This window comes from Cohnella zeiphila, from assembly GCF_014212055.1.
In the GTDB taxonomy this organism is placed as follows: domain Bacteria; phylum Bacillota; class Bacilli; order Paenibacillales; family Paenibacillaceae; genus Cohnella; species Cohnella zeiphila.
In genome coordinates this window covers 1-57,671 of sequence record NZ_JACJVO010000019.1, presented here as the reverse complement: position 1 = coordinate 57,671, position 57,671 = coordinate 1, and the positions used below count along the sequence as shown (strand labels likewise).

General features: G+C 56.5%; 46 protein-coding genes. 43 read left to right on the top strand and 3 right to left on the bottom strand.

Translation table 11 applies throughout. The annotated features are described in order from the left end of the window. Positions 1-43 precede the first annotated feature (43 nt). The 24 genes from H7C18_RS15660 (at position 44) to H7C18_RS15545 (ending at position 34,825) form a co-directional block, all read left to right on the top strand. Positions 44-595, top strand: a complete 552-nt coding sequence (locus tag H7C18_RS15660) for a helix-turn-helix domain-containing protein (RefSeq protein ID WP_185130023.1) — start codon at positions 44-46, stop codon at positions 593-595. A 115-nt stretch (positions 596-710) separates the two neighbouring features. Next, complete coding sequence (locus H7C18_RS15655; protein WP_238357725.1) at positions 711-1,337, top strand: GyrI-like domain-containing protein; 627 nt, start codon at positions 711-713, stop codon at positions 1,335-1,337. A 23-nt stretch (positions 1,338-1,360) separates the two neighbouring features. Beyond that, complete coding sequence (locus H7C18_RS15650; protein WP_202887096.1) at positions 1,361-1,537, top strand: DUF1572 family protein; 177 nt, start codon at positions 1,361-1,363, stop codon at positions 1,535-1,537. Between the two features lie 200 nt (positions 1,538-1,737). Then, a complete protein-coding gene (locus H7C18_RS15645) occupies positions 1,738-2,910 on the top strand; it encodes a GntR family transcriptional regulator (protein ID WP_185130022.1) in 1,173 nt (390 codons plus the stop codon). A 306-nt stretch (positions 2,911-3,216) separates the two neighbouring features. Further along, the gene (locus H7C18_RS15640) at positions 3,217-4,140 is read left to right on the top strand and encodes an ABC transporter permease (RefSeq protein WP_337913565.1); all 924 of its coding nucleotides are present in this window, start codon (positions 3,217-3,219) and stop codon (positions 4,138-4,140) included. Positions 4,141-4,170: 30 nt separating this feature from the next. Beyond that, positions 4,171-5,085 (top strand): carbohydrate ABC transporter permease, encoded by a 915-nt coding sequence (locus tag H7C18_RS15635; RefSeq protein ID WP_185130020.1) that lies wholly within the window; start codon positions 4,171-4,173, stop codon positions 5,083-5,085. Between the two features lie 54 nt (positions 5,086-5,139). Next, a complete protein-coding gene (locus H7C18_RS15630; RefSeq protein WP_185130019.1) occupies positions 5,140-6,870 on the top strand; it encodes a type 2 periplasmic-binding domain-containing protein in 1,731 nt (576 codons plus the stop codon). Positions 6,871-6,978: 108 nt separating this feature from the next. Further along, complete coding sequence (locus H7C18_RS15625; protein WP_238357724.1) at positions 6,979-7,695, top strand: class I SAM-dependent methyltransferase; 717 nt, start codon at positions 6,979-6,981, stop codon at positions 7,693-7,695. An 18-nt stretch (positions 7,696-7,713) separates the two neighbouring features. Then, positions 7,714-8,619: a carbon-nitrogen hydrolase family protein gene (locus H7C18_RS15620; RefSeq protein ID WP_185130017.1), complete on the top strand. Its 906-nt coding sequence runs from the start codon at positions 7,714-7,716 to the stop codon at positions 8,617-8,619. A gap of 17 nt (positions 8,620-8,636) precedes the next feature. Then, positions 8,637-8,879, top strand: coding sequence for a GNAT family N-acetyltransferase (locus H7C18_RS15615; protein WP_185130016.1), 243 nt, complete (start codon positions 8,637-8,639; stop codon positions 8,877-8,879). A 72-nt stretch (positions 8,880-8,951) separates the two neighbouring features. After that, entirely contained in the window at positions 8,952-10,490 is a 1,539-nt protein-coding gene (locus H7C18_RS15610) for an FAD-dependent oxidoreductase (protein ID WP_185130015.1), read from the top strand. Positions 10,491-10,648: 158 nt separating this feature from the next. Then, on the top strand, positions 10,649-11,806 hold the full coding sequence (locus H7C18_RS15605; RefSeq protein WP_185130014.1) for a type III polyketide synthase: 1,158 nt from the start codon (positions 10,649-10,651) through the stop codon (positions 11,804-11,806). Then, entirely contained in the window at positions 11,799-12,512 is a 714-nt protein-coding gene (locus tag H7C18_RS15600) for a methyltransferase domain-containing protein (RefSeq protein ID WP_185130062.1), read from the top strand. Before H7C18_RS15605 ends, H7C18_RS15600 begins: the two co-directional genes overlap by 8 nt. Before the next feature lie 31 nt (positions 12,513-12,543). Further along, on the top strand, positions 12,544-13,683 hold the full coding sequence (locus tag H7C18_RS15595; RefSeq protein ID WP_185130013.1) for an NAD(P)/FAD-dependent oxidoreductase: 1,140 nt from the start codon (positions 12,544-12,546) through the stop codon (positions 13,681-13,683). Between the two features lie 32 nt (positions 13,684-13,715). Further along, positions 13,716-15,830: an MMPL family transporter gene (locus H7C18_RS15590; RefSeq protein ID WP_238357723.1), complete on the top strand. Its 2,115-nt coding sequence runs from the start codon at positions 13,716-13,718 to the stop codon at positions 15,828-15,830. A 333-nt stretch (positions 15,831-16,163) separates the two neighbouring features. Further along, complete coding sequence (locus H7C18_RS15585) at positions 16,164-24,686, top strand: OmpL47-type beta-barrel domain-containing protein (protein ID WP_420481863.1); 8,523 nt, start codon at positions 16,164-16,166, stop codon at positions 24,684-24,686. Between the two features lie 304 nt (positions 24,687-24,990). Beyond that, on the top strand, positions 24,991-26,352 hold the full coding sequence (locus H7C18_RS15580) for a response regulator (protein ID WP_185130010.1): 1,362 nt from the start codon (positions 24,991-24,993) through the stop codon (positions 26,350-26,352). A 48-nt stretch (positions 26,353-26,400) separates the two neighbouring features. Further along, entirely contained in the window at positions 26,401-29,232 is a 2,832-nt protein-coding gene (locus H7C18_RS15575; RefSeq protein WP_185130009.1) for a sensor histidine kinase, read from the top strand. A gap of 136 nt (positions 29,233-29,368) precedes the next feature. Beyond that, on the top strand, positions 29,369-30,787 hold the full coding sequence (locus tag H7C18_RS15570; protein ID WP_185130008.1) for an ABC transporter substrate-binding protein: 1,419 nt from the start codon (positions 29,369-29,371) through the stop codon (positions 30,785-30,787). 73 nt (positions 30,788-30,860) lie between these two features. Further along, entirely contained in the window at positions 30,861-31,763 is a 903-nt protein-coding gene (locus tag H7C18_RS15565) for a carbohydrate ABC transporter permease (RefSeq protein ID WP_185130007.1), read from the top strand. Between the two features lie 3 nt (positions 31,764-31,766). After that, complete coding sequence (locus H7C18_RS15560; RefSeq protein WP_185130006.1) at positions 31,767-32,600, top strand: carbohydrate ABC transporter permease; 834 nt, start codon at positions 31,767-31,769, stop codon at positions 32,598-32,600. A gap of 40 nt (positions 32,601-32,640) precedes the next feature. Continuing rightward, positions 32,641-33,702, top strand: coding sequence for a zinc-binding dehydrogenase (locus tag H7C18_RS15555; RefSeq protein ID WP_185130005.1), 1,062 nt, complete (start codon positions 32,641-32,643; stop codon positions 33,700-33,702). A 373-nt stretch (positions 33,703-34,075) separates the two neighbouring features. Beyond that, entirely contained in the window at positions 34,076-34,645 is a 570-nt protein-coding gene (locus tag H7C18_RS15550) for a hypothetical protein (RefSeq protein ID WP_185130004.1), read from the top strand. Positions 34,646-34,660: 15 nt separating this feature from the next. Continuing rightward, positions 34,661-34,825 (top strand): hypothetical protein, encoded by a 165-nt coding sequence (locus H7C18_RS15545; protein ID WP_185130003.1) that lies wholly within the window; start codon positions 34,661-34,663, stop codon positions 34,823-34,825. Between the two features lie 4 nt (positions 34,826-34,829). On the opposite strand, the gene H7C18_RS15540 is transcribed toward H7C18_RS15545, so the two are convergent. Next, positions 34,830-35,678, bottom strand: a complete 849-nt coding sequence (locus H7C18_RS15540) for an AraC family transcriptional regulator (protein WP_185130002.1) — start codon at positions 35,676-35,678, stop codon at positions 34,830-34,832. Positions 35,679-35,835: 157 nt separating this feature from the next. Here H7C18_RS15540 and H7C18_RS15535 point away from each other — a divergent pair, with 157 nt between their 5' ends. From H7C18_RS15535 to H7C18_RS15485, 11 genes are all read left to right on the top strand, one after another. Then, the gene (locus tag H7C18_RS15535; RefSeq protein WP_185130001.1) at positions 35,836-36,969 is read left to right on the top strand and encodes an LLM class flavin-dependent oxidoreductase; all 1,134 of its coding nucleotides are present in this window, start codon (positions 35,836-35,838) and stop codon (positions 36,967-36,969) included. Between the two features lie 26 nt (positions 36,970-36,995). Then, positions 36,996-37,796 carry a sugar phosphate isomerase/epimerase family protein gene (locus H7C18_RS15530; RefSeq protein ID WP_185130000.1) on the top strand — a complete coding sequence of 267 codons (801 nt, stop codon included), beginning with the start codon at positions 36,996-36,998 and terminating at the stop codon, positions 37,794-37,796. A gap of 32 nt (positions 37,797-37,828) precedes the next feature. Beyond that, a complete protein-coding gene (locus H7C18_RS15525; protein WP_185129999.1) occupies positions 37,829-38,884 on the top strand; it encodes a Gfo/Idh/MocA family protein in 1,056 nt (351 codons plus the stop codon). Further along, positions 38,865-39,743 carry a sugar phosphate isomerase/epimerase family protein gene (locus H7C18_RS15520; RefSeq protein WP_185129998.1) on the top strand — a complete coding sequence of 293 codons (879 nt, stop codon included), beginning with the start codon at positions 38,865-38,867 and terminating at the stop codon, positions 39,741-39,743. The genes H7C18_RS15525 and H7C18_RS15520 overlap by 20 nt, the downstream gene beginning before the upstream one ends. 33 nt (positions 39,744-39,776) lie before the next feature. Then, entirely contained in the window at positions 39,777-40,544 is a 768-nt protein-coding gene (locus tag H7C18_RS15515) for a sugar phosphate isomerase/epimerase family protein (protein ID WP_185129997.1), read from the top strand. Beyond that, positions 40,541-41,461, top strand: coding sequence for an ABC transporter permease (locus tag H7C18_RS15510; RefSeq protein ID WP_185129996.1), 921 nt, complete (start codon positions 40,541-40,543; stop codon positions 41,459-41,461). The genes H7C18_RS15515 and H7C18_RS15510 overlap by 4 nt, the downstream gene beginning before the upstream one ends. Positions 41,462-41,492: 31 nt before the next feature. Then, the gene (locus H7C18_RS15505; RefSeq protein WP_202887095.1) at positions 41,493-42,383 is read left to right on the top strand and encodes a carbohydrate ABC transporter permease; all 891 of its coding nucleotides are present in this window, start codon (positions 41,493-41,495) and stop codon (positions 42,381-42,383) included. 33 nt (positions 42,384-42,416) lie between these two features. Further along, entirely contained in the window at positions 42,417-43,973 is a 1,557-nt protein-coding gene (locus tag H7C18_RS15500) for an extracellular solute-binding protein (RefSeq protein ID WP_185129995.1), read from the top strand. Between the two features lie 575 nt (positions 43,974-44,548). After that, positions 44,549-44,962 carry a DUF1801 domain-containing protein gene (locus H7C18_RS15495; RefSeq protein ID WP_337913558.1) on the top strand — a complete coding sequence of 138 codons (414 nt, stop codon included), beginning with the start codon at positions 44,549-44,551 and terminating at the stop codon, positions 44,960-44,962. Positions 44,963-44,998: 36 nt separating this feature from the next. After that, on the top strand, positions 44,999-45,418 hold the full coding sequence (locus H7C18_RS15490; RefSeq protein ID WP_185129994.1) for a hypothetical protein: 420 nt from the start codon (positions 44,999-45,001) through the stop codon (positions 45,416-45,418). A gap of 32 nt (positions 45,419-45,450) precedes the next feature. Further along, positions 45,451-46,254 (top strand): aminoglycoside adenylyltransferase domain-containing protein, encoded by an 804-nt coding sequence (locus tag H7C18_RS15485; RefSeq protein ID WP_185129993.1) that lies wholly within the window; start codon positions 45,451-45,453, stop codon positions 46,252-46,254. A 546-nt stretch (positions 46,255-46,800) separates the two neighbouring features. Here H7C18_RS15485 and H7C18_RS15480 read toward each other — a convergent pair. Then, positions 46,801-47,850: a LacI family DNA-binding transcriptional regulator gene (locus H7C18_RS15480; protein ID WP_185129992.1), complete on the bottom strand. Its 1,050-nt coding sequence runs from the start codon at positions 47,848-47,850 to the stop codon at positions 46,801-46,803. A gap of 241 nt (positions 47,851-48,091) precedes the next feature. Between H7C18_RS15480 and H7C18_RS15475 the strand changes: the two genes are divergently transcribed. The 5 genes from H7C18_RS15475 to H7C18_RS15455 are packed head-to-tail and all read left to right on the top strand — an operon-like array spanning position 48,092 to position 53,774. Next, on the top strand, positions 48,092-49,525 hold the full coding sequence (locus tag H7C18_RS15475) for an L-fucose/L-arabinose isomerase family protein (RefSeq protein WP_185129991.1): 1,434 nt from the start codon (positions 48,092-48,094) through the stop codon (positions 49,523-49,525). Between the two features lie 21 nt (positions 49,526-49,546). Continuing rightward, the gene (locus H7C18_RS15470) at positions 49,547-50,392 is read left to right on the top strand and encodes a transketolase (RefSeq protein ID WP_185129990.1); all 846 of its coding nucleotides are present in this window, start codon (positions 49,547-49,549) and stop codon (positions 50,390-50,392) included. A 1-nt stretch (position 50,393) separates the two neighbouring features. Further along, positions 50,394-51,332, top strand: coding sequence for a transketolase family protein (locus H7C18_RS15465; RefSeq protein WP_185129989.1), 939 nt, complete (start codon positions 50,394-50,396; stop codon positions 51,330-51,332). Positions 51,333-51,341: 9 nt separating this feature from the next. After that, positions 51,342-52,847 carry a glycerol kinase GlpK gene (glpK, locus tag H7C18_RS15460; protein ID WP_185129988.1) on the top strand — a complete coding sequence of 502 codons (1,506 nt, stop codon included), beginning with the start codon at positions 51,342-51,344 and terminating at the stop codon, positions 52,845-52,847. A 21-nt stretch (positions 52,848-52,868) separates the two neighbouring features. Further along, positions 52,869-53,774, top strand: coding sequence for a nucleoside hydrolase (locus H7C18_RS15455; RefSeq protein ID WP_185129987.1), 906 nt, complete (start codon positions 52,869-52,871; stop codon positions 53,772-53,774). A 329-nt stretch (positions 53,775-54,103) separates the two neighbouring features. Here the strand turns inward: H7C18_RS15455 and H7C18_RS15450 are convergent, their stop codons facing one another. Next, positions 54,104-55,597 (bottom strand): DHA2 family efflux MFS transporter permease subunit, encoded by a 1,494-nt coding sequence (locus H7C18_RS15450; RefSeq protein WP_185129986.1) that lies wholly within the window; start codon positions 55,595-55,597, stop codon positions 54,104-54,106. Positions 55,598-55,811: 214 nt separating this feature from the next. Between H7C18_RS15450 and H7C18_RS15445 the strand changes: the two genes are divergently transcribed. From H7C18_RS15445 to H7C18_RS15435, 3 genes are read left to right on the top strand one after another with little or no spacing between them, the layout of a single operon-like run. After that, positions 55,812-56,408, top strand: coding sequence for a TetR-like C-terminal domain-containing protein (locus H7C18_RS15445; protein WP_238357721.1), 597 nt, complete (start codon positions 55,812-55,814; stop codon positions 56,406-56,408). Between the two features lie 47 nt (positions 56,409-56,455). Then, entirely contained in the window at positions 56,456-56,968 is a 513-nt protein-coding gene (locus tag H7C18_RS15440; protein ID WP_185129985.1) for a GNAT family N-acetyltransferase, read from the top strand. A 24-nt stretch (positions 56,969-56,992) separates the two neighbouring features. Continuing rightward, positions 56,993-57,616 carry a short chain dehydrogenase gene (locus tag H7C18_RS15435; protein ID WP_185129984.1) on the top strand — a complete coding sequence of 208 codons (624 nt, stop codon included), beginning with the start codon at positions 56,993-56,995 and terminating at the stop codon, positions 57,614-57,616. The last annotated feature ends 55 nt before the right edge of the window (positions 57,617-57,671 follow it).

The following is a 57,671-nucleotide window of genomic DNA, read 5'->3' as shown; positions in this document are numbered from 1 at the left end:
CGGCTACAATGACAATATCAGTCAGCGTTGGAGGCACGAAAAGATGGAGCCAATCCATATCAAGCTGGGGAAAAACTTGAAGTCGATCCGTCAAACGCGAGGGTACAGCCTGGACAAGGTCGCAGAGCTGACCGGCGTCAGCAAAGGCAATCTGGGTCAGATCGAGCGCGGCGAGACCAGTCCGACCATCTCTACGATCTGGAAAATCGCGAACGGCCTGCGCGTATCTTTCACCTCGCTCATAGCCGAGCCTCCGGCGGACGTAGCGTTCGTCACAAAGGACGAACTGGAGCCGCTGCTCGAGGCGGACGGCCAATTTCGCTCGTATCCGCTGTTTCCGTTCGACCCCGCCAAGAAGTTCGAAGTGTATGCCGTGGAGATGGAGCCCGGCTGCGTTCACGCTTCCGAAGCTCACAGCGCAGGCGTGGAGGAGTTTGTGCTCGTGCATGCCGGTTCGCTTACCGTCGAGATCGGGCAAGCCGCTTACCAGGTCGACGAAGGCAACGCGATTCGCTTCGCCGCGGATCAGCCGCACGTATACCGCAGTTCGGAGGATGCCCCCGTGCGATATCACGCGATCTTATATTATATATAGCAAGCGCGCTTCATTTTTGATCACTTGAATGGGGCGAACGCTGACATACAGTTGTCATAGTTCAACCGCTATCCTATCGGCAGGAGCTGCCATTCGAGTCGAGGAGTGATTAACTTTGAGCAACAAGATCGATTATAAAAAAAATGACAAGCCATTCTATATGCCCAAAACGCAGCCTGAAATTGTCGAAGTGCCGAAGATGCCTTTTTTTATGGTCAGCGGTTCCGGCGACCCTAACGGAGAAGAGTTCGCCAGAGCGACAGAAGCCTTGTACAGTTTAAGTTATGCGGTGAAAATGTCCTATAAAAGCGACGATGTACCGGAAGGTTATTACGAATATACGGTATTTCCGCTAGAAGGCGTTTGGGACTTGCTGGATCGGTCGAAGCCCGCGACAGACAAAAGCAATTTCAAGTACACGATTATGATTCGCCAACCCGATTTTTTGACGGAGGAACGATTCGAACGATTTCTGGAACAGACGAAAAAGAAGAAGTCGAATCCTTTCCTTGAGAAAGTCCGATTCGAAGAGATGTCGGATGGATGGAGCTGTCAAATGATGCATCTGGGGAGCTTTGACGATGAGCCGGATAGCTTTGCGCGAATGGAAGCTTATTGTACAGAGAATGGTTATATTAGGGCAAGCAAAATACATAGAGAAATTTACTTGTCCGATCCCCGAAAGACCGAGCAGACAAAGTTAAAAACGGTGCTAAGATTTCCTGTAAATATGAGATCATAGAACCGGGAATATACGTCATTGATTTGATAAAAAAATGGCCGGATGAGAAGTTCGACGAGATCCAAATCGTTAGGGGGAAAGAACGATCGAATCTCGATTTGCTGCATCAGTGCGCGGCGCACTACTCGGAGCATATGGGGCAAATTTTTTACATTGCCAAGCAATGTTTAAAGAATGACTATCAATCTACTTCCTTGTAAGCGGCTCGAAGAGTGCATCTTCGAGTTTTTATTTTATTATATTAAATATAATTAATATTAATAAGAATAAGCGGCGGATCCGACGTTTCGCATATCCTTATCGTACTTTATTCCTACGCCTGGCCGGCTTCGCGATTGCGATTCCTCGATTGTTCCTATATATTATATAGATAATGTCTTTTCGAGCTGTGGTGATTCCAATGAATACAACGGAACGGATTCCGCTTTACCAGAAAATCCAGGATTATTTGCGCGATCTGATCGAAACGGACGGGCTGAAGGAAGGCGATCGGATCCCGACCGAGAAAGAGCTGATGGAGCGGTTTAACGTCAGCAAAATTACGGTCGTCAACGCACTGACCGGCCTCGCCAACGAGAAGATCATCACGCGGGTTCCCGGCCGGGGCAGCTTCGTCAGCGGGCAGGCGCCGGTGCAAGAAAGCCAGGAAGCGCCGCCCGCGGCAGTCGGTCAAGCGGACAGGCAGGGAGGTCCGGCCGTTCGAACGGGCACCATCGGGCTCATTATGCCGTCCATCGACGACTACTTTGCATCCCGGCTAATCGCCGGCGTTCAGAAGGTGCTGCTCGAGAACGGCTACCGTACCGTCATCCTGCTGTCGAACAGCTCCCTCAGACTTGAGCAGGAAGCGATCGATCTGCTCATGGAGATCGGGGCGGAAGGCATGCTGATCTTCCCGGTTGACGAGGAGCAGTATAACGAGCGGATTCTGAGCATGAAGCTGAACGGGTACCCGTTCGTGCTGATCGACCGCTATCTGCCGGGAGTGGAGACCCATTACATCGCCGCCGACGGCCGATTGGGAACGCGTCTCGCGGTTGAATACCTGTGGGACCTCGGCCACCGCGAGATCGCCATCTGCTCGGATTCGCCGATGCAGACGATTACGGTGCAGGAGCGGATCGACGGCTATATGGGAGCGCTGAAGGACAAGGGGGCGCTCATCAATCCGGCCCACATCATTACCGGCTTTTTCGTGGACAGCTTGAAGGAGGTCGACAGCCACCCGCTGTACCGGTATATCCGCAACGGAATGGCGACCGCCTATATCGCGCTGAACGGCCGGCTGGGCGTACAAATCCATCAGATGGCTCGCAAAGCCGGGCTAAGCGTGCCGGAAGACGTGTCCATCGTAAGCTTCGACGACCCGACTTCGATCGTGGAAGACTTCAGCATTTTCACCCACATCAAACAGTTCGAGTACGACATGGGAGGACAAGCCGCCACTCAGCTGCTGGAGATTATCCGCAACGGAGAGGGCAGCGGCGGCTCCTACAGGAAAACGCTCATCAAGCCCGAATTGGTCGTTCGTCAGACGACGGGCCCTGCCCGCACAACCGATCCTAATTCCTAAAGGAAAACAATGTTCGCATAAGTGGCGATCCCCTGAAATCGGATTCCGACCGATCTCAGGGGATCTTTTTTTTATGATTGCTTTGGATTGGCGGGGGAATGTCTTAAATTTTGATAAATATATTGAATATATACAATTTATATATTATATTATTACTAAAATCGATTTCCCGGAATAAGGAAGCGATGCCTGAAGGGCCGGTGATACATCCATCATATTTGTAAGCCTTTACATTGCAATAGAATTTCGACTAACCATTTGCAGGAGGTGTTCGAATGTATGGTGGCTAGGGAAGAAGTTCTGCCTGTGGCTAAGAGAGCCCCAAAGAACAAGACGCTTACAAGAATCTGGAGCTTCAGGTATATTTATTTGTTCCTGGCTCCGGCACTGATCTGGTATTTAATCTTTGCTTATTACCCGATGTACGGCATCTTAATCGCATTTAAAGATTTCAAATACAATCTGGGCATTCTGGGAAGTCCTTGGGAGGGCTTCCGCTACTTCAAACAGTTTTTGAACGATTCCAGCTTTTACGACGTGCTGCGCAATACGCTGTCCATCAGCGCCCTCAAACTGCTATTCGGATTTCCCGCGCCTTTGATACTGGCCTTAATGCTGAATACCATCTCGAACGGCAAGTTCAAACGAATCTTCCAGACGATCTCCTATCTTCCGCACTTCGTCTCATGGGTCGTCGTCGTAACGCTGCTTCAGAAAATATTGTCCCCCAACGTGGGCCTTATCAACGATATTCGCGAGCATATGGGCCTGGACCCGATCTTCTTTATGGGCAACCCCAACTTGTTCTATCCGCTGGTCGTCCTCTCGGATATTTGGAAAGGCGTGGGATGGGGCGCCATCATATACTTGGCTGCGCTGACCAACATCGATCCTCATTTATACGAAGCCGCGCAAATCGACGGGGCGGGCCGCTGGAGTACCCTTTTCAAAATTACGCTTCCCTGCCTGACGCCGACGATCGCCATTCTGCTCATCTTCTCCCTAAGCGGAATCTTGAACGCAGGCTTCGATCAGATCTATCTCATGCAGACTCCCGCCACCTTGAGCGTATCGGAGATTCTGGACACTTACGTGCTCAAGACAGGCATCCAACAAGGTCAATTCGCTTATTCGACAGCCATCGGATTATTCAAATCCGTCATCTCGCTGCTTCTTATCGTGGTCGTCAACAAGGTCTCGAAAAGGCTTAGCGATACGTCGCTTTGGTAATCGTCGGCAAATGAAGGAGGAGGTGTGCGCATGGGCGTGAGAAAGATGTCGTTGCCCGATCGTATCTACACGACGCTGAACTATACGGCGCTGCTTGTATTCTGCGTGACAGCGCTTTATCCCTTTATCTATTTCCTGGCTCTATCCTTTAACGACGGCTATGACGCAATGAAAGGCGGAATCTACTTTCTCCCCAGAATCTATACGCTTGAGAACTACAGCAAGGCTTTCCATAACCCGCTGGTCTTGAATTCGTTCTTTATTTCCGTTGCCAGAACCGTCACCGTCACCGTCCTCTCCGTGCTGCTCACGGCGATGCTGGCCTATGCTCTGTCGCGGAAAGGGCTGCCCGGAAGAAAATTTATCGTCTTCTTCTTCTTCTTCACCACCTTATTCAGCGGCGGACTGATTCCTACTTTTATTCTGTACAGGCAACTGCATATGCTCAACACCTTCTCGGTGCTTGTGCTGCCGTCGCTGTACAACTTCTTCAATGCGATTATTATGAAGACGTTTTTCGACGGCATTCCGGCCGGCCTGACGGAATCGGCCAAGATCGACGGAGCAGGCGAGCTGTCGGTCTTCTCGCGAATTATTCTGCCGCTGTCGCTGCCGGTGCTGGCTACCATCGCTTTATTTGTCGGCGTGGGCACCTGGAACGACTGGTTTACCGGCCAGTTCTTCATTCAGAACGAGAAGCTTCAGCCCGCCGCTACGTTCCTGAACAAGATGATCAGCGAGGCGTCCTTCGAGTCCATGACCTCGTCCAGCGGGGGATCCTCCATTCAAAATATGAACCAGGCCCAGATGGAGCTGCGCGGCGTCACGCCGGAAGCTCTAAGAATGACGTTCGTTATCATCATCACGACCCCTATCATCTGCGTCTATCCGTTTCTTCAGAAGTATTTCGTCAAAGGGGTATTGGTGGGTTCTCTGAAGGAATAGCGCGTATAAGAGGCCATGCCTTTTATATAAATAATGAGCAAAGGGGTTATGAAGATGGCGAATAAGAGGCTGAAAAAGGTTCTTGGCATGTCGATCGCGGTACCGCTGCTATTATCGGCCGCTACGGCATGCAGCAGCAATTCGAACGATAATTCCGGGGGGCAGAACGGAGCGAGCGCAAGCAGTTCGGCATCGAACGGAGCGAGCGCAAGCAGCTCGGCCAAGGGCGGCGATAAGCCCGAGCAAGTCACGCTGTCCTTCCTGAGCAACTGGAACGGCGGCGGCGGGAGCTTTCCGCAAGATCAGGTGAACAATCCCGTCGCCCAGCGGGTCAAGGAAGTGACCGGCGTTACGCTCAAGATGGAATCGATCACCACCAACGAGACGGAGAAGCTGAACACGATCTTCGCTTCCGGCACGGTTCCGGACATGGTCAACGCTCCCTTCTGGTCCACGACAAGCGGGGAAGGGCAGGTCATCAAGAAGGCGGCTTTGGAAGGGCAATTGCTGGATTTGACTCCTTATCTGGACAAATATCCGAATGTGAAGAAGCTTATGACCACCGGCGTCGCGAAGGACTTTTCCGAATTTGAGATGAACAGTCCCGATTTCCAAGGCAAAAACTACGTTATTCCGATGCAGACGCCGGACGGCTCCGTTGAGAGCATCCACAACTGGAATTATGGCTTGTACGCCCGCGGTGACATTCTGAAGGCATTGAACGTCAACCCGGAGGATATCGATACCGAAGATAAATTGTACGACCTGCTGGTCAAGATCAAGAACGGGAATTTCAAGGATATTAGCGGGAAGCCGGTCATTCCGGCCGGCACCATGCACGACGGATGGGATTACGGCCAATTCCTGAAAGGCTGGTCCGACTACACGATTTCCGATTACCGGCAAGGCAGCGACGGCAAGCTGCAGTTCTGGATGTTCTCCAAGGACGAAGAAGATAAGCTGATGTACATGAGGAAAATTCTCGCAGGCGGGCTGTTCGACCCCGAAGCCTTCAGCAATACGGATACGATGGCCAACGAGAAGCTGGCCACAGGGAAGCTGGCCGTATTCGCCGCTCAGGACATGGTGGGGCAGCTTGACAAGACGCTCTACAAGACGAATCCGGAAATGCAATACGAATTGCTCGGGCCGTTGAAGAACAAGAGCGGGAAAATTGCGACGCAAGTGGAAAAACCGGGACGTTCCGGCTTCCCGGTCATCTTCCTGAGCGCGAAGATCAAGAATCCCGACGCGGCGCTGCGCTTCCTGGATTATATCAACAGCGACGAGGGCCGGCTGCTCGCCTACTGGGGAATCGAAGGAAAGGACTATCAAATGGAGAACGGAAAGCCCAAGTGGATTCCGGACGTGAAGCAAAAGTATGACAACGATCCGGATTCGAAGAGAGACGCGGGCCTTAATTACCTCAATGCCAACTTTATCGGGGGCTTCTCCAGCGACGTCACCTGGCCCAAGTCGGAAGACGAGAAGACGAAGGCGGAAAAATTGCAGGCGAGCTTCTCGGCCAAGATGCCCATTCAAGTTATCGATAAAGTGAGCGCCAACTACTTGGCATGGAGCTGGCCCAAGTGGAAGCAGTATCAGGATGCGACCGTCAGCTTGAATTATGCCGACGAGTTCAAGAAGGCGCTTTTTGCGAAATCCGACGATCAGGCGCTGAAGATTCTTCATGACATTCAAGACAAGTACAGAGCCGCTGGCGCGGAAGAAATGACGGATTACGTCGCTCAGGAAGCTGCTAAGAGAGACGACATCGGATTCTAATGGAATAAAGAGAATGTAAGGGTACGGACTTTCTCCGAAAGGGGAGAGAGGCCGTACCTTTTCTTGTATAATAAAGGAATACAATCCCAATAGGAGGACGACTTGAAAATGGAGAGAACCATCCGTTCCGTAGAGGATGTATTGAAGATGTTGGATCATCCCTTCCGGTCTCCGGACCAATTCTGGGACCCTTTTTATACTGATCGGGAAAAGGCGGTCCCCTTCTTTAAAAACGCGCCGGACGAGAACCTGGTATCCTATTGCGCGAGAGGGCTAATCAAGCCGGGTAAAGCGATGGATCTCGGATGCGGCCCGGGGCGAAACTCCTTGTACCTGGCACAACAAGGGTTCGACGTTGCAGGCTGCGACATATCCGGCACGGCCATTCAATGGGCCCGGGAACGGGCGGAGGAGAAAGGATTAAACATCCGTTTCGAATGCAAATCCGTGTTCGAGATCCATTCCGAAGGGGAATACGATCTCGTATATGATTCGGGTTGCCTGCATCATCTGCTGCCTCATCGAAGAATTCAATATTTGGAGATGGTTAGCCGTGCGCTGAAGCCGAAAGGATTTTTTGGCATCACCTGCTTTAGGCCGGGCTTCGGGGACCAGGGAGGTCCTGTCCGCGAGATGTCGGATTGGGATGTTTATCAAGAAGGAACGATGAATGGTGGATTGGCGTTCTCGGAAGAGAAGATCAAATATTTGCTGGAGCCTTTTTTCAAATGCATCGAATTTCGGGCATCGGAAGTCCCGGATCACGATGAAAGCTTCGGCGTTCCTTTTCTGTGGGCTTCTCTTTGGCGGAAAAAGAAATCTTAAATCCTGGGAGGATGACCTTTGAAAACTTTTACCGTTGCGGTCGTACAATACAATTGCAGTGAACCGGATCAAAAACGGAATACCGAAATCGGTTTGCAATTTGTAAGAGAAGCGAAGGATCTCGGAGCCGACATGGTCCTATTCCCGGAATGTTGGATAACGGCGTACGCTTTTCCCGATATTGTGGAAACGAATCTGCCATCCCAGGAGATCGAGAAACATCCTGAGTTCAAAGCATGGTACGAGGCGGCAATAGACGACAACAATAAATTTTTAAAATCCTTTCAAGAGGCCGCCAAAGAATTATCGATTGGAATTGTCATAACGGCATTCACCAAAGGGGTAAAACGACCTCAAAATTCGGCATTTGTAATCGATCGAAACGGGGAAGTTTTATTAAAATACAGTAAAGTGCATACCTGCGATTTTAGCAGCGAGCGAATGCTTGAAAGCGGTACTGAATTTAAGGTTTGCGATTTTGAAGGCGTCAGGCTGGGCATTATGATTTGTTACGACAGAGAGTACCCTGAAAGCGCCAGAATTCTCATGTTAAAGGGTGCGGAAATCATTCTGGTACCGAACGATTGCGGAACGATGGAGCCTCGGTTGCAGGCGCTCTCAACACGGTCATATGAGAATATGGTCGGCATTGCGATGGCCAATCCGCCCGGTGAAAATGCGGGGAATTCCTGCGCTTTTAGCCCTATCGTGTGGGATAAGGAAGGAAAAGCGGTCGACAACACGATTCTAAGGGCAGATCGCATGACAGAAGGCGTCTTCTTGGCCAAATTTGATTTGGACGAATTGAGGGACTACAGAAGCCATGAAATGATGGGAAATACGTTCCGGAAAGTCAATGCATATGAAGATTTGCTCGTCGACAAAGTGAGTGAGCCTTTTAGACGATCGAGCTATGAAATTTGATTTTAAGGAGAAAATACATGCCCTTGATCATTCGAACGGAAACGAACCAAGATTTCAATCAAGTCAGAGACGTTCACGTCGAGGCTTTTGGACATCGGGAGGACGAAGCGAACTTGGTGGACCGAGTTCGCAATTCCATGTTCTTTATTCCGGAGCTTTCAATTGTTGCAGAGCTGGATAAAGAAATCGTCGGTCACTTGCTAATCAGCAAGGCCGTCGTCGTGGACCATCTCGTAACGCACGAAGTTCTCCTGCACTGAGTTTAACGCAAGTGGTATAAAAAATCCGCGTTCGGCAATGTTGGTATCAAAAGGAAAGAAAGGACATTGCGAATGCCTAACGAACAGTCGCCGCAAGCGGCCCTTCCGACATTTCCGGAATCTTACTGGCTCGCAACCGGAAGCGTTCCGAGTTTTCCAAAGCTGGAGCAAGATATTCAGGTAGACGTAGCGATCGTCGGAGCCGGCATTTCCGGCATCACAACGGCCTATTTGCTCTCGAAGCAAGGCCTTAAAGTCGCGTTGGTCGAAGCCGGACGATTGCTTAACGGAACGACAGGCCATACGACGGCCAAGATTACGGCCCAGCATGATCTCATTTACGATGAGTTCATTTCGCACTTCGGAAAAGAACAAACGAGGCTTTATTACGACGCTAACCGGGAAGCTCTTCAGTTTATCAAACAAACCGTTGACCAGCATCGAATCTCGTGCGATTTTACGGAGGAAGATGCTTATGTTTATACGAATTCGGACGAATATGTGAAAAAAATAGCGGCCGAATTTGCTGCTTATGAGGCGTTGGGGATCCCTGGTTCCTACCTGGAGCAAGCGCCTTTGCCTTTTCAAACGAAAGCCGCTGTCGTCATGAAAAATCAGGCCCAGTTCAACCCGGTGCCCTATCTCAGTCATTTGGCGAACGAGTCCGCGCAAAAGCACGGGTGCCAAATTTATGAGCAAACCACGGCCGTAAGCATTGAAAAAGGAGATCCGGCTGTTGTCATAACGAATGAAGGGCATCGAATTACGTGCCGTTATGCCGTATCCTGCTCCCATTTTCCTTTTTACGACGGAGGAGGATTTTACTTTGCCAAGATGCATGCGGAAAGAGCTTACGTTCTCGCCGTAAAGACGTCCAAGGAATTGCCGAGAGGAATGTTCATAAGCGCGGAGGATCCGAAACGCTCGCTACGGTCGGTTATGGCAAACGGGGAAAAGCTGGTGTTAATCTCCGGCGAAAACCACAAGACGGGACAAGGGATCTGCACATTCGAGCATTATGAGGCTTTGCAAAGCTTCGGAGAACGATATTTGGGAGTTGAGGAAGTCCGTTACCGGTGGTCCGCCCAAGATTTGGTGACGTTGGATAAGCTTCCTTATATCGGACGTACCCATTCGGACGACCCCAACATCCTTGTCGCGACCGGCTATAAGAAGTGGGGCATGTCGACGGGGACGGCGGCAGCGTTGTTAATCGAGAAGCTGGTTACCGGAGAAGACAGTCCTTACCGGGAGCTTTTTAAACCCGGAAGATTCCACGCGGATCCGAGCCTCAAAACGTTGATCGTCCAAAACGCGGACGTGGTGAATCACCTGGTGTCCGGCAAGGTCGAGATGGTCTTCAAGAAGCCGGAGGAGCTCAATCGCGACGAAGGAGCGGCGGTGAGGGCAAACGGCAAAAGAGCCGGGGCCTATCGGGATCCGCAAGGCCAATTGCATATCGTGGACACGACATGCACGCATATGGGCTGCGAAGTGGAGTGGAACCATGGGGAACGAACCTGGGATTGCCCATGCCACGGCTCGAGATTTTCATACGATGGGGAAGTTCTCGAAGGTCCCGCTTTAAAGCCTCTAACAAGAATCGAATAAGATATCTTGAGTTTTATCGGAGAACAGCTCTTTTGACAGAGCTGTTTTTTTGTTTCTTCTATACATATTGAAATGAAAGGATGAATAGATGTTTAAAAAGGAGAGGGCTTGGCCGACTTTTCTCATTTTCCATACTCGTGAGGGGATGAACATAGGAAATGAATCAGACGGATCACAACGTCGCAATATTGGGAATAGGAACGGCCGTGCCGGAATTTCGGCTCGATCAAGCCGATACGTCCGACAGACTTGCTCAAGCATTAAGGGAGTATCCGAACTCGATGCGCTGGGCCAAAAGAATATTCAAGCAATGCGGGGTGGAAACCCGTTATACGTGCGAACCGAACCTGCTGGAATCCGCCGAAAATTGCAGGTATTTCTCATACGAACCCCATCGCCCCGTGCCTTCGACCGCAGAACGAATGGAGACCTATAAAAGAGAGTCGGTGCCTCTGGCGCTGAATGCGGCGAGAAGAGCCCTAACAGATGGAAACGTGGAGGCTTCGGAGATTACTCACCTGATTACGGTTAGCTGTACGGGGCAATTCCTTCCCGGCATGGATGCGGAACTGATCCATCGGTTGGGACTGGCTGTCTCCGTCAATCGGATTCCCCTGAACTTTCTGGGATGCGCCGCGGGCCTGAAAGCCATTGGCTTGTCGCGGGAAATCGTCGCAAGCCATCCATACGCCAAAGTCTTGATCGTCTGCGTAGAACTATGCACCCTTCACATTCAGCCTTCCGTAGAGCGCAAGGCCTTATTCGGCGCCTCTTTTTTCGGCGATGGCGCATCCGCTTGCATCGTAGGCGCCGGGGGCTTCGTTCCTCATGGCGTATTCCGGCTTGGCAAAGGGCACTCCGTTCTTTTGCCCGACTCGGCGGAAGAGATGGTTTGGGAAGTGGGCAATTCGGGCTTCGATCTGTATCTTTCTCCGGACATTCCGAGACTGATCGGGAGATTCATACCCGAACAAGTAGAGAGCCTGTTAAGCGGCAGCCCGAATCACAAGCCGGAACTATGGGCGATTCATCCCGGGGGTAAGGGAATCCTCGATACTCTGGAAGACACGTTCGGCCTTACGGAGGAACAAACCGGACCGAGCCGCAGCGTATTGCGGAAATACGGGAATATGTCCTCGGCCACCCTATTGTTTGTCCTTCATGAGATGAGGCAGGAGCTAACGGCAAGCGGTTCCGGTCCCTTAAACGGAGTAACCCTGGCATTCGGTCCGGGCCTTACGTGCGAGATGACCCTGTTTACTTATGTTCCGGCCCTCCATGCCCAAATGCAGCCGCTAAATGAAGTCCATGCTTAAAGGACTCAAGCAGCGGGCTCATGAACGCGAGTTGATGGACGACCTGTCGACAGGGGGACCGGAGCTTCGCGAAGCTTTACGCCATCTTCGGATTCTGAACCGGATATTCGGCGCTTCCGGACCTACGCTCTACGGCGTGCGGCGTTTATGGACGGAAGCGAACAAGCCGCGGCATTTTTCCATTCTGGATATTGGAGCGGGGTCCGGCGACGTGAATCGTCAGGTCCTGCGATGGGCGGATCGGAACGGGATCGATCTAACCCTCACTTTGGTCGACATCACCGAGGAAGCTTGCGAGGAGGCGCGACTGCTTTACCGCGAGGAACCGAGGGTGGAAGTGAGGAGATGCGATTTATTCGGGCTGCCGGAGGGCTGCGCGGATGTCGTTGCGGGAACGCAGTTTGTTCATCATTTTGATACGGAGGAGCTTCCCGCGGTCGTGAACAGCATGCTGAAGGCATCCCGGATCGGCGTGGCGATCAACGATATCCATCGCCATTGGATCCCTTGGTCCGCCGTATGGCTTACGGCGCGGCTGGTCTCCGGCAACCGCTATATTTTGAACGACGGGCCGCTGTCCGTTGCCAAAGGGTTTCGCTCCGCAGACTGGAAGAACCTCAGGAAGGCTTCGGGCGCCGCCAAGATGTTTTATGCCTGGAGACCGTTATTTCGATATGCAGTCGTTATCCGGAAGGGAACGCCATAATCCATAATCCTATTCGACGGAGTGGAACGAGATGGTTCGCAGATTCGATGTAGCGGTGCTTGGCGCCGGGGTAGCCGGAAGCAGCTTGGCCAAGTCGTTGGCGGACCGGGGGTGGGAGACCGTCTTGATCGACCGCAAGCATTTCCCGCGGCACAAAGTTTGCGGAGAATTCCTTTCCCCTGAATCTCGGACGATGCTAAAAACTTTCGGTCTGCAGGAAGCGGTGGAATCGATAAACCCCAGCCTGATCGAGCGCTCTCGTCTAATCTTAAGCAAGGGGGCGGAATTGGAAGTTCCTCTGCCGGGCATTGCATTCGGGGTGAGCCGGTATTCCCTGGATTCGGCTCTCCACGGTTCGGCGATCGGCTCTGGCGTCCAGATGCTTCCAGCCACCACGGTTACGAACGTGTATCCCGATCATGGAGGGTATACGATCGAAGCGAAGCAGGGAGAAGAAAGGAAAGATTTGCGCGTACGAGCCGTGATTGCCGCATGGGGCGCTAACGGCCATCCTGTGCTTTCGCGTCATCGTCCGAATCCGGACCGTACGTATATCGGCGTGAAATCCCACTTTCGCGGATTAGAGATGGAGCCTGTCGTGGAGCTCTATTTTTTTGACGGCGGATATTTGGGCATTTCGCCCATTGAAGGCGGTTTATTCAACGTCGCGGCGCTGCTGCGGCGGAAGGCTTTTCGGAACGCGGAAAAAACGATAGAGGGGCTGCTCGACGCCGCATGCGGCAGAAATCCGAGGCTGTATCGAAAGCTGGCTCATGCCGTTCCGGTACAAGGCACTCAAGCGGCCGTCGCCCCGGTAGATCTAACCCGCAAGCCGGTGACCTGGAGTTCGATTCCTCACGTGGGGGATGCCGCCGTCATGATTCCGCCGCTCTGCGGAGACGGGATGTCGATGGCGCTTCGTTCGGCCCTGTTGTGCGCCCCTCTGGCAGATCGCTATTTAACCGGGCGCCTCTCGCTTCATGATTGGCAGCGCGAATATTCAAAGTCCGTTCGGCGCGAATGGAAAGGCCCTTTGGCGTGGGGACGTCTTGTCCAACGGCTGTTCGATTTCCCCGTCCTGCCCCGGCTTTTCTTGGGCGCGGCGCGATGGGCGCCGGGACTGGCGAACGGGTTGGTCAACGCGACCCGGCTAAAAGAAGCGGATTTATAGTCGTCGTATCCGTGCATAAGGGAGTCCGTGTCATGGTTCTGCGAAAAACCGTCATCCTGGCGTGGACCTTGTTCTTGCTCGTATTCGGATCCTTCGCTCCCAAGCTGCCTTCCGTTCTTATGGATCATGGCTTATTTCCGGATGGGGAATACGCCAGAGTCGAACAGATCCTTTCATCCGATTTCCGCATCCCCAAAGACCCCGTCATTCTTCTCTTCGAAAAGAAGCCGTCCGTCGCTCCGCAACAATTTCGACAGTTCATTCAACAAACTTTATTCCAGATGCGAGGAATCGAGGGCATCGGCCGAATCGTCTCGCCTTTTCAAAGGGAAGGGATGTTCAATGGCAATTTTACCTATGCGCTGCTTGGTCTCAAGCCTGATTCCCGGAACATACCGGTTACCCTCGATGACATTCAAAGGCGCTTGGCTCCCGCTGCAGAGATCTCCGTGAGCATGACAGGCAAACCCGTGGTACAAACCGACGTAAACCGGGCGAGCCGGCATGATTTGCAAAAGGCGGAACGAATCGGAGTTGCGGCTGCCTTTCTCGTCATTTGGGTGGCCTTCGGAACAATCGCACTCGCTCTGATCCCCATTATTGTCGGTCTGATCAGCGTAACGGGTACCATGGGAATCATGTATTTGCTGGGGACTCAAGTCGAGCTGTCCAACTTTGTCTTAAATGTTATCCCCATGGTAGGACTAGCCCTCAGCATGGATTTTGCTTTGATGATCGTCAGCCGTTTTCGGGAGGAAGCGGAGAAAGCGCCTCTGGGGCAAGCGTTGGAGATTACCATGAATACGGCCGGAAGAGCTGTCCTGCTCTCGGCAACCTGCGTTTTTCTAGGCTTGACGGGGATTCTTTGGATACCGCTTCCTATGTTTTCCAGCATTGCGATCGGAGCGATGATCGTATTAACGGTCTCGGTATGGCTGACCCTCACGTTGATTCCGGCGCTTTTGTCCGTTTTGTGGCCGATTCTCCGATCGGGAAGGAAGCCGCGGCCTGCGTTTGCGCACAGAAAGATTTGGGATGCGATATCGGCCTTTGTGCTAAAGAGGCCTGTCCGAATGGGGCTATTGGCTTCGTTATTTTTAATGGGCTGCTGCTTGCCTTTAAGCAGGATGAGAGTAACCGTACCCGATGCGACTTCTTTGCCGCCGAACGAACCGTCGCGCCTGGCGTTCGAGAGCTATGAAGCCGAATTCTTTTCCCCGTCGCGTTCGGATGTTTATTTGATCGTGGAAGGCCCGGCGCAAAAGCTAAACAAGGAGGATTGGCAGAACGCTTATGCGCTTGTACGCGAATTAAAAAATGATCCGGACGTACAAGAGGTGGATTCCGTATTCGGAGCTTTGCGCGTCCCGCCGGAAAGACTTTACGATCTCATGCAGGATACGAGAATCAAAGAGAAGTACGAGCCCGTCCTTCAACCATTCATTAGCGACAATAAAATGCTTGTTCGCGTCTCGCTCAGGGGGGCGCCAACGTCCCCGAAAGTGATGGATTGGCTTAGACTCCGGGAGCAGGAGGGAGTGTCTTCGGATATTCGCTTTTTATTGGGAGGGGAAGCGAAATACCGCCAAGAAGTATTTGACGACATCTTTCGGAGCATCCCCTATGCGCTTCTCTTTATTTTAGTCTCCAACTATGCGGTGTTGTTTGTCGCCTTCAGGTCCCTTCTCCTGCCTTTCAAGACGATCGTCATGAACCTGTTAAGCTTGGGGGCCTCATTCGGAATTTTGGCTTGGATTTTTGAGGAAGGCCTCTTCGGAATGGAACCGGGCAGCATCGCGATTATGATTCCGGTATTCATTTTCGGTCTCGTTTTTGGAATCAGCATGGACTATGGAGTTTTCCTGCTATCGCGCATCTTCGAGGTCTATCGGCAGACACGGGATAACGACCGTGCGGTAATGACAGGACTGGCTTCAACCGGAAGGATCATTACTTCGGCTGCCGCGATTATGATCGCCGTCACCGTGCCTTTCGCATTCGGCGAGGTTGCGGGAGTGAAGCAGCTTGGAATCGGGATTGCGGCGGCGATCTTCATCGATGCGACTGTCATTCGAATGGTACTGGTCCCGTCGCTCATGAAGCTGCTTGGCAAATGGAACTGGTGGGCGCCGCGAAAAACTCCGTAAGGATGCCATAGAAATTGGTTGATTGACCCATATAAAGCGTTTCCATTATGGGGTTATGATGTTATCGGGCTCCGAAATCGGGCCGCCGGCGCATACGGACGCCACCCCATACAACGAGGAACGTTTGCCCGCATACGGGGAGGAAGGCATGGATTGCCTCCTCCCTTTTTTGTCTGAATTGGGGACAGGCTGCTTTGAAGCCGCATGCGCCGCTGGAAGCAGTCATGACGTGAAAGGGGGGAGCCGAACGGGAGTTGAAGATTCGAAGGAGTGAAATCGCACAATTATGCCCGATCGAAATTCAACAATGGGAGGTTATGCAAAGTGGCATTAATGCGTGGATTCAGGCGAATTCATCGCTCTTCAACGATTTTTTTGGCATTCGTCCTGGTGCTTGCGAGCTTCGCGGGCTTGAACGCCCGCACCCAGACGGCCCATGCAGACGGCAGCTCAAATGACGGCGGCACTTTCCTGGGCAGCTTGGACTTTGATTATGTGAACGGCGGGGCATCCGGCGGTCCGCGGTCGGAAATCGACCCCTATGACACCAATGCGAATGACACGTACATTAAACCCGCAGCCACGAATATGTGGGCGGGATATTCCTGGCAGGGCGTACCCGAATACGCCGCATTGTCGGTTCCCGTCAGCATGCTCTATAACTCGGCAACCGGGCAAACCGGCGAAGAGGCCGGCGAAGAGGGCATTTCCTATAATAATTGGAATAACACCTTGGGTATATTTACGGACGATTCCACAGGCGAGAGTCATGGCGCTCTCGTATACGGTTCCGGCTACGGCAATAATAATTTCGATTTCGGCTTCCTTCCGGATACGGCGGGCGTCGATTCCGCAGGTATGAAGCTGACCGTCGCCGTAACTTATTTTGACGCACAGGATAATCCTAACAATGGTACGGTTAGCCTGGACTACAAAAAGGAGGGCTATGATTGGCCATGGCTCTGGCCGCAAGCCGACCAGGATGCGGCCAAGTTTCAGCTTGTCCACGATGGACACTGGAAAACGCAGACCTTCACCATAGATCCCATCCCCGACGGCAACCGTTGGTTCGGTCTGTCCGGAGATTTGGCCTATCTTCCTGTTTCTAGCATTACGGTAACCAATTCTTCCGATTCGGGAACCACGGACCCCGGCAATCCTCCTCCTGAAGGCGTGGTGCAGTACGTCAACCAGACGACTCACCCGTTTGACCGTGCCAATGGAAAGATGTCGGATGTCTACCCTGACGATTCCATGTTCGCCTGGGATGGCGGCTGGTGGCGCGACGGATGGTATTGGTTCTACGATAATGGCGGCAACGCAGGCGACTCCTTCACCATGAAGTTTTATGGTACCAGCGTTTCCGGCTACGGTCCGGCGAACGTCACCGGCTACGATGTTTACATCGACGACGGCGCGACACCGGCGTTCACCCACACCTACAACGGTGAACAATGGGTAGATGGCAATGGCGTCATGTTCACCGTCGACGGTCTGACCGCCGGCGAACACGTGATGAAGGTTGTCAATAAAGGCGATGGCAGTTCACTGGCATTCGATTCGTTCAGCTATGTGAACGGTTCTGATCCAGACAATCCCAATCCGCCGGGATCGGGTCCGGCCAACCGCACCGACGTTCAGTCACCGGCTTTGCGGAGCAACCTGACCGACGATAATGTGACCGTTGCTTTCACCAACGCGACGGGCGCGACGGCCAAAGTCTGGAGCCAGAAGCAGCCTTCCGATACCAGCGTAATCAATACGAACGGCACCAAGGACTTGGTGGCGGACGTAACCATGGCGGACGGCGCCGGCAGCTTCGTATTCCCGGCCAGCAAGTTCCCCAAAGGCCCTATCGCCATCCGCATCGATGTCTACGACGCACAGGGCAAGTTTGTGGACACAGCCTACGCCCAGTACTACAACACGGTAGGCGTAGAGTGGAAGACAGGACTTGGCGAAGCTCCGGTCAACCCTGTGACCCAAGGCATGAACGTCACCTATGCGGATGATTTCAACACCATGCCTAACCTGTCCGTTACCGGCGACGGTATAGGTTCCAGCGCGGACAACACCGCCATCGCTGCCGACGCGGCTCACTCCTATGCCACCCGCAAGGTGGATGAGGACAGAGGCGGAATGTTTGGCTGGTCCTATTTTGCAGACCATGACGGCAGCAAGTACGATCCATTTTCTCTGACTGACAATCAATATATGAAGCTCACCACCACTTACTGGCCGGAGGGCAATGTCCCCGGCGCTTCGGGTTATTGGGGTCAGAAGACCACCACCGGCTACCTGTCCAGCTTGGGACAGGACGGTTCGGGCTTCCACACGAGCGGCGGCCACAACCAGTATTTTGAGGCTCGCATGTTCGTCGGTCCTAACCCGGCTCACTGGCCTGCTTTCTGGCTGCTGACCTCCAACGGTGCGATTCACTCCGACGGCTCGCTGTCCCCGGTCTTCGGCGGTCCAAGCGATGAGCTTGATATCAACGAAAGCTACTTGGGCACTCCTGACGGCTACCAGACCACAACTCATCAGTGGGGCTATGATACAGGCAAGAGTGGCGGACAATGGAACAGCATCGACACTCCCGACTGGTCCAACATCAACATTGCCATGGGCTTCCATACCTTCGGCGTGCTGATCACGGAGCAGACCACCACGTACTATGTCGACAACATTCCGGTATTCAACCGTCCTACGACGGAAGTGAGCTGGGAGGACGGCAGCTACTTCATTCTTAACGGCGGCGTGTCCGACCATTACGGCATTCCGCAGGACGGCGCGGACACCTTCGGTCCGGACAAACAGCCGATGGGCTTTACCCGCTACGGCGATTCCGCCGACGATTATATCGATTGGGTGCGCGTCTATGAGGATACCGACAATACGCCCCGGTTCGAGACGCCGGTCACATCGGTCAGCGCCTTCCCTGGCGACTATGTAACGGCGAACATCAATCGCAACACTGCAGCTCAGGCTGTGGGCGGCACTTACAACGTGACCTTCCCTAACGAAGGCTGGAAAGTGCTGGATCAAGACACCAACGAAATGGTGGCGGCAGACGGCACAACAGCGAGCGTCCCGTTCCAAGCAGGAAGCGCTCAGGATGAGTTGATCTTCCTGGCTCCTGACAGTATCCCGGCGAACAGCCAAGTCGTGATCGGCGTGACCTATGGGGACGATCATACGGTATACCAGCCGGATATGACGATCAAGCTGATCACCGAGAGCGATCAGGGTACCATGGTCGATGTCAACCGCGCTACTTATCCTTACCGCGCCATCGGCGGCGGCACGCAAGGCGCCTGGAGCAACTATGATACCTCCGCTAACGGGCAGAATTATTTTACCTTCGTAAAAGGAAACTGGTGGAGCGACGGCTGGTCGTGGATGTATGACAACGCCACCAATGCCGGTACGGTACAGTTCAACTTTCACGGCAACGCTTTCGAGCTGGACGTCACGAACGGCGACAGCGGCTGGCCGATCACCGTTTCGGTAGACGGCGAAGACGCTCAAACTTATGACACCCATGCTGCTGCCGATGCTAGCGCCGTTGCCTATACTTGGTCGGATCCATCCGGTCAGGACGAGGATCACGTGGTAACGATACAAGAAGAAGAGGGGGCGCCTAACGGTCGCTACACCCGCCTGAACGACTTCAAGTATTGGTACCATGAAGATACTTCCATTCCCAAATACACCTTGGAGAATAATAATTACCAAGTATCTCAAGACGGCCCGATCAAGCCCGGCGATGTCATTGATATCCTGATCGATCGCAATGCCGCTTCCGGCTCCACTTACGGCAGCTATAACATCACCTTGCCCAGCTATCCCGACTTTGGCGATAAGGGTTACCAAATCATCTCTAACTCTTCCCAAGTCATGCGGACTGTGGACGACATTCAGATTCAAGTTCCTTCCGATCCATCCTGGCAGGGGGTGACGGATACGATCACGATCCTGCCTCCGCAGGGTTCGGGCGTCACCAAGCCTCTTACCGTCTCGGTGAAATCGCCTGATCCTACGGCGGCTCCTGCTATTACCGGCGACCATATTGTCAACGTCAATAGTTCCACCTATCCTTATGTGAACATCCTGCCTGAGGGCGGCGGCGGCGCATGGGCGAACGGTTGGAACGGTTCCGCCTTCGATACGAGCACCCAGGCGATCCAGTACTTCGCCTTCAATGGCGGTTGGTGGTCGGACAGTTACGGCTGGATGTATACCAACGCTTCCGACGGCCAGTATGTGGATTTCAACTTTACGGGCGATGCGGTAGCTCTGTACGCCGAGTATCATAGCGACGGCGCTCCGTTTGACGTCTATCTGGACGGTTCGCTTCAAGGTTCCTACAGCTCCAAAGGCAATACGCCCAGCCTGCGCGTCTTCAGTGCAGGCGGTCTGGCGGCAGGGGAGCATACCTTGCGCGTAGAAACGACCGGATCTGGCACCATGAAGATCACCGGATTCGATTATGACGCTACGGATTCATCCCAACCTCAAGGAACGCTGGTGAAAGTCAACCAGGATACTCACCCGCTGCCCAACGGTCAGTTGCAATCTTCCGACAGCGATGACGCCGTGTTCAGCTGGAGCGGCGGTTGGTGGCGTGACGGTTGGAACTGGTTCTATGACAATGGCGGCAACACCAACGATCGCTTCACCCTCAACTTCAGCGGGACATCGATCTCCGGTTACGGCCCAATGGGCGGTAAGACCAACTTCGATGTTTATGTGGACGATGTGAAGACGGGTTCGTATAACAACGGCACGGAAGATAACGGCAGCGGCATGAATGAGCTGTTCAAAATCGAAGATCTGACCGCCGGAGATCACGTGCTCAAAGTCGTCAACACGGGCGGCGGCGACTGGCTGGCCTTCAACGAGTTCGACTACCTTAACGTGCCTGTAACCGATCCTCAAGGCACGCTGACCAAGGTCAATGCCGATACCTATCCCGGCAACGGTCAGGGTTCGTGGTCTTCCGTGCAAACGGGCACCTACTTCACGAACCTGAACGGCGGATGGTGGCGAGATAACACCTGGATGTACACAGCCGGCGACGCTTCTCTGAACTTCAACTTTACGGGGACGGAGGTTTGGGTTTACGGCAGCAAGATGAACACTTCCGGTTCGATCCAATTTTCCGTGGACGGCGTTCCGTCCTCCACCGTCGATGTCAACGATCCTAACGCTGCTTGGCCCGGTGCTGAGCACACCCTGCTGTTTCACCAGGACGGCCTGCAAGCCGGGCCGCATATTGTCACCGTCAACTATACCGCTCTCGACCCGTCGCAATTGCCTGCCGGCGAGAGCCGCAGCCTGCTGATTCTGGACGAGTTCGATTACATGTATGTTCCGGTGTCGGCTCAGTTCACCGCACCGGCTTCGGTCAGCGGCACCCAAGGGCAGGATTTGGTCATTCCGATCACACGCAATGACTCGGCTCAAGCTCTGTCCGGCTACTACAAAGTCGCATTGCCTGACGGCTTCGCCTCCATCGCCAATGTGAACTTCGCGGCCGGCAGCTCTGAAGATGACATTACGGTAACGGTGCCTGAGGACTACAGCACCAACACGGGCGTCATTACGGTAACGCCTGTATCGGGCGGTCTTAACTATCCGGTCATGACCATAGCGGTCAGCGTGCCGCTGCTGCCGCCGAAGGACATCGTCTCCTTGACGGATCCGTCGTTGTACCGCTCGACCATCAGCGGCAATACCACGCTGCAGTTTGTGGCGTTGGGCGGCTACACATCGGCGAAAGCGCAGTTTCTCCATGCTCCTGATGCGACCCACACCGATTCCCATGGCTATATCGTGGAGGTGGGACCTGTCAGCATGGATGAGAACGGGATCGGCTCCGTCACCGTCGACGCCGATCAGATGCCGCATGGTCCGGTCAGCGTTAGAGTCGTAGCCTCTACGCCGGCCGGCAAAACGGCCGACGGCTACTTCGACTTCTGGAACGACGGCGGTCAAGATTGGAACGTCGGTCTGCCTGCCGACGGCGATCTGCCCGCCGCGGCGCAAGGCAAGGGATTGAGTACCGTCTTCGCGGACGACTTCAATACGATGCCTTCCATCAGCTATACCGGCAAAAACGCGACCTATGCCGCTCACAAGCCCGACTATGCGGATTACGGCGAAGCGCTGTTCGCCGACCCTGACTCGGCTTACGATCCGTTCAGCCAAGTGGAGAGCTATCTGAGAATTACCACCACGAAGTACGATCAGAAGCTGCCGAAGTCGGTGGACGGCTACGAGCGGTACTTCACGACGGGTTTCCTCTCCAGCGCCCATGACGACGGCACCGGCTTCTGGACGGACGGCAACCGCGATCAATATTTTGAAGTTCGCATGTTCTTCCCGGCCAACCCGTCCCAGTGGCCTGCGTTCTGGACGCTGTCCAACCTGAACAATCGTGCCGGTCACGCAGGCACCGACGAGCTGGACATCAATGAAACCTGGCTGCCTTCCACCGGTTACTCGGTCAATACGCACCAGTGGAGCTACAACACCGGTCTGGGCGGCACCATAGGCGCTGTCGACACCGAATCAGTCATCGGCCCCGGCGTAGGCAGCGTCATAATGGGCTTCCATACGTACGGCGTCTATATCACGAAGGATATCACCTACTATTTCTTTGACGGCGAACAAGTAGGCCAGGAGAAAACACTGCCTCTGTCCTATCAGGACGGCAACTTCTTCATGATTAACAACGCGATCACCAATTCCGGCAATTATCCGGAAGGGTATGGCTTCGAGCGCTACGGCAGCCAGTCGGAGATGTATGTGGACTATGTGCGCGTGTTGGAAGGTCCGGTTCATACCGACCCGCTGTTCCATCTGGACTTTGACAACCTGGGCACGGTATCCGTCGCTCCAGGTCAAGATGTGTCCATCAAGATCGACCGTGCCAACGACGCGGCCGTGAACATGGCCGGCCAGTATCAGGTCACCATGCCTGAGGGCTGGACGGTCGTCTCCGGCGGTACCTTCGCCGCCGGCGCCGCCACCGACACCCTCGTGCTTCATGTACCTGACAACTATGTGCGCACCTCCGACAACATCAGCATCCAGCCCGCTGACGTCGCCGGCCAACCGGTGCCGAATCAGGAACCGCTGGCAGTTCCTGTGAAGAACACCGACGACAGTTTCGGCGTGTCGATCTATCCGGTGTACAATGCCGATACCCTGGGTTGGGATGCCGCCGTGTCCTTTACCAGCAAGAAAGCCGACGCCACCTTCGCTCCCGGTCAAGTGACGGTCAAGGACGATGACGGCAATGTCATCGGCACGGCTTCCTTTGGCGAGCTGCTTCCTGGCGCCACCCAGAAAGTGGTCATCCCGAACCTGCCGATCAACACGATGACGTTGACGAACCTGACCTTCGAGATCTCTCGCGAAGACGGCTATGTCAAGGACGTCGACCGGCCGATGAGCGGGCTGACGGCGCCGAAGACCGACAACGCTATCGATGTCAGCGAACCATTTAATGCCAGCCAGTGGGACAGCGCGATGACGGTTCATCTGGGCGAGGCGCAGTACACCGATGCCGGCGCCGCTTATCCCGGAGAGGACAAATTCTCGCTGAACCAGTATGTCAAGTGGGACGATAACTTCCTGTACATCGCCGCGGCGGTCAAGGACAGCACCCATGTCAACACGGCGGATACCGGTCTCAACGCCTGGGGTTCCGACAGCATCCAGCTCTCCTTCGATTCGACCAGAGCCGCCGGCTTCAGCGCCGATAAGGATCACATCCGCTATACGGGCGGCTTATTGCCGACCGGTGCGGATCTGGGCAATGAAACCGGCGCGATGAATCCGGACATTCAGTACCATTTCTACCGGGATGCCGCCACCCAGACGACGTACTACCTGATGGCCTTCCCTTGGAGCAACTTTGGCATCGCGAATCCGTCCGTCGACGGTACCGACCTGGGCTTCACGCTGCTGGTGAACAACAACGACGGCTTTGGCCGCACCGGCTGGCTGAGCTATATGTACGGTATCGCCACAGGCAAAAATCCTTATCAGTTCGGAGATTTGATTCTGACGGATCTTACGTCGCTCCCGTCCTCGTCTGATTCGACGGCTCCCGTAACGACGGCGGCGTTGTCTCCGGAACAGCCGGACGGACAAAACGGCTGGTACGTCCATCCGGTCACGCTGACTTTGTCTGCGGCGGATGACACCGGCGTTGCTTCGACCGAATACAGCACGGACGACGGAGCCGATTGGCAGCCCTATGGAGAGCCGCTGACGTTCGCCGCCGCCGGTTCATATGCCGTCAGCTACCGGTCGACGGATACGGCGGGCAACGCGGAAGCGCCGCAGAAGCTGGTCTTCCAAGTGGATGCGACCGCGCCCGCCATCACCGTAACCGAACCGTCGGATGGCCGTTATTCCGTAGCCGAGGAGATGGCCCCGCAATTTGCCGTAACGGACGATTTGTCGGGCGTGAACGAATCGCTGACGTCCGCGCTGTTGGACGGGAAGCCTATACAGCCGAATGAAGCCATTCCCGTTTATGCGCTGCCTTTGGGCGATCACGCGTTAACGGTGAGCGCTGCCGACTTGGCCGGCAACTCGCAGCAGACGACGGTGACGTTCCAAACCTATGCCGATCTCGATTCGCTCATGGAGCTGGTCGACCAATGGCTAAACCTGAACCGGATTGACAACCAAGGAATCGGCAACAGCCTGCTGCAAAAGCTGGGCAATGGCCACGTTAAGGCTTTCGTCCAGGAGGTGAAGGCGCAGCGGGGCAAGCACATTGCCGCCGATGCGGCCGATGCCTTGCTGCAGATCGCACGGCAGCTTCCCACCGAATAGACTCCTGACGACCGATGCCCCTGCCCGAAGCGGTTTGACCGCTTCGGACAGGGGTTCTTGCGTTAAAAAAGCGGAACATTGCCTTATTTTTCGGATGAATGCCTCCTACCGCCGTATGGGCCGGACTGATACAATCGGGGCATTAGTGCGGGGCGAATCCCGACAGACCAAATAAAAAGCGGGGATCGGCGGAGAGAGGCTAGACTGGGCCCGGATCGTCCTATAAGATGGAAAGAGAGGGGACGGCGGCGGGAAGACGCCGTCTTTGTCGTAGATATTCGCTTTGTCGAAAGGGGGATTCTTCGTGTACCAGGCTCTTATTGTGGATGACGAGAAGGAGATCCGGGAAGGACTCGCCTCATGGACATGGAGGGAATACGGCGTCGAAGTGGCGGGCTGCTGCGCCCATGGTTTGGAAGCGCTTCAGTACATCGAGGAGCATCCGGTCGATATCGTCATGACCGATATCCGCATGCCGTTCATGGACGGCCTGAATTTGATGGAAGCGCTTAACCGCAAGTTCCCGTTCGTCAAAGTCGTCATTTTGTCCGGCTACAACGATTTCGAGTATGCCAAGCGGGCGATTCAACTGGGCGCCATCGACTACATGCTCAAGCCGATCGGCTTCGCCGACCTGTCGCAGGCGATTCGCCGCCTGACGTCGCGGCTGGATGAGCAGAGGCAGGCCGAGCAGCGGATCGAGGCGCTGAAGCGCAAAACGAACCAGCTGGCGAGCGTGCTGCGCAAAAATTTTTTGACTCGGATGTTCCGCGGACCTCTGTCCGCCGAGGATCTGGAGCAGGACGGCGCGGAAGGCGAAGTGCTGCTGGAGGCGGGGTCCTACACGGTCGGGGTTTTGGCGCTTGACCGGATCTCGCTGTACGGCGAGCGGCCGGCGCCGCGCGAGCTGAAGCTGCTCGCCTTTTCCCTGGAAAACATTCTAAACGATATTTGGGACAGCCGCGGGTGCGGCTATCATCTGGTGGACCGGAATTTGTCGGAAGTGATGCTGCTGTCCCGCAATGAGTCGGACGACGCCGACGGGGAGAGCCATGAAAGGTTTCGGGCCGTCATCGGACAATTGCTCGCTTATCGTGGGCTGCTCAAATCGACGCTGTCGATCGGCATCGGAGCGGCGGTGTCAAGTCCCGAGCACGTCTATTTGTCGGCTCTATCGGCACGGAGCTCGCTTGACGGTTACTCGGAGCCGTCTGCCGTGCGATTCGGCTCCGCCGGCAGTCCCGCGGCGGACGACCGCAGCCCTTACGGAGACAGCGGCGAAGACGCGGCGGCGGCCGATGTCGGCTCTGCCGGATCGGAAGACGCGGACAGCATGATTTTGTCGGAGGCCAAGGCGTATATCCGGGATCATTACGACCGGAGCATCACGCTCAAGGAAGTCGCCGATCATGTCTACGTATCGAAAGGACATCTCTCCGCGCTGTTCAAGAGCAGCAACGAGACGTTCCTGAAATATTTGACGTCGATCCGGATGAGCAAGGCCAAAGAGCTGATGCGGGACAACGAATACAAGATTTACGAGATCGTCGAGATGGTCGGCTATTCCGACCCCGCCTACTTCGCCGAGCTGTTCAAGCGGCATACGGGGAAGACGCCGAATGAATATCGCGGCAAGCTGAAAGTCCAGCGGGCCAGTTACCCGTAAGCGAATTCCCGATTTTTTTGCGCTGCAAAGCCGTGAGGAGGACACCGTATGCCGGAGAATCGCAAACATAGCGGCATGACGATCCGCCGCATCGTCGCTCTCGTCGTTTTGCTTACGCTTGCCTCGCAAGCGGTGCTGATCTCGATCGGCATGACGTATGCCAATTCGATCAACCGAAGCATGAGCGTTCAGCGGGGCGGGGTTGTCGCCGACCAGCTGCAGCGCAACATGACGAATCGGCTGAACGACGTCAACAATTTGCTGCTCGTGCTGCAGACGCCGGAGTTCAGCGACTTTTTCAGGCAGCTGATGAACTTGCGGGAGCCCGCTTACGTGGCGGGAGAGCGAAGGAAGCTGCTGGAGAACCTGCAGGCGCTGCAGATTTCCCGGCAAGAGGTGGAGTCGATCTACTTCATCGGTTTGAACGCCAATCAAGCGTCCTACCGGATGGATGTCGGATCGGATCGCTTCGTGGAGCTGCCGGGACTGCATTCGGATGTGCTGGACAGCTCGAAAGTAAGCAACTTGTTTCTCCGGGACCACGATCAGTTCGTCCGCTACGGCAAGCAGGAGCTGCTGGATGCTTACGATCCCAGCAGCCGGCTGATCGAGCCGTCCAACAAGCAGGCGATCGACTCGTTCCTGGCGGGGATTCAGGACCGGCTGATCCTGACGAACTCGAATCAGTACAGCCTGCTGGTCGTGCTGGTGCTCAACGAGCAGCTGTTCGGGATGGCCCTTCCCCAGGAGCGGGGAATCGCCAGCTATTCGGTCGTGAACGATCGGAACCGGGTGCTGTGGACGACGGCTTCCGGAGCCGTGCCATCCCCGGCGTCCTGCGGACCTTCGCAGCCATGCGAAGGCAACGGCGACCCCGGGGTGACGTCGAGAGAACTGCCTGCCTTCCATCTGCATATCGTGATCAGTTCCGAGCTGGCGGGACGATTCGCCTTCCGGTCTCGCATCTGGGAAGGCTTGCTGGCCGTCTCGTTCGGCACTCTCGTCCTTGCGTCCTTCATCAGTTTTTTCTACATGAAGAAGGTGTTCCAGCCTTTCCGCCTCATTTCCAGCAAAATGAAAAACAAATTGAAAACGAACAGCAACGAAATGGTCCTCCAACCGATTCCCGAGAAGCTGATCGCCAAGGGATTCCAGGCGGTCTCGTTGCGCAACAAGCTGATTCTGCTGTTCTGCATCACGGTCAGCCTGCCGTCCGCCTTGAACGGCTTATGGTACGCCCACTTTCTGAACCGGGAGGTCCATCATTGGGCGGAGCAGTCGGCGAAGATGCTGGGCGATTTCTCCGTTGTCGGCGTGGCCGGACAAGCAAGCTTTCTGGAGAATACGGCCAACGAGATCTCGGTCAGCCAGCAGTTCCAAAATTATTTGACCAACAACTTGACCAACCACGACCGAAACTTCGACGCTCTCATCAACTTGAACATGTACCCCGGCTTGATCGATCTATCCTATTTCGTGCTGTTGGATCCGTTCGGCACCAGCCTCTATTCCTCTATTTACTCCAACAACAAAGATATATTCAGCGTAAGCCCGAAATACTTGGAGGATCGCGACGATCCGTATTGGGTGAGCGACTACGAGGACATTTTCAACCGCGTGTCGGTCGCCGTTTTCCGCAAAATCGAGCTGGACGACCGGAGCGACCGGGTGACCTATTTGCTGCTTGTGCCGAAGGACTCCGTATTTCAGATCGCGGAATCGGAGCAGATTCGGGCGGGATACGCCATCACCGACGGCAAGGGCCTGCCGGTAAGCAGCCACAACTACGCTCAGGATGGAGGCATGTCCAGCCCGCACAGGTACGACAGCGCCATACCCGGAACCGATTGGCACATCCAATTCCAATACTGGTTCCAGGACATCGTCAATCAGAATCGGGTGTACCAGCAGCAGTATCTGCTCTGCATCCTCATGGTCTTCCTGCTGGCGGCAGGCATTGCGGTATGGATCGCGAGCGTGATGACCAAGCCGATCAAGCAGCTCAAGGAAACGATGCTGGCGGCGGGCAACGAAGGGTTCGCCAGGCAGCTTCACTACGAGGGAAGCAACGAGATTGCCGGCATCATCGTCAGCTACAACCATATGATCGTTCAGCTGCAGCAGACCGCGCGGGAGAACATGCAGATGATGGAAGAGAACGCGCGCACCAAGATCAGAGAGAACGAGCTGCTGAAAATGAAGATGCAGGCCGAGCTGAATATGCTGCAGGCGCAGATCAACCCGCATTTTCTGTACAACACGCTGGAAACGATCAACATGCAGAGCATGAAGCGCGGCCATCACGAGATCAGCCGGACGGTCAATGCGCTTGGCGATTTGCTCCGGTACAGCATCGCCAAAGGCGCGGAGACGGCGCTTCTGGACAAGGAGCTGAATCACGCGGCCAATTATTTGACGATCCAGAAGGTGCGGTTCGGAGGCAGCTTCGAGGCGGAATTCGACGTTCCGGACGAGCTGCGGCAGTATCATGTGCTCCGGTTTATTTTGCAGCCGCTCATCGAGAATTCGATCAAGCACGGATTCGGCGGCTGGGATTCCGGCGGGAAAATCGTCGTCTCCGCCGCGCTCGAGAACGGGCGGCTGCTCATCCGCGTGCGGGACAACGGCGTGGGCATGGACGAGATGACGCTGGCGAAGCTTAGAGCCGACTTATCCGACGAGCCGGGCGAGTGGGCGGGCGCGGAGGACGGACGGGAAGCGGATCCGCACGGCATCGGGCTGAGAAACGTCTATTTGCGTCTGAAGCTGTTCTACAAAGGCGGAATGAGCATGGAGATCGACAGCGTTCTGATGCGGGGAACGGAGATTGCGATGCGGATTCCCGTCGACGCGGAAGGCAGCGGCGGCCTGACGGCCTAGGGCCCCCGCCCGGCGGATAACAACTGACGAATCCCGTAGAAATCGGAATTCCACCCCGTACAAGCGCAAAATCGACCATGCTACGATAAATACGGAACTCATACCATGACGAACATTTTACCTGGGGGGACGAGGAATGAGGAAAGCGGCAGTAGGGACACTCGCTGCATTAACGCTCGCATTGTCGGCTTGCGGCAGCGGCGGCAATAACGGCAACGGCGGAAGCGCAACCGAGGCGCCTAGTTCGAGCGGAGCGTCGAATTCGGGCGGCGGGGAAGCCAGTCAGAGCGCGGCGCCGAGCAGTCCTCAGGGAACGGTAACGATCCGCACCAATATTACGGAAGGGGAACTTTCCAAGGATCAAATCGCCGAATTCGAGGCGGCGCATCCGAACATCAAGATCGAGATCGAGACGCTGGACGCGACGAAGCTGTCCGCCGAGCTGGCAACGGACAGCGCTCCGGACGTCATCCGGCTCGGCGGCGTATTCGATCTTCCGTCTTACGTTCTTCGCGGCATCGCCCTGGATTTGACCGATCGCATCAATAACAGCTCCGTGATCGACGCGGGCGACTTCGCGCCGGTCGTCGACGTGTTCAAGTTCGACGGCCATACGGTCGGCCAAGGTCCGATCTACGGCCTGCCGAAAGACTGGTCCAACGATTTCGCCATCTTCTATAACAAGAAGGCGTTCGATGCGGCCGGCGTTCCGGTGCCGGATCCGACGAAAGCGATGACGTGGCAGGAAGTCATGGATCTGGCCAAGAAGCTGACGATCAAGGACGGCAACAAGACGGTGCAGTACGGTCTGGCGGCGAACGAGTGGGGCAAGACGGAGCCGAACTTCAACAATATGCTGCAATACTTGCTCAGCGCGAACGCGCAGATCAGCAATGAAGACAATACGAAGGTGGATTTCAACATCCAGCCGGTGAAGGATTATATCAACATGTGGGTGGACGCCGTCAAGAACAACGTCGGCCCGAACTCGCTCAACAACGACCAGACGAGCGGCGGCGACCTGTTCCTGGCGAACAAGGCGGCCATGATCATCGACGGCTACTGGTACAGCGGCGTCATTCGCGGCAACGCCGACGCGCAAACCCATCTCGACGACTACGGCATGCTGCCGACGCCGACGGCGCCCGGCGGTACGCGGGTGGCTCCGACCGGCGGGGCGACGGGGGCGATCATCAACAAAAGCTCGAAGCATCCGGATGAAGCGTGGACGTTCTTCGAATGGTTCTTCGGCGGCAAGCCGGCGGACGACCGCGCGAAGACGGGCTGGGGGCTGCCGATCTTCAAGAGCAAGATGAACCTGCTGCCGCAGGAAACGAACTTCGACAAGCAAGTATACAACGTCCTTCAAGACGAGCTGCAATATTCCAACCAGTTCCTGCCGGTCAATCCGTACTTGTCCGGCGGAGGATGGGGCATCTTCGACAAATACGTGCAGCCGCTCTATTTCGGCAAATCCAACATCGACGAAGCGGTGAACGGCATGACCAAGGATGCCAACGTCGCGGTCGAAGAAGCAGTCAACAGCACCAAATAAGGAGACAAACTGGGGGAGGCGGATTCTTGTCGGGAATCGCCTCCTTTTCCATCAATGAACGGGAGTGGCTGCAATGAAGAATAAAACCCGGAGAACGATCGCCTTCTACTCGATGGTCTCTCCTTGGCTTGTCATTTTCCTCTGCATGTCGTTGTTTCCGCTGCTTTACGGCCTTTATCTCAGCTTTACGAACTACTACGGCTTCAACATGGACCGCTTGTCCTTCACCGGCCTGCACAATTACAAGCTCGTCTTCACCGATTCGGATTCCATGAAGGCGCTTGTCCGAACGCTGGTGTTCTCGGTCATTAACGTCCCGCTCAGCACGGCGATCGCCTTTGTGCTCGCGCTCATGCTAAGCGGCAACATTCGCGGAAGCGGCATCTTCCGGACGATCTTCTATCTGCCTTCGATCGTGCCCGTCATCTCCACCGTATTGATGTGGAAGCTGATCTTCACCGGCAACGGCGGCGTCTTCAACACCATTCTCGGCTGGTTCGGGCTGTCGGAAGTCAACTGGCTCGGCTACGACTATGCGACGGTGTCTTTGATCATCATGATGAGCTGGGGGGCCGGCAACGGCATTCTCATCTATTTGGCCGGTCTGAAGGGGATTCCGAGGGATCTGTACGAAGCTTCGTCCATCGACGGCGCCGGTCTGATGAGCCGATTTCGCAAAATCACCGTTCCGCTCATGACGCCGGTCATTTTCTTCAATGTGATCATGGGCCTTATCGGCTCGCTGCAGGTTTACCTTCAGCCGATCCTGCTCAGCGGCAACGAGCTTCTGGCGAGGCCGATCGAGCCGAATTACATGTACGCCGTGCACGCCTTCCAGCAAATTTTCGCGTCGCAGCGGTACGCTTACGGCATGGCGCTGCTATGGGTGCTGTTCGTCGTGATTCTGCTGCTCTCGATCATCGTCTTCACGACGAGCAAATATTGGGTTTATTACGAAACGGATCAGGAGAGATAGAGCATGAATGTAACCTCAAACAGATCGCTCGGCACCTATTCGCTGTACGGGGTGCTGATTGTTTGTTCGATTCTGTTCTTGTTTCCGCTTTATTTGGCCATCATCAATTCCCTGGAGGATTGGTATTCCATCCCCGTGCTCGTTCCCGACAGCTTCAAGCTGAGCAACTATTCCTACGCCACGAAGCTGATCGACTTCTGGCGGTATGCGGGCAACTCGGTCATCCTCAGCGGCATCGCGGTCGTGATCTCGTCGTTTACGAGCGGGCTCGTCGGCTACGCCTTTGCCCGCATTCAGGCTCCCGGCAGAGGGCTGCTGTTCATGTGCGTGCTGTCCACCATGATGCTGCCGGCCATCGTCACGCAAATTCCGACGTACATCTTGCTGCACAAGATCGGCCTGATCAATACGTTCCTCCCGTTCCTGCTGTGGGCCATCGGCGGCAATGCGTTTTTTATTTTTCTGTACCGGCAATTTTTCATGGGCATTCCGCTCGAGCTGGAGGAGTCGGCGCGGATCGACGGCTGCTCGATCTTTCGGACCTACTGGAACATCTTTCTGCCGATCTCGATTCCCGTCGTCGCGACGGTCATGATTCTCAACTTTCAAGGCAGCTGGAACGACGTCACCGGACCGTTCATGTACCTGAAGCAGGATCAGTATCCGCTGGCTACGGCGCTCAGCATGATCGGCTACAAGGCAAACGGCAGCACGCAGATCATCCAGCAGGTGTCCATCGCGGCGGGCTTGATGCTGATCGTGCCCGTGCTCATTACCTTTTTCCTCGGCCAGCGCTATATCGTCGAAGGAATCGTCACGACGGGGATCAAAGGCTGATGCGCAGGAGAACGATCCATCGATGAGGGAGAGGGAGTCCATGCCGAGACAAATCGTGGCCGTCGCGCCGCGCAAAGCCGAAATCCGGCCGTACGGCGATCGCGGGATATCGCCGCGCGAGGTCAAAGTAAAAGTCGAATACGCCTCTCCCAAGCACGGATCGGAGCTTGCGGCGTTCCGCGGGGAGAGTCCGCATCTCGCGGACTATTATGATGAAGAATGGAAGCTGTTCCTGCCGCGCGATCCGGACGGTCGCCAGGATGCCGGAGCCGGGGAATGGAATATCGGCAACCAATGGGTCGGCCGGATCGTGGAGAAGGGCGAAGAGGTGACCGGATATGAGCTCGGAGAGCGGGTGTGCGGTTACGGGGGCATCCGCGAGTTCCACAACGTCGACGCGATCGACAACTTCTATCTGCTCAAGATGCCGGATTCGATGCCCTGGCAGAATGCGGTCTGCCTCGATCCGGCGATCTTCGCGCTCGGCGGCATTCGCGACGGTCACGTCCGAGCGGGAGACCGGGTCGCGGTATTCGGCCTCGGCGCGATCGGGCAGATCGCGGTCCAGCTGGCGAAGCTGGCGGGCGCGTCCTATGTCGCGGCGGTGGATCCGATCCCCGGGCGGCGGGAAGCGGCGCTGCTCGGCGGCGCGGACGCGGCGTACGATCCGGCGAATGAAGACGTCGGCCTGCTGCTGAAGCAGGACACGAACAAGCTGGGCGTCGATGTCGTTATCGACACAAGCGCGAATGAACTGGCGCTGAACCATGCGCTGCGCGGTCTCGCCTACGGCGGAACGATCGCTTACGTCGGCTGGGCGCGGCCGTTCAAGGGCGGCATGGATTGGGGGCGCGAAGCGCACTTCAACAATGCGAAGCTCGTCTTCTCCCGCGCCTGCAGCGAGCCGAACCCCGATTATCCGCGCTGGAGCTTCCGGCGCATCGAGGAGACGTGCTGGGAGCTGCTGAAGCGCAATCGGATCGACTGCGAGCGCATCGTCTTCCCCGTCGTGCCGTTCGAGGAAGCGGCGAACGCCTACGAGACCTTCGTCGACCGCGAGCCGTGGCGGAGCATCAAGCTCGGCGTGTCGCTGGTCGACTGACGGTAACGACATACTAATCGATTGATTCATTCATGACCAGACCAAGGCGAAACCGCTTTGGTTTTTCCATTTTTTATGAGACCGATGCTATAATCTTGTAGGGGGGCGTATCCTCTCTAAGGAAACGTATCGCCGCTATTTCAACAAAAGTCGGGCCATTTGAAATGTAACGAAACACAGCGACCTTATTTGGCGTGTTCTCGCAATTTTATAGGCATTCCGAGTGGAATAAGCGCTGTAGCTTTCGTTAGAAAGGAACTGCTCCTCTTTTCAAGCAAATAAGGTTATCTGGTTTCGTTAGAAATGGAAAGGGATAGGATGATGACCGACTGAACGCCAATCCTATTGCGAGCGTAGGTGATTTTTAGAAACAATGAGGAAATACAGACTTCCAGCATCGATAATTCTTTTATTATTCATCTCGATCATCGTTTGGATGTGGGTTCAGAACACCCGTCCGATCTATCGTCAGATCGAAGCGTCGCTAAAGGATATAGATTCAAGTTATCGCCAAGTTCTGCATGTGGATATGGATATGGATATGGATAGGAAAAACCCCCTTGTATTTTATTTAACGAATAAAGAAGAGATCGCAGTCGTTATCCTGCGAAAAAGCTTAACCGGGTTCAAACTTAGACAGGATATCGGCAAAACCGCTTTTTCGGCAAATCAGGACATCAGCTGGAGCGGGACAGAAAGACAGGCGGAAGGCATTCATTTGCTCTACGGCAGGGTGAAAAATCCAGAAACGACACAGATCATCATCGTAAGCGAAGGGAATGAGCCGGCGACTATGATTAATAGCGGCCCTTATACAATGTGGTATTTCTTGGCAAAAGGAAATCTTCAAAATCCGATTACCCTTCGAACTTTTGATAAAAACGGAAAGAAGCTGTATGAAACGGGAGATCCTCCATTCTGGAACGCGGAATTAGACGAATAGAGGGAGAGAATTGACATGATCATAGGGGTAATCATAATCCTCCTCCTGATCTTTATTCTGGGATCGCTAAGCAGCACCTATCTCATCCAAAAAAAGCAGCTGGAGAATCAAGAACGAATCATCTCCCGGCTGGATCTTCTTTGGAAAGAGATCAATCTTATGAAGGAAGAAAAGGAATGAGGATCTACTTCCGATACCGATACTGGCTCGGAGACAACCCGAAGAACTTTTTGAACGTTTTGGAGAAAGAGAAGACGTCCGGATAGCCGACCGATTGGGCGATCTCCAGCAGCTTGCTGTCCGTCTCCTTCAGCAGGAGCCGGGCGGCGTCCATCTTCAGCTTCTGAAGATACTGGATCGGGGAGATGCCGTAGGCTTGACGGAATCGTTTGCTAAAGTGCGTCCGGTCGACCCCGATGTAGCCCGACACTTCCTCGATCGTAATTCCCTCCGCGTAATGAACTTCCATGTACTCTTTTCCCCGCTGCAGCCAATGCGCCGCGCCGTCGTCGCTCCGGGGCCGCGGGGCCGTTCGGGCGAGACAATCGAACAGGCGATAGAAATGAGCCAGCTTGCCAAGGTCGGCGGCCTGGGCCCGCTCCCCGTCCCTCACGGCATCGAAGAAATCGTCCAAAATGGCGGCTACCGACGGATCGCACGCGCCGCTCCGGTACGGATAGTTCGGATAAACGCCGATCCGCTCGCACAATTCCAGCCCCATCCTCCCGTCGAATGCCACCCAAGCCAGCTTCAACGGCGAATGCCCCGACGTGTAATACTCCTGCGTCAACCGCGGGAACAGGCAGAAGATGTCGCCGGCAGACAGCGCGTAGGTACTGCCGTTCTGGAGAAACGAGCCTTCGCCTTCCAGCACGAAATGCAGGCTGTAATAAGGCGTGAAGCGGGGACCGACATGGTAGTTCGGCTTGGCGATGTTGCGTCCGAGACGGATCGGCCAGACGGGACCGGCTTTCTCCCAGGCGGTCGGGGTAAACAGATAGTTGTCGAAAAACTGGATCGGATCTTCCTGCATGCGTTTCTCCTTCTCTAATTGATCGAACGGAAACAACAAAATGACAAATGCAACTACAACAAAATCACATTTACGCTCTACGAAGGAACCGATAAAGTAATATTATCACATAATCAAATGAATTTAATAGGAATTTCATCGGCGAGGTGAGACGGAGATGGCGTTGACGGAGAAGGTGGAGTTCGGCTGGTTCATTCCGACGACGGGCGACGGCAAGCATATCGGGGTGCCGCCGGAGAGAGAGTCGACCTCCGAATATATGGTCGAGGTTGCGAGGGAAGCGGAGGCGGCGGGCTATGAGTTCGTGCTGATTCCGGCCGGAGGCGATTGTCTCGACGCCTGGGTGGTCGGCTCGTGGATCGCGGCGCGGACGACGAAGCTCAAGACGCTGGTCGCGATGCGTCCGGGATTGATGGCGCCGGTGCTGGCGGCGCGCATGGGCGCGACGCTGGACCGCATGTCCGGAGGACGCGTGCTCATCAACATCGTGACGGGACATTATCCCGAGGATCTGAAGGCGACGGGCGATCCGATCCATGCGAGCCATGACGAGCGCTACGAGCGGACGCGGGAATTCGTGGAGATCGTGAAGGGCGTCTGGACGGACGAAGGGGACGGCGACGGCAAGCCGCGGGGCTTCGATTACAGCGGCAAGCACTATACGATTGAAGGCGGCCTCAGCAAGCCGATGCCGCTGCAGCGTCCTCATCCGCCGCTCTACTTCGGCGGGAGCTCGCCGGCGGGGAAGCGGGCGGCGGCCGAGACGGCGGACGTGTACCTCATGTGGGCGGAGCCGCTGTCCTGGATCCGGGAGCAGATCGCCGAGATGGAGCGGGAGCTGGCTGCGGTGAGGGAGCGGACGGGCGCGGAGCGGAGCGTTCGCTACGGGCTGCGCGCGCAATTGGTCGTGCGGGACACCGAGGAGGAAGCCTGGGATGCCGCCTGGGAGATCATCAGCCAAGCGGACCCGAAGCTGCGGGATTCGGCGGAGAAGCTGCATGCGAAGACGGACGCATTGAATCAGCGCAGGCAAATGGAGCTGTGGAACGAGTCGCGCGACCGGCAGTACGTCATCGGGCCGAACCTGTGGTCGGGGCTGTCGGCGATCCGCGGGGGCGGAGCGGTTGCGATCGTCGGCACGCCGGAGCAGGTATCCGACCGCATCGTGGAATTCGCCCAGGCCGGCATTAGCTCGTTTATCCTGTCCGGCTATCCGCATCTGGAAGAAGCCCGCATCTCGGGACCGGCGGTGCTGCCGCTGGTGCGCCGCAAGCTGGCGGAGCTTATCTGACCCCATTCGGAGAGGGGAATCCGATTTTGTATTTGACTTGCAAGGAGAACATGCTGCCCGAAGGGACGCTGTTGGAGAAATGCCTTATGGCGAAGCAGGCCGGATTCGACGGCATCGACTGGATGGGCGGCGCGCTGCGTTCCCGGCTGGATGAGGCGAAGAAGGCGCTGAGAGAGACCGGCCTTGCGGTCGGGGCCGTCTACGGACAGCTCGGACAGAAGGGCTCGTCCTTGATCGAAGCGACGGCCGCGGAGCGCGCATCCGTGCTGGATCTGTTCAAGGAGCGGCTGGAAGCGGCGGCCGAAGTCGGAGCCGGGCGGCTTATCTTCGTCCCCCGCTTCGGAGACGCGGAGCTGAAGCCGGAAGCGGCGGACGGCGTTCTGCTCGCCATGCTCGACGAGCTGGCCGAGTGGGCGTCGGATCTGCCGGTCGCGCTCGTCATGGAGCCGCTCAACCGCAAGGAGTCGCGTTATCTTCACGATCCGCTGCGGGCGCTCGAGCTTTGCCGGACGCTGGGCCGTCCGAACGTCCGGACGATGATCGATACCTATCATATGGCGGAAGAAAAACAGGATATCGCCGGAGCGATCGGCCGGCTGCCGCCTTATCTGGGGCTGGCGCATCTCTCGGATACCGGACGGGGATTGCCGGGAGAAGGCGGCATCGACTTCGGCGACGTGCTGCGCGCGTTTCATGCCGCCGGTTATGACGGTCCGCTCGGCTACGAGTGCCGGGAAGCGGGACCGGCGGAGCTGAAGCGCAGCGTCGATTGGGTACGAGAGCTGGCGCCGGACCTATGGACGGAGCCGAACGGAACGCGTTTGTAAAAAGCTCAGACGAGACGGAGGCAGCGAAAACGATGAGCAAGCAATGGAGAATCGCCGTCATCGGCGCCGGCGACATGGGGCGCCATCATGTGGACGGCTGGAGTCGGATCGTACATGAAGTCGTCTCCGTGACCGACGTGGACGGGGCAAGGGCGAGCGAGTTGGCCGAATCGTTCGGCATTCGGCAAGTCTACGCGGATTACCGCGAAGCGGTCGCGCAGCCGGACGTCGACATCGTGTCGATCTGTCTGCCGCTGCCGCTGCATGCGGACGTGACGGTGGCGGCGGCGAAGCAGGGCAAGCATGTGTTCTGCGAGAAGCCGCTGGCTCCCGACTTCGCGGAGGCGGCGAGAATCGAGCGCGCCGTTCGGGAAGCCGGAGTGGCATTCGGTCTCGGCTTCCAGCGCAACCTGGCCAAGGGCGTACTCGCGGCCCGGGATTGGGTGCAGAGCGGCCGGCTCGGCCGGCCGGTCGTCTTCCATTGCGACTCGGTCGCGGAGATCCGGCCGAAGCGGATCATGCACGACGCGGCGGGCAACAAAGGGCCGCTGATGGATCTCGGCTGCCACTATTACGTCATGTGGGAGACGGTGTTCGGTTCCCGCCCACGGTCGGTCCATGCCGTCGGACGGGTGCTGGGCAAGGATCGCGCCGAGCTTGCGCACATTCCCGAGCTGGCGATCGATTCCGCGGTCGTGACGATCGAATACGAATCCGGCGACGTCGGCGTATTCACGGTCACGTGGGGGATGCCGCCGGGCTTCCGGATGGGCGCGCAGCCGGACCGCGTCTTCGGCCCCAAAGGCGGCGCGGCGGGCGGCTTCAACCACAACGCCGGCCGGTTGGCCCTCTATGAGGAAAATCGGTCGGAAGAAGTCGACCTGGAGGTATATCCTTCGCTTCATGCCGAGCAGTTCCGACTGTTCTCTGAAGCGATCGAGGAGGGGCGGGAGGCGCCGACAGGTCTGGCAGCCGGCAAGGAAGCGCTGGCGGTGACGCTGGCCATCTTCCGCTCGATCGAGACGGGCCGGGTGGTCGACTTCGCTTCTTTCCGGGAGGAACTTCTCCATGAAGCTCGCCCTGTATAACAGCTGCCTGCTGCACTGGGAGCCGGAGCGGCTGTTCGCCTGGGCGGCGGAGCAAGGCTTCCGGGGAGTTGAGCTGCACGGAGGGCCGCGCTTCGCCCATGTGGACTGGTCCGCGGTCGCCGATGGCGCGGCTGACGCGAAGGCGCTGCTTGCGGCGCAAGAGCGCTACGGCCTGCCGATCGTCGGCCTGATGTATGGCGCGCTGCCTTTCCTATCGCCGGATCCGGATGAGCGGCGCGCCGCCGCGCAGCGGATCGGGGTTCTGCTTCGCGCCGCCGCCCGTCTGGGCGTTCCCATCGTGTCGACGTTCACCGGACGGGATCCGGCGAAGACGCTGGAGCAAAATCTGGACGGCTTCGCGGACGTGTTCCCGGCCATTGCGGACCTGGCGGAATCGCTCGGCGTCCGGCTGGCGTTCGAGAACTGTCCGATGTACGAGTTCTGGCCGCCGGTCCACAATATCGCCGTCTCGCCGACGATGTGGCGGGCGATGTTCGAGCTTGTCCCCTCCCCGGCGCTCGGACTCAACTTCGATCCGTCGCACCTTGCATGGCAAGGCGTCGATTACGCGCGGGCGGTCCGCGAGTTTCGCGATCGCATCTTCATCGCCCAGGCCAAGGATACGGAGAAGCTGCCGGATACGCTTCGCGAGGAAGGCATGCTGCATCATCGCTGGTGGAGGCATCGGATTCCCGGCCAGGGAGACGTGGACTGGAGCGCCTTTCTGACGTCGCTGCAAGAGATCGGATACGACGGTTATCTGAGCATCGAGCACGAGGACCCGGTTTGGACCGGCTCGGACGAGCGGGTCACCAAGGGACTCGTGTTGGCCAAAGGCCACCTGGAGCGCTTTATTTAAGAGGGCTGAAGGAGCACGGAGAGGAGGAGAGACATGAACTTGAATTCGCCGCCGAGAATCGCGGTTCAAGCAAGACCCTGGGGTCTCGGGAGGGTGGCGGCCGATTACCCGGCCGTCTTCGACGAGATGATCGCGGCCGGCTATGACGGAGCCGAAGGGCGCTATACGCTGCTGGAGGACGAGAAGGGAATCGCGGCCTATCTGGACCGCCGCCCGGGCTTCTCGCTGATCGCGCTGCATGCCGGGCTTTCATCGTTTGAAGGCGAAGCCGGAGCGGAAGAGCTGAAGCGGCTGCTGGAACGGATGAACCGGACGGGAAGCCGCTATCTGCTGGCCAGCATGGGGCGGGAAGCGGGGGACGCCCGATGGCTGGAGCGAGCCGGCGAGCTCTCGCGCCAGTGCGCCGATTCCGGCGTACAATTCTGCTATCACAATCACGCCGAAGAGTTTGAAGGCGGCTTCCGCCTGTTCGACCGGCTGACCGGAGAATACGGCGTCAAGCTGGCCGCCGACGTAGCCTGGATCCATCTGGCCGGGGCCGATCCGGCCGAATTCGTCGACCGCTACGCCGATTCGATCGCTTATGTCCATCTGAAGGACGTCCGGGACGGCGTTTGGAAGGAGCTCGGCGACGGGGAGATGGCGCTCGGACCGCTGCTGGACCGGGTCGCCGCGCTGCGCTTGCCCTGGTGGACGGTCGAGCAGGACACGACCGAACGGGCGCCCGCGGAGAGCGCTCGCAAGAGCCGGGAATACCTTCGGGCCGCGTTAGCCGAACGGACGGGGGAGGGCGGCGAATGATCGCTTCTCTCAGACGGGCAGGGCGGCAGTACAAGAAGCACCGGATCTTGCTGCTGCTGCTCGTACCCGCCCTGGTCTGGTACGGCTTGTTCTATTACGCGCCGCTCTACGGCATCCAGCTTGCCTTCAAGGATTACCGCATCATCGACGGCATCGCGGGCAGCCCTTGGGTCGGGCTGGAGCACTTCCGGCGGATGTTTTCCGGCACTAACGATTTTCCGGAGATTCTGCGCAATACGGTCATCATCAGCTTGTACCATCTTCTGTTCGGTTTCCCCGCGCCGATCGCGCTGGCCCTGCTGTTCCAGGAGATCCGGTTCAAGCGGTTCCGGCGAATCGTGCAGTCGGTCTCGTACTTGCCGCATTTCCTCTCCTGGGTTGTGCTGGCGGGTCTCATCACGGTATTTCTGTCACCGTCCCGCGGCGTAGTCAACTACGCGCTGCAAGGGATCGGGCTGGATCCGATCTATTTCCTCGGCGAGAAAGCGTACTTCCGCTTTACGCTGATCGCCTCCGACGTCTGGAAGGAAGTCGGCTGGGGTACGGTCGTTTATCTGGCGGCCATTGCCGGCATCGATCCTCACTTGTACGAGGCGGCGCGCGTGGACGGGGCCGGACGTTGGAAAATGATCGTGCGCATCACGCTGCCCGGCATCCTGCCGGTCATTGTCATTTTGTTCATTCTTCGGGTCGGACACGTGCTGGACGGCGGCTTCGATCAGGTGCTGAACCTGTACAATCCGGCCGTTTACGAGGTGGGCGACATCATCGACACTTACGTTTACCGGGTCGGCATCAACCAGATGCAGTACGGCTTCACGACGGCCGTCGGCTTGTTCAAAAACGCGGTGGGGTTCGCGCTGCTCGTAACGGTGAATTGGATCGTCAAGAGACTGGGGCAAGAGGGTCTTTTTTAGCCCTTAAAACCAAGAAAGTTGGTGTGATTACTTGAGAATACGACCGACAGCGGAAGAGAAATGGTTCCAGGCCGTCGCCATTCTCATCGTCGGGCTGCTCAGCCTTTCGATCCTGTACCCGTTCGTTCATCTGATCTCCGTCTCGTTCAGCACCCCGACCGAGGCGATCCGGCCGGGCTTCCATTTGTACCCGAGGGAGATCTCGCTGGAAGCTTACCGGAAAACGTTCGATTCTCGGCAAATCTGGATCGGCTTCGGCAACACCGCGTTCCGCACGGCGGTCGGCACGGCGCTGTCCCTGCTGTTCATGGCGTTGACTGCCTACCCGCTGTCCAAGCGCGATTTGCCGCACCGTACGTTTTACACGATGGTGTTCCTCTTCACGATGTTTTTCCAGGGCGGCCTCATTCCGACTTATCTTCTGGTCAAGCAGCTCGGACTGCTAGATTCCCGGCTCGTGTTCCTCGTGGCGCCGCCGTTCCTCATCAGCACGTTCTCGTTGCTGATCATGCGCAACTTCTTCGCGAGCATTCCGGCGGAACTGGAAGACGCGGCCCGCATCGACGGCGCCGGCGACCTCCGCACGCTGTTCTCGATCGTGCTGCCGCTGTCGAAGCCGATTCTGGCTACCGTAGGCTTGTGGTCGGCGGTCGGTCACTGGAATTCGTGGTTCGACGGCATGCTGTACATTCAGGACAGCTCCAAAATGCTGCTGCAAACGTATTTGCGCAGGCTGGTCGTCGAGAACCGGGATCAGGACGTGCAGGCGCTGATGGACCAGATGATCGGCGTGCAGGACGTCATTCCCGAGACGGTCAAAGCGGCGGCCCTGATCGTGACGGTCGTGCCGATCGTGGCGCTGTATCCTTTTTTGCAGAAATATTTCGTTCAGGGCGTCATGATCGGATCGTTAAAAGGTTAATCGAATCATCCATCCATAAGGAGCGTGTTCGCGATGAAAGGATTCAGACGGACTCAGGCGGTTGCGGCGCTGCTGGCGCTGGCGCTGCCGCTCGCCGCATGCAGCGGCAACGGGAAGGAAGAGGCTGCGTCCAGCGCCGGCTCATCCGCGGCGTCGTCCGATAAGCCGATCGAGATTTCCTGGCTCAGCTTCAATCCGCCGGAGAACGATTCGACCCCGGTTCAGCAAGCGCTGGAGAAGAAGTTCAACGTGAAGTTCAAGAATGTCCGCGTCGAGCGCGCCAATTACGACGAGCAGATGAACATCAAGTTCAGCAGCGGCGAAGTGGCCGATCTGATTTATCTCGACTTTTCCCCGCAGCGGCTGGAGACGTTGGTGAACCAAGGCATTCTCGCGGAGCTCCCCGAAGACGAGATTCGCGGCAAGATGCCGGAGTATGCCGGTACGATCGACCAAGCGGACCCGACACTCTGGGACTATAGCAAGGTGAACGGCAAAGGCTACGGCATTCCCGTCATCTGGCCGATCGGCGATCTGCCGTTCCTGCCGGGCTACAACGGAGACTGGCTGAAAAAGATCGGCTACGACGCCCCGCCGACGACACTGGATCAGTTCGAAGACGTGCTGCGCAAGTTCCGCAACGACGATCCGGACGGGAACGGGCAGAAGGATACGTACGGCCTGTCCGGGCAGGGGACGGACGCCCGCTCGTTCTCGGTCGTGTTCGGGGCGTTCGGCGTTCGGCCGGACTACATGGTCGACGAGAAGACGAAGCAGGTCGTCTACGGCCTGACGACGGAACAAGGTCGGGAAGCGCTCAAAGTGATCAACCGTTGGTATAAGGAAGATTTGATCGATCCGGAGTTCGTCACCAAGACGGCCAACGACTATCACGACGACTTCGTCAACGGCATCGTCGGCGTCCGGGACTGGATGTCCTACCAGTTCGAGCCGCGGGTCGGCATCGTCGGCGCTCCCTTTTACGCCAAAAATCCGAACAACAAGATCGTCGTGGGCAAGCCGCTCGCGGGACCGAACGGACCGGGCAAAGCTTATTCCTACGGATCGCAGAACGCGTTTATCGCCATGGGCAAGCAGGTGGAGAAGGATCCGGCCAAAAAAGCGAAGCTGTACGAGATTCTGAATGCGCTCGCGACGGACGATTCGACGTATTTGACCGCCGTTTACGGCATCGAGGGGGAGCATTACCAGATGCAGGACGGCGTTCCGATCATGAAGCCGGAGTACGCGAACGAGAACGCCAAGTACAAGATCGGCGCAGGCACCTTCTACGGCGTCTTCGGCACGAAGTCGAAGCTGATGGAGAAGTACGATTACACCCAGGATACGCTGAAGTTCATCGACTCTCTGCGCGACGGCGTGCAGACGATCGACTCTCTGGCCGTCTACGTGCCGGCGATGACGGAATATCCGGACCTGGGCAAGCTGGCAAGCGAATCGTATTTGAAGTTCGTGCGCGGGGAGTTGAACCTGGACGCCGATTTCGACAAGTTCGTTCAGGACTGGAACGACGCCGGCGGCAAAGAGATTCTTCGGCAGATCAACGAGAAGTATACATTCGGCTCTTAACGGGCTGAAAGGTCGACCGCACGGGCGGAGACCTTCTCCAACCGTACATTCTGGTCATGCGCGGCGCGGAAGGCTTTTTTTGTTTGCTGAATCCAGTATCAGGAGGGCAGCGCTAGCCCTAAAAATCGTCATCGTCTCCGTCGAATACTCGCGGAAACCTGCGCTGTCGTTACTGGGCTCTCGGATGTTGAAGGCAGGTAACTTGTTGCAAAAAAACACTTTTTCAAGCGGTTATTCACAAAAGACTAACGTTTCGTGATTGGAATATGTATAATTATGGGTGTATTTTAGGTTTTTTTGCTCTAGCGAAACTGAGCAACGTTATTTGGACCGAATGATCGATTTTAAAAATGTAACGAACCCAGGTGATCTTATGGAGAAGAATTCCCCTGTTTTCCTGACGAGTCTGGGTCTATAAGAGCGTTCAGATTCGTTAAAACCAGAAGTCTTTGTTTTTTCGCCAATTAAGGTCGTAGGGATTCGTTACAATAGCCCGGTCCCTTGAATTTTCCGGCGGCGGGCATTTGATCTTAAGCGGGCCGGTCGGTTCAACTCGCAAACAAAGGGGGATTGAAGTGGCCAAAACAACGAAGCTCTCGGGTGAGGAGCAGGTAGCCGATTTTTTTCGGAAATCGGAGCATCCGTTCAAGAAGGAGATGGAGGAAGTTCGGAAGATCGTTCTGGGAACCGGAATCGGACTGTCCGAACATATCAAATGGAATGCGCCCAGCTTTTGCGTAAACGGACAAGATCGGATCACGTTTAACCTGCATGGAAAAGACGGCTTTCGTCTGATCTTCCATTGCGGCTCCAAGACGACGGGGCTCGCCGGTCAAGCTTCGCTTTTCATGGATGACACCGGATTGCTGGAATGGGTCGCAGGAGACAGGGCAATCGCGAAGATCGCCTCTGCCGGCGATCTGGAAGAGAAGAGACAGAAGCTCGTTGAAGTCGTTCGCGGATGGATCGAAGCGACGAAAGATTTGTAGCTGGGTAACACTTTCATACTGGGGGAAGCACTCTCAATGAAAAACAATCGGATAAAGATTTTTCTCGTATGTTCTCTGCTATTTACTTTGCTCGTCCCGCCTGCCGCGGCGGCGACGAAGACCGTTAAGGTCAAAATTACGCTGGCGAGCGTCGAGCTCGTCGAGAATAACCATGTCGGCAACGAGTGGTATACGACCGCGTCGATCAACGGCAAGGCGGTCAAAGAGGGATCGACCGTCACCCTGAACTTGAAACCGTCGGACAGCATTCAATTGAAAGCGTATGCCGAAGAGCAGGACAAGGTGCCCGATGTCGGAACGAAGAGCGTCTCGGTCAAAGTGTCTTCCATTAGCAAATCGCTAAGCAAAAGTCTTGCGGTGCAGGTAGTAGAAAACCGCGGCAGATACTCGGGTAATACGGCGGAGTGGAAGTTTGCGTTTAAGATTCAAAAATAGCTTAGGCCCAAAGCTCGCTTCGACAGGAGGCGATGACGATAAACTTATATGGCTGGGACAATTGCCCTGCAGAGGTGAAGGACCAAGTCGGAAAGCTGCAAGAATGCTTGATTCGGCAGCTGGACGATAATCTTCTGGGAACGTACCTTCACGGCTCGCTTGCGCTTCAATGCTTTAACCCGGCTTGCAGCGATCTGGATGTTATCGTTCTTCTAAAAGAGAGTATCGACGTAGAGGTGAGATTTCGGCTCGTACAAGAGCTGCTGGCTTTGTCCTTAAACCCGGCGCCGATCGAAATCAGCCTGATTACGCAAGGAGGCATTCGGCCTTGGCGGCATCCGACGCCTTTCGAGCTGCATTGCAGCGAATACTGGAGGCAGCGGTACGAAGACAGCGTGGTTCTCGGCGATAAGGAATTTTGGGCGGGAACGCCCGTGGATGGCGATCTGGCATGCCACATCATGTTGATTCGCCAAAAAGGAATTTGCGTGTACGGGCTGTCCGTCGCGGAGGCTTTTCCGGACGTGCCCGAACCCGACTTCCGTTCGTCCATCTTGGACGGAGTCGATTATGCGGCGGATTCCCTTCGAACGTTGCCCGTATACGGAATTCTTACGTTGTGCAGGGTGTTGTCGTACCTGAAGACGGGCCGGATCTTGTCCAAGCGGGATGCCGGGATCTGGGCGCTTCATCTTCTTCCGGAGAGCTTAAGGGATATCGTCCGGAGCGCCGTCGAGCTGTATGAAGGTTCCAGATCCGACATGGCCGCCATGAGCGATGAAGATTTGAATAGCTACAAAAGCTTTATGCTAAGCGCCATTCAAAGTGCGGCTTAGCTTTTTATTTGAACTAAAGAAAGGATATCGGATTCGGTTCCCGGGACGGAGCCGGATGCGGCCTTGAACGAGGTGCTGATGGTGTCATGGAAATGGGTCGGTGACCGATCGCATGGATGCGGCGACGGCTAACGAATCGTAGCGTTCTTATTCGCCTTCGGAGAGGCCCATTTGGATTCTAACGAACCGGAAAAGCCTTATTTACCTCTGCAAGCGGGAAGCAAGGCGCTTTTTCACCAAATAGCGTTTATACGATTCGTTAGAACGGACCAACCCTCGTTTATGCCGGAATAGCGTCGTGTGGATTCGTTAGGGTCCGTCGCCTGCTGTTGCCCGTCGTCACCCCCTGTCGCCCTTACACGCTTGTGTTCTCACCGATCCTTGTGCCAGGGCCGACGAAGAGTCTGATCTGAGCCGATCTCCGTAAGATGAGGGGGGAGGAGAACCGCTTGGGGCGAAAGAAGCGGGCGTGTCGGACGAGGATCACCGGCGGGCGGTCGAGGCCAACTTTGAAGGGGGAGTGAAGCGGAACGTCTTCGCCTTGGGTCATTGGAGGGGATCTCCGACGATCCGGGTCGAACGCCTCTCCACCAGCTGGGTGTCGACTTTGACCTTGGTGTTCACGGTATCCTCCGAAGCGATGCTTTGGACCAGCAGGTCGACGGCCAGATGGGCCATCTGTTCCTTCTCCGTATGCACGGTGGTCAGCTCCGGCGTCACGATGCTCGCTTCGGAAATATTGTCGAACCCGACGACGGACACGTCTTCCGGGATCCGGTACCCCATCTCCGTCAACGTCTTGATCGCGCTGATCGCGATGTAGTCGCACTCGCAGAAGAAAGCGCTGGGAAGCGGCTTGCCGGCTTCCAGATGTTCGCCGAGCTGCCGCTTGAGCGATTCCTGGGACGACAGGATCGTCGGAGCGACGGTGAACGTGCAGTCCTCCGCCAACTCGACCCCGTGCTCGCGCAGAGCATAGGCGAATCCGTTTCGCCGCTCCTCGAAATTATGGATTCTCACATCGGAAGCGATGTAGCCGATTCGCGTATGGCCGCTGCGGCACAGGTGCGAGCCGGCTTGGTACGCGCCGATCATATTGTTGATCTCGACGAAATGAACCGGCAGCGTATCGTAGCAATTGTCGAGCACGACGAGCGGAAGCGGCAGCAGATCGGCGATCTCCGCAATCTGGGCGCGGTCCAGGTTCGTGCCGAGCAGGATCACGCCGTCGCTCCGCTTCTCGTCGGCGATGCTGCGGATCTGCTCTCCCAGCTTGTTCATCTCGATCGTGCTGAACAGAAGAGAGAAGCCGCGGAATTTACAGCGCTCCTCGATGTAATGGATCAGCTCGCGGAAAAACGGCTGCTGATAATACTGCTCCAGAACGATCCCCGAATTGGCGAACACGAGAAAAGTCAATGTCCGGGAGCCCGCTTCCGCCGCATGGGTGCGAGGCTTCGGCATATAGCCGTGGTCCTTTGCGATCTTCAGAATGCGTTCGCGCGTCTCCGGTCCGATTCCCGGCTTGCCGCTGAAGGCGATCGATACGGCCGACTTCGAGACGCCGGCCAGACGTGCGATATCCTCCATTTTCATATCCGATCCACTTCCCGCCCTCAGGTTTAGTAAGTTTAGTCTACTCATTTTTAAAACAAAACTCAACCCCAATCTTATTTTAGTTAATTGTTTAGTTAAATTCAGAGTATTTTTCGGAAAATATCGCGAATGTTTATTGATTAATGCGCGAAACGATGATAATCTGGGGATGAAAATCGCAATGAACTTAACTAAACAGAATGATTAGTTTAGTTACATTTTCCCTTTAGGAGATGCGTCCATGAGAAAATTGAAGCTCGGCTACGCGCCGACCCGACGCTTCGTCTTCAGCGCCGAAGACGCTTTTCGCTACAAAGTTCTCATTAAAGAGAAGATCGAAAGCTTCGGGATGGACATCGATATCGTCGATCTCGAGGGGCTGAATCAAGAAGGGCTGTTGTACGACGATCACGTGAATGCCGACCAGATCGTCGAGCGTTTCCGGCAGGAGCAGGTGGACGCCGTATTTTTCCCGCACTGCAACTTCGGTACGGAGGATACGGTGGCCAGAGTCGGGAAAGCGCTGGGCAAGCCGGTTCTGCTGTGGGGGCCGAGAGACGAGGCTCCGCTCGAGGACGGCATGCGGCTGCGCGATACCCAATGCGGTCTGTTCGCGTCGGGCAAGGTGCTGCGCCGGTTCAACGTTCCGTTTACTTACGTCACGAACAGCCGCGTAGACGATCCCGTTTTCGAAAGGGGATTCACGAATTTCGTTGCCGCCGCCAACGTGGTCCGTCAGTTCCGAAACCTTCGCATTCTGCAGATCGGGCCCCGGCCTTCGTCGTTCTGGACGATGATCTGCAACGAGGGCGAGCTGCTGGAGCGCTTCGGCATCGAGCTTCACCCGATTACGCTGATCGACATTCAGCGGGCGTCGAAGCGAATCGAGAACGGCAACGGTTCGGAGCTGGCCGCGGCGGTCGACGACATCAAGGCGAAGCTGGACTGGTCGGAAGTCACCGAGGCGGACGTGAAGCGCATCGCGGCTCTCAAAGTGGCGATGAAGCAGTACGCGGAGCAAACGGGAAGCACTGCCATCGCGATTCAGTGCTGGTCGTCGCTTCAGGAAGCCATGGGCATCATGCCTTGCCTGGCCAACGCGATCTTGACCGACGAGCAGATTCCGGTCACTTGCGAGACCGATATTCACGGCGCGATCACGTCCGTCATGGTCCAGGCGGCGACGATGAATCAGCATCCGACCTTCTTCGCCGACTTGACGGTGCGCCATCCCGACAATCCGAACGGCGAGCTGCTGTTTCACTGCGGCAATTTTCCAGTCTCGCTCACCGTGGAGAACAGGCCGAAGCTGCGGAAGCACTTCCTGTTCGACGACCACTCGCCCGGAACGCACGAAGGCGAAATTCGCGGCGGAAGCATGACGCTGGCCCGCTTTGACGGAGACCACGGCGACTATCAGCTTTTCCTCGGGAAAGCCAAAGGCATTCAGGGGCCTTACACCCGCGGCTCTTACGTATGGGTCGAAGTGAACGATTGGCCGCTGTGGGAGGAGAAGCTCGTGAAAGGGCCTTACGTCCATCATGCGGTAGGCATTCACGCCAACGCGATTCCGGCTCTTTACGAAGCGTGCTCGTATATTCCGGGGCTTTCGCCGGATCCGGTCGATCCGACGGAGCGCGAGATTCAGGCTTGGCTGCGAGGATCGGATCTCTAAGCCGGGAGGAGGAACGAAGCGATGAATTCCAATGCATTGAGGCAAAAGGCCGTCCAAATCCGGATGGACCTGCTGCGAATCATTCACCGCGCCAAAACGGGCCACACCGGCGGCTCGCTCAGCAACACCGATATTTTAACCTCTCTTTATTATCGCGTCATGAGGATCGATCCATCCAACCCGAAGCTGCCGGACCGCGACCGGTTCATCGCGAGCAAGGGCCATTCCGTGGAGTCGCTCTGGTGCATTCTGGCCGACCTCGGGTTCTTCCCGAAGGAGGAGCTGTTCACGTACAGCCAATTCGGCACCCGGCTGATCGGCCACCCGAACAACAAGGTTCCCGGCATTGAGATGAATACGGGCGCCCTCGGTCACGGACTGGCCATTTCCGTCGGGATGGCGCTTGCGTCGAAGCGGGACGGGTTGGGGTATCGCGTTTTCTGCCTGATGGGCGACGGCGAACAGGCGGAAGGCTCCGTCTGGGAAGCGGCGATGGCGGGAGCGCACTATAAGCTGGATAACTTGGTCGGCATCGTCGACCGCAACCGGCTGCAGATCAGCGGCTCCACGGAGGAAGTGATGGGGCTGGATCCGTTGGACGAGAAATGGGCTTCGTTCGGCTGGCATGTGGTGACGGTGGACGGCAATGACGTGGATGCGCTCGTGAGCGCGTTCGAAGCGGTCCCGGCCGCATCCGGCAAGCCGACGCTTGTCATGGCGAATACCGTGAAGGGCAAAGGCGTATCGTTCGCGGAAAATGTGCCGCATTGGCATCATCACGTGCCCAGCGACGAGGAGCTGGACCGGGCGCTCGCGGAGCTGTCCGCGGCTCTGGAAAGCTTGCGGCAGGAAGGGGAGAAGGGCTAACATGGGGAACACGATCCCGAACCGGCAGGTCGTCTGCGAGACGCTGCTGGAGCTGGCGAAGGAAGACCGGGCCATCACGGTGCTCGCCAGCGATTCGCGCGGATCCGCGGCCATGGCCCCGTTCGCGAAGGCGTATCCGGACCAGTTCGTCGAAGTCGGCATCGCCGAGCAGAACATCGTCGGAATCGCGGCTGGCCTTGCGCATAGCGGACGGAAGCCGTTCGTGGCGTCGCCCGCTTGTTTCTTGAGCATGAGAAGCATCGAGCAGATCAAGGTGGACGTCGCCTATTCCGGCACGAACGTGAAGCTGGTCGGCATTAGCGGCGGCGTCAGCTACGGCGCGCTCGGCATGTCGCATCACTCCGTCCAGGATCTGGCCGTCGCCCGCGCTATTCCGGGCCTTGCGGTGATGATGCCGGCGGACCGCCACGAGACGAAGCGGATGACGGAAGCGCTTGTCGGCTACGAAGGCGGCGCGTACGTTCGCATCGGGCGGAATCCGGTCGAGGATGTATACGATTCGGCCGACTATGAGTTCACGATCGGCAAGGCTGTGACGATGAAAGAAGGGGAGGACGTCACCCTGATCGCAACCGGCGAGACGGTCCGCATCGCGCTGGACGCGGAAGCCCTGCTGCGAGAAGTCGGGGTATCCGCCCGGGTGCTGAACATGCATACGATCAAGCCGCTGGACGAGGAGGCGATCGTCCGCGCAGCAGAGGAGACGGGACGAATCATTACGGTGGAAGAGCATAGCATTCACGGCGGACTCGGGGCGGCCGTCGCGGAAGTCGTCGTCCAGCGTCATCCCGTGCCGGTCCGCATCCTCGGCATCCCCGACGAACCGGCCATTGCCGGCAAGACGTCGGAAGTGTTCAAGCATTACGGGATCAGTGCAGATTCGATCAAGCGGATCGCTCTCGATCTGATCGGCAGGTAGAGGAAGACCATGGAGAAACGTTACCTGCTCACGATCGATCAGAGCACGTCGGGCACGAAAGCGCTGCTGGTCGACCGCGCGGGCCGAATCGCCGTCCGATGCTTCGCCGATCATAAGCAGCTGTATCCGGCGGCGGGTTGGGTCGAGCACGATCCGGAAGAGATTTACCGGAATGTCGTGAAGCTTGCGCACGAGGCGCTTCGGCGGGCCGGCATCGCGCCGGACCGGCTCGCGGCGGTCACGATCACGAACCAGCGGGAAACGGCCGTCATGTGGGACCGCGCCACGGGCCGGCCCGTCTGCAACGCGATCGTCTGGCAGTGCCAGCGAACGGCCGATCGGTGCTCGGCCCTGAAGGAAGCGGGGCACGAGCCGGCCGTTCGCGAGAAGACCGGCCTGATGCTGGATCCGTATTTCTCGGCTGCCAAATGGAGATGGATGCTCGAACAGGTTCCCGAAGCGCGGCGCGCTCTCGCGGAAGGAACGCTGCTCGCCGGCACGATCGACAGCTGGCTCCTATGGAAGCTGAGCGGCGGGGAGGTTCATGCAACCGATTACACGAACGCGAGCCGGACTTCCCTGTTCGATATTCACGAGCGGACCTGGGACGACGGGTTGTGCGATCTCTTCGGCGTTCCGAAGGAGATTCTGCCGGAGGTAAGATCGTCCGACGATTCGTTCGGGGTGACTCGCGACCCGGCCCTGTGGAGCGAGCAGGTTCCTTTGACGGGCGTGATCGGCGATTCCCAGGCGGCGCTGTTCGGACAGCTGTGCCTGGAGCCCGGGATGACCAAGGCGACCTACGGGACGGGAACGTCCGTCCTCATGAACATCGGCGACCGGCCGGTTCCCGCCGGCAACGGTCTCGTTCTCGCGATCGCATGGGGAAGGGGCGGCGGCGTTGCGTATGCCCTGGAAGCCGTGATCCGAACTTCGGGGGACAGCATCAAGTGGGTGAGAGACAATCTCGGGCTGTTCGATTCGTTCGAGGAGATGGACCGATTGCTCGAGGAGGCGCCGGACAATCAGGGGGTGTATCTCGTTCCCGCCTTCGTCGGATTGGGAGCGCCCTATTGGGATCCACGGGCCCGGGCGGCTATTCTGGGCATGAGCCGGAGCACCGGCAAAGCCCACCTCGTCCGGGCGGCGCTGGAGAGCATCGCCTACCAAGTCCGTGACGCGGCGGAGATGATGGAGGCGGAGGCCGGCATTCCGCTGGCAGCCCTGCGGGCGGACGGCGGCGCCTCCGACAACCCGCGCCTCATGCAGTTCCAGGCCGACCTGCTCGGCCGGACCGTCGTCAAATCGGATGCCGCCGAATCGTCCGCCCTGGGATCCGCTTATATGGGAGGACTCGGCATCGGATGGTGGCCGTCGGCGGCCGAGCTTCCCGTCGGCGGTCAAGACTTCGCTTGCCGATTCGAGCCGGCCATGGCGGCCGAAGAGCGCGAACGGCTTTATCAAGGATGGAAAAGAGCCGTTGCCGGCATCGTGACTACGAATAAGGAATCGTGAAAAGGGAGGATCCGACGTCTTATGAGCCATTCATTCATTCCGAAGAATAAGTTGAGGGTCATCATCAACACGGACGCCAAGAACGAAGCGGACGACCAATACGCCATCGTCCATGCCATCCTGACTCCGACGTTCGAGCTGCACGGCATCATTCCGGCCCACTTCGGCGACAGAAGGTCGAAGACCAGCTTGAAGGACAGCCACGACGAGACCATGCTGCTGCTCGATCTGATGGGACTTCGGGACCGAATCCGGGTCGAGGACGGAGCGGCGACCGCGATGCCGGACGAAGAGACTCCGGTCGATTCCCCGGGAGCGCGGCTCATTATCGAGGAAGCGATGAAGGAAGACGACCGGCCGCTTCATGTCGCTTTCTACGGACCGCTGACGGACATGGCGTCCGCGCTGCTGCTGGAGCCGAGGATCGCCGAGCGGAACGTGAAGGTGATCTGGATCGGCGGAGGGGAATGGCCGATCGGCGGACGGGAATATAATTTGTCCAACGATATTCATGCCGCCAACGTCGTCTTCAAGTCTTCCCTGGAGCTGTGGCAGATCCCGAGTACGGTCTACAAGCTCATGCCGGTCAGCTATGCGGAAATGCTGGAGAAAGTCTATCCGCAAGGCGAGCTTGGGAAATACCTGGCGGAGCAAGTGTACGAGTTCAACGAGAGCATTCCGAACGGGACGTTCGAGTACCGCTCGCTCGGCGATTCGCCTGCCGTCGGGGTCATTCTGTACCCGGACTGCGGCCGCTGGTCCTGGAAGCCGGCCCCGATTTTCGACGCGCAGATGCACTATATCCATACGGGCCGTTACCGTCCGATTCGGGTCTACGATACAGTGGATGCCCGGTTCGTTCTCGAAGACTTCTTCGCCAAGCTCGCCCGGTTTCATCGAGGTCTTCACGCTTATTCCCGAGCTTGATCTTTTACGGAATCCAACCCGCTCTCCGGAGCGGGTTTTTGCATTTCCGCTTCAGCGATCGGACTTCATCTTCTCGTGATATCCTGCCCATTCGCCTTCAGCAAACATTCTCCTGCATCCCTATAATCATTTTGTATCACTTGAAAAGGATGTGGCGGATTTCAACTTGTGCTCCTTCACGGCATGGCGTTCATCGTAATAAGCGGAATTCTGATCTCGAGGGTCGTAAGCGGCATCGTGTGAAAGCAACCGGCCACGCGCAAAGCTTAACAAAAACGCCTGCTATCGCCTCGATCGGCGAACGGCAGGCGTTTTTATGCTGCAAAAACTTATGCTTCCGTAGCTTGGACCTCAACCGCCGGATCGGCCTTTTTCGCTTCGGCCGTCTGCCCCGTCCGCTTGATGAAGAAGGCGAGCAGCAGACCGACGATGCCGATCCCGATAATGACCAGATAGGCGTCGTTGATTCCCTTAATGGTGGATTCCAGGATCATATGGTCCTGCGAACCTCCTGAACCGGATGCCGCCATATCCTTCAGGTGAGTGGCGGTCCGATTCGTCATGACGGTCACGAGCAAAGAGGTTCCGACGGCGCCGGCGACCTGCTTGATCGTGTTCGAGATCGCCGTGCCGTGTGCATTCAGACGCGACGGCAGCTGATTGAGACCGGCGGTCGTGATCGGCATCAGGAACAACGCCATCCCGAAGCGGCGGCCCGTCGACATCAGAACCAGATACGTATAGCTGGTCGAATCCGTCAGGTTCACGAAACCGATAGTGGTTCCGATCGTGATGGCCATTCCGATGACCGACAGCCATTTCGCTCCGAAGCGGTCGAACAGCCTTCCCGTGACCGGCATCATAAAGCCCATCAGGAGGGAACCGGGGAGCATCAGCAGGCCGGACTCCATGGCGGTATAGCCGCGAGCGTTCTGCAAATACAGCGGGAGCAGCATCATATCCGCATACATCATCATCGTAACGGCGATATTGATGATAGTCGTCAACGTAAACATGTTGTACTTGAACGCCCGAAGGTCGAGCAGCGGATTTTTGGAAGCCAGCTGCTTCCAAGTGAACAGGGCAAGGGCGATAACGCCTGCGATCAGCGAGACGATGACTTCCGAGCTCGACCAGCCCTCGCTGCCGGCCCGGCTGAAGCCGTACAGCACCGCGCCGAATCCGATCGTGGACAGGAGCACGCCGAGGATGTCGACCTTACTGGCGACCCGTTCCGAGACGTTCTTGAGATAAATATAGGCTAATACGATGACGAGAAGAACGAGCGGAATCATGGCGTAGAACATCGTTTGCCATGCGTAATTCTCCAACACGTATCCGGCCAGCGTCGGTCCGATCGCCGGAGCGAAAATAATCGCGAGTCCCATCGTCCCCATGGCCGCTCCTCTTTTTTCGGGAGGGAAGAGCGTCAGGATGACGTTCATCAGCAGCGGCATGATGATGCCGGCGCCGGCGGCTTGAATCAGGCGTCCCGCCAGCAGAACGGGGAAGCCGGTGGACACGGCCGATACGACCGTTCCGGCCAGGAACAGGATCATCGATGCCTGGAACAGCTGACGCGTCGAAAACCTCTGCATCAAGAAGGCGGTAATCGGGATCAGAACGCCATTCACCAGCATATATCCGGTCGTCAGCCATTGGGCTGTCGTTGCCGAAATGTCAAAATCGGTCATAAGTTCCGGGACGGCGACGCTCATTACCGTCTGATTCAGCGTTGCCAGGAAGGCGCCCAGTATCATAATGAACAGGATCGGCCCCTTCCTCACGCCGCCGCCGCTGTCCGCCTTCAAATTCGTGCTCATCTTGCTTCATCCTCTCGACTAAATTTACACTGTGTAATATAATGAACAAGTCATAAATTAGATTGTAGTCAGATTGGAGAGCTTTGCAATCGACACATTTTTACGAAGTGTAAATTAATTATCACATTCACTCGGTTTTGTCGCTTACCCGTGAGATGTTCGACGAATAAGCCGAGAAATGTAATCATTAGGAAATCAGAGAGGGGTAGACAGGTTGAACCATTCCGAACCGCGCACCGATCCCCGTATTCTTCGCACGCGCCGGCTGCTTCGGGACGCCTTCGTCGAGCTGCTGGAAGAGATGGACGTCGAGAAAATATCGGTCAATCGGCTCGCCGAACGCGCCACGATCAATCGGGTGACCTTCTACCTTCACTATCGGGACATCCCGGACATGATGGAGAAGATGGCGGACGATATGATCGAGGATCTCTCCTCGATCCTTCAAGCGCCGAATGAGCTTCGTTCATTGGATCCGGAGGTGGAATGGCCGATCATGGTGAATTTGCTGGAGCACATCGCGCAGCACGCCCGATTCTATAAAGTGATTCTCGCGACGAAGCGAACGACGGTGTTCACGGAACGGTTGCTTGGGCTGCTGACGACGTTGATTACGGATAGATTCGAACGATCGGGAGGCGATTCCAAGCTGGCGGAGCTGGGGATCAAACGCGATATCGCCATCTGGTACGGGGCCTCGGCTCTTATCGGAACGATTGTCTCCTGGCTCCGCAGCGACATGCCTTATACGCCTCTCTTCCTGGCCAAGCAATTCGCACTTTTGCGGCGTTACCATCTGATGAAGTCGTGATGGGAAAGACTCTTAAACGAGCAGATGTAAGATCGGGACGGTGATTTATGGACTTCAGAAAACTGCAAGTCGAGGATGCGGAAGCCTATTGGAAGCTGAGGTTGCAGGCTTTGTATGAATATCCGCGATCGTTCGGAGCTTCGTATGAAGAGGTCAAAGACACGCCGATAGAGAGAATCATAGAACGGTTCTCCGCCGGCGATTCCAACTTTATCCTCGGAGCGTTCTCGGAGCCGGAAGAACTGATCGGCATGGTGGGGTTCAGACGAGAGACTTTTTTGAAAATGCGGCATAAGGGAACGGTTTGGGGCATGTATGTGGATAGAGTGTTTCAGGGACGGGGAATCGGCAAGCGATTGATGCAAGAGCTGCTTCATCGTGCCCGGAAGATCCCCGAGCTGGAGCAGATACAACTGTATGTAGTCGATACCAATGAACATGCCAAGCGGCTGTATCGGTCCGTCGGGTTCACAACCTACGGGCTGGAGATCCACGCGATGAAATTGGATGATAGCACCTATGTAAATGAAGAGTTCATGATCTATCGATGGGAGAGATGAAGGAATACCGTGAAACCCGAAACCATGAGAAAACGCAAGGTCATCGTGATCGGAGCTACGGGAACCATCGGTTCCGCTCTCGCGGATCTGCTCGAAGCGAATCATTACGAGGTTGTCCGCGCGTCGCGTAAAGGGACCGTCCGGGTTGACTTGGAGGACGAGTCTTCCATGGAGGCGCTTTTCGCATCCGTTCTCGATGTCGATGCCATCGCCGTCACTGCCGGAAGCGGCAAACTGACGCCATTTTCCCAGATATCGGAAGAGGACTTTCGGTTTGGCATGAAGAGCAAAGTGCTGGGACAGATCTCTCTGGCGCGCAGAGCGGCCGAGCGCTTGAACGAAGGCGGGTCCATCACCCTCACAAGCGGGAATATGTTCGAGAGCTTGATACCCGGAAGCGCGGTCAGCGCATTTGTGAACGACGGACTGGAAGGGTTTGTTCGTGCTGCCGCAATCGAGCTGCCGAGGGGAATTCGATTCAATATCGTCAGCCCGGGCTGGGTCAAGGAGACGCTGGAAAATATGAGTTTTGATGTCAAGGCGGGATTGGGTTTGACGAATGTATCGGGCACGCTTGCAAGCGCCGTGGCGCAAGCCTACCTGAAGGCAATCGAAGGAACGATGAACGGGCAGACGATTCGGCCTTAAACGCAGTCGAACTGAACAGGGGGAGAATCGAATGAGCAAAAACCAGCTAATGTTT

Coding starts and splice junctions, on each gene's coding strand:
- H7C18_RS15660 (WP_185130023.1), top strand. CDS start 44: ATGGAGCCAATCCATATCAAGCTGGGGAAAAACTTGAAGTCGATCCGT.
- H7C18_RS15645 (WP_185130022.1), top strand. CDS start 1,738: ATGAATACAACGGAACGGATTCCGCTTTACCAGAAAATCCAGGATTAT.
- H7C18_RS15635 (WP_185130020.1), top strand. CDS start 4,171: ATGGGCGTGAGAAAGATGTCGTTGCCCGATCGTATCTACACGACGCTG.
- H7C18_RS15630 (WP_185130019.1), top strand. CDS start 5,140: ATGGCGAATAAGAGGCTGAAAAAGGTTCTTGGCATGTCGATCGCGGTA.
- H7C18_RS15625 (WP_238357724.1), top strand. CDS start 6,979: ATGGAGAGAACCATCCGTTCCGTAGAGGATGTATTGAAGATGTTGGAT.
- H7C18_RS15615 (WP_185130016.1), top strand. CDS start 8,637: ATGCCCTTGATCATTCGAACGGAAACGAACCAAGATTTCAATCAAGTC.
- H7C18_RS15610 (WP_185130015.1), top strand. CDS start 8,952: ATGCCTAACGAACAGTCGCCGCAAGCGGCCCTTCCGACATTTCCGGAA.
- H7C18_RS15605 (WP_185130014.1), top strand. CDS start 10,649: ATGAATCAGACGGATCACAACGTCGCAATATTGGGAATAGGAACGGCC.
- H7C18_RS15600 (WP_185130062.1), top strand. CDS start 11,799: ATGCTTAAAGGACTCAAGCAGCGGGCTCATGAACGCGAGTTGATGGAC.
- H7C18_RS15595 (WP_185130013.1), top strand. CDS start 12,544: ATGGTTCGCAGATTCGATGTAGCGGTGCTTGGCGCCGGGGTAGCCGGA.
- H7C18_RS15590 (WP_238357723.1), top strand. CDS start 13,716: ATGGTTCTGCGAAAAACCGTCATCCTGGCGTGGACCTTGTTCTTGCTC.
- H7C18_RS15585 (WP_420481863.1), top strand. CDS start 16,164: ATGCGTGGATTCAGGCGAATTCATCGCTCTTCAACGATTTTTTTGGCA.
- H7C18_RS15575 (WP_185130009.1), top strand. CDS start 26,401: ATGCCGGAGAATCGCAAACATAGCGGCATGACGATCCGCCGCATCGTC.
- H7C18_RS15570 (WP_185130008.1), top strand. CDS start 29,369: ATGAGGAAAGCGGCAGTAGGGACACTCGCTGCATTAACGCTCGCATTG.
- H7C18_RS15565 (WP_185130007.1), top strand. CDS start 30,861: ATGAAGAATAAAACCCGGAGAACGATCGCCTTCTACTCGATGGTCTCT.
- H7C18_RS15560 (WP_185130006.1), top strand. CDS start 31,767: ATGAATGTAACCTCAAACAGATCGCTCGGCACCTATTCGCTGTACGGG.
- H7C18_RS15555 (WP_185130005.1), top strand. CDS start 32,641: ATGCCGAGACAAATCGTGGCCGTCGCGCCGCGCAAAGCCGAAATCCGG.
- H7C18_RS15550 (WP_185130004.1), top strand. CDS start 34,076: ATGAGGAAATACAGACTTCCAGCATCGATAATTCTTTTATTATTCATC.
- H7C18_RS15545 (WP_185130003.1), top strand. CDS start 34,661: ATGATCATAGGGGTAATCATAATCCTCCTCCTGATCTTTATTCTGGGA.
- H7C18_RS15540 (WP_185130002.1), bottom strand. CDS start 35,678: ATGCAGGAAGATCCGATCCAGTTTTTCGACAACTATCTGTTTACCCCG.
- H7C18_RS15535 (WP_185130001.1), top strand. CDS start 35,836: ATGGCGTTGACGGAGAAGGTGGAGTTCGGCTGGTTCATTCCGACGACG.
- H7C18_RS15525 (WP_185129999.1), top strand. CDS start 37,829: ATGAGCAAGCAATGGAGAATCGCCGTCATCGGCGCCGGCGACATGGGG.
- H7C18_RS15520 (WP_185129998.1), top strand. CDS start 38,865: ATGAAGCTCGCCCTGTATAACAGCTGCCTGCTGCACTGGGAGCCGGAG.
- H7C18_RS15515 (WP_185129997.1), top strand. CDS start 39,777: ATGAACTTGAATTCGCCGCCGAGAATCGCGGTTCAAGCAAGACCCTGG.
- H7C18_RS15510 (WP_185129996.1), top strand. CDS start 40,541: ATGATCGCTTCTCTCAGACGGGCAGGGCGGCAGTACAAGAAGCACCGG.
- H7C18_RS15500 (WP_185129995.1), top strand. CDS start 42,417: ATGAAAGGATTCAGACGGACTCAGGCGGTTGCGGCGCTGCTGGCGCTG.
- H7C18_RS15490 (WP_185129994.1), top strand. CDS start 44,999: ATGAAAAACAATCGGATAAAGATTTTTCTCGTATGTTCTCTGCTATTT.
- H7C18_RS15485 (WP_185129993.1), top strand. CDS start 45,451: ATGACGATAAACTTATATGGCTGGGACAATTGCCCTGCAGAGGTGAAG.
- H7C18_RS15480 (WP_185129992.1), bottom strand. CDS start 47,850: ATGAAAATGGAGGATATCGCACGTCTGGCCGGCGTCTCGAAGTCGGCC.
- H7C18_RS15475 (WP_185129991.1), top strand. CDS start 48,092: ATGAGAAAATTGAAGCTCGGCTACGCGCCGACCCGACGCTTCGTCTTC.
- H7C18_RS15470 (WP_185129990.1), top strand. CDS start 49,547: ATGAATTCCAATGCATTGAGGCAAAAGGCCGTCCAAATCCGGATGGAC.
- H7C18_RS15465 (WP_185129989.1), top strand. CDS start 50,394: ATGGGGAACACGATCCCGAACCGGCAGGTCGTCTGCGAGACGCTGCTG.
- glpK (WP_185129988.1), top strand. CDS start 51,342: ATGGAGAAACGTTACCTGCTCACGATCGATCAGAGCACGTCGGGCACG.
- H7C18_RS15455 (WP_185129987.1), top strand. CDS start 52,869: ATGAGCCATTCATTCATTCCGAAGAATAAGTTGAGGGTCATCATCAAC.
- H7C18_RS15450 (WP_185129986.1), bottom strand. CDS start 55,597: ATGAGCACGAATTTGAAGGCGGACAGCGGCGGCGGCGTGAGGAAGGGG.
- H7C18_RS15440 (WP_185129985.1), top strand. CDS start 56,456: ATGGACTTCAGAAAACTGCAAGTCGAGGATGCGGAAGCCTATTGGAAG.
- H7C18_RS15435 (WP_185129984.1), top strand. CDS start 56,993: ATGAGAAAACGCAAGGTCATCGTGATCGGAGCTACGGGAACCATCGGT.